Here is a 57,671-nt window from a genome sequence, read left to right on the forward strand (position 1 = left end):
CGCTACGCATGATCAGCATGTCAATCCAGCGGCCATAAAATCCGGCCAGCAGATCAAGCACAATGCCGACCACCATGCCGAGCGTGACGGAAAACAGGCCGATATATAAGGAGATGTGCGAGCCGTAGATAATACGGCTCATCACATCGCGTCCCAGGTCATCGGTGCCCATCCAGTCCGGATCCATCGGGTTAAAAGGGGCCAGCCAGGGGGCGAAGGCAGCGACCAGCACCAATAGCAGAATAAATCCGCCGGATACCAGCGCCAGCGGGTTTTGGATAAATGCCTGCCAGAAATCGCGCATCGGTGAGCGGATGGTGGCGTTATCTTGCGCGGCGGCGGTCATCGTAGGCTCTGTAGAGTGGCTCATGATCGCTCCTAGAGTAAACGAATGGCTGGGTTAACCACGGCGTAGAGCAGGTCGACCAGCAGGTTGATAACAATAAATTCGAACACGAACAGCATCACCAGCGCCTGAATCACCGGCTGGTCCTGCGTCTTGATCGATTCAATCAGCAGCCAGCCCAAACCGGGCCAACTGAATACGCTTTCCACCACAATCGAACCGCCCAACAGAAAACCGAATTGCAGGCCGAGCATGGTAATAATGGGAATCAGCGCGTTGCGCATGATGTGCTTCCAGGTGATCAGCCGTTGACGCAATCCTTTGGAGCGCGCGGTGCGCACATAATCTTCTTGCGCCACTTCAAGGAATGCGGATCGGGTGAAGCGTGCCATCACGGCAGCCACAGAGGCACCCAGCGTCAGAGCGGGGAGCACGATATCGCTCGGCTGGTTAAAGCCGCTGACGGAAAATACGCCGAACGGCATCGCAACAAACTGAATCAGCAGCAACCCGAGCCAGAACGGGGGCATGGAGATGCCGCCTACGGCGGCACTCATCAGCGTCCAATCCTGCCATTTTCCGCGCTGTAACGCGGATACCACGCCAATCAACAGGCCAAGTACCACTGACCAGGCGAAGCCAGCCAGCGCCAGCCACATGGTTGGCATAAAGCTTTTAGCGATCACGTCCATCACCGGTTGCTGTGTGCGATAGGTGATGCCCAGATCGCCGCGCAACAAGCCACCCAGCCAGCGAACACACTGCTGTGGCAGGGGATCGTTGAGCCCTAACAGCTGGCGAGCAGCCTCCACGGCGGCAATCGGTGCATCCGGCCCAGCATAAATCCGCGCCGGATCGCCGGGTAACAGCTTGATAAAACCGAACACTAACAGGGAGACCACCAGCAGCGCCGGGATCATTTCCAGCAAACGTCGGACAATATAAGCAAACATGGCGTTCTCCCTGTGCGATTACTTAAATTCAGCCTGATCGAAGATCAACGAGCCATCTGCCAGAATGTAAACGCCAGAGAGATTTTTCGCTTTACCCACCAGGTTGTCCGGCGTACCCAGGAATACCACAGGCGCATCACCCCAAATCACCTTCTGTGCTTCGGCGTAAGCAGAGGCACGCTTGCCAAGATCAGCGGTAGCCAACCCAGCCATAATGGCTTTATCGGCGGCGGCACTGCTGTAGTAGGCAACGTTATAGGCCGCCGGTACCCAGGATTCGGTGGCATAGAGCGGACGCAGTGCCCAGTCGGCATCACTGGTAGACGGCGACCAGCCGTTGTAGAACAGATCGAATTCTGCATCTTTCGGGTCTTTCACACCGAACAGCTTGGCGTTACGCATCCCGGAATCCATCGGTGTCACGGTGATCTTGATGCCCACCTGTTCCAACTGCTGCTTGAAGAACTGTGCGCTGCGGATGTAATCGGTACGGCTGGTGGTCCACAGCTTGAGGCTGATACCATCCGGGTAGCCCGCTTCTTTCAACAGCGCTTTGGCTTTGGCCGGGTCGTAGCTGTAGCTCGGCGTGGTTTGCGCCTGGAAGAACTGAACGCCCGGAGCCATCGCAGACGTTGCCGGTGTGCCCATGCCCGCGAAGCCGACTTTCAGCCACACATCGCGGTTGATAGCGTAGTTGAGTGCCTGACGCACGCGAATGTCATTCATGGGCGGACGCAGGTTATTCATGGCCAACCAGAACTGATAGATACCGGGGTCACGTTGGATGGCCAGCTTGCTGTCGCTTTGCACGGTGCCTACCAGATCGGACGGCAGCGGATAAATGGCATCAACCTGACTGGATTTCAGGGCCGCCACGCGCGTGGAGTCTTCTGGCGTCGGATAGAACGTCACGCTATCCACTTTTGGCCAGCCTTTCTGCCAGTAGCTGTCATTCTTGACCAGCTTGACGTCTTTGCCTTGCTGCCATTCGGTGAATTTGAACGGACCGGTGCCGACCGGGTGTACACGCAGTTGCTCTTCATCCGGGTATTTCTTCAGCGCTTCCGGACTGTGCATCACGGCAGACGGGTGCGCCAATGTGTTGACGAAGGCGCCGAACGATTTGTTCAGTTCAATCTTCACCTGCGTCGGAGAAAGTACGGTGACGGTTTTCACCATATTGAACAGGCTATTACGCTTTAAGCCTTTGCTCTGATCGGCCAGACGATCCAGGTTGGCTTTGACCGCTTCGGAGTTAAACGGTGCGCCGTCCTGGAAGGTGATGCCTTCGCGCAGCGTGACCACAAACTCGGTTGCATCGTCATTGCTGGTGTATCCGGTTGCCAGGTGCGGTACCAGTTTCATTTGATTATCAAACTGGAACAGGCGCTCGAAGATTCCGCTCTGGATGGAGTAACTCAAGGTGTCTGAGGTGTCGTGCGGGTCAAGCCCGGTAATATCGGCATAGATAGAGATGCGTAGATCTTGTGCCTGAGCCGCAGCGGCCAGACAGAGTGAAAGCCCGAGGGCCAGAGCGGAACGATGTCGTAGTGGCTTCATGGTGTGTCTCCCGGTTAAGAATGAGTCGTACTTTTTCTTGTTCATCAATAACTGTCGTTAGCGACCCAGTGGTGCGGGCCGACTTCCCGATAGGTCATTTTATTGACCGTTTCGCCCGCTTTGCGCAGCGGAGATGGGATCTCGCTGTCATCAAACTGGCGTACGCTGCGCTGCTGGGGGTTATTGAACACCGCCTGACGCGGGCCGATTTCCACAATCTGGCCGAGATACATCACGGCAATGCGGTTGGCGATACGCTCCACCACGGCCATATCGTGGGAAATGAAAATCCATGACACACCGGTTTTTTGTTGCAGATCCATCATCAGGTTCACCACCTGTGCCTGAATGGAGACATCCAGCGCTGAGACGGCTTCATCAGCAATAATGACCTGCGGTTGCAGCGCTATGGCGCGGGCGATGGCGATACGTTGGCGCTGGCCCCCGGAAAACTCGTGCGGGTAGCGGCGGGCGTGTTCGGGGGGCAACCCGACGATTTTCAGCAGTTCCTGTACGCGGGCCAGTCCGTGCTGCAGCAGCGGTTCGGCATCATAGTGCGCGGTTTTCTGTTCACTATCGCTGGATTGTTGTTGCCCCAGCAGAGGGAAACGACGCGGTCACGCGCTGTCACGCATGTCGCCCAACTTCGGTACTGCCGCCAACAGTGCCTGGGTATAAGGATGCTCAGGATGCGCGAAAATTTGCTCAACCGCCCCTTGCTCTACCACTTCGCCACGGTACATCACGACCACGCGATCGGCGATTTCGGCCACCACGCCCATGTCATGGGTAATAAACAGTACGGCAGTGTCGCTCTGCTGCTGAAGATCGCGCAGGATATGCAGAATGCGTGCTTGCACGGTGACATCCAGCGCTGTCGTGGATTCGTCGGCAATCAGCAACTGCGGTTCGCACACCAGCGCTTGTGCAATCATTACGCGTTGGCGCATGCCACCGGAGAGGGATGCCGGGTAGCTTTTCATCACGCGATCCACATCGGCGATACGCACTTTACGCAGCAACTCGCGCGCTTTTTTATCCGCCGTGGCGGCATCGCAAAGCCGGTGGTCGCGCAGCGCTTCCGTCAACTGATCGCCCACTTTCAACACCGGGTTAAGCGAGGTCATCGGTTCCTGAAAGATCATCGCCATGTCGCGTCCGCGCAGTTGGCGGCGATCGTCCTCTTTCATATTCAGCAGATCGTGGCGCTGTCCGTGGCGGGAATGGAAATGAATGCTGCCGCGCTCAATGGCGGCGGAACTGGCCAGCAGACCCATCGCAGTTAACGAAGTAACGGATTTTCCCGAGCCGCTTTCACCCACAATGGCGACGATTTCCCCCTTGTTGACGGAAAATGAGACGCTTTTCAAAGCGACGTGCTTGCCCGATCTACCGCTGAAGCTGACGCTCAGGTCATCGATCTCCAGCACCGGCATTGTGGTTTGTTGGGGGCCGAAGCAGGGAGCGGGGCGGCCTGTGCGTGTTGCGTCATGTGGACTCCGGTTAACAGTGTGGACTCTTGCTGCGTCATAGCCAGATACGTCCGTGGTGATAAGTCAGATAGGGAGAACTGTCGGCGGCCAGCCACAGTGGGCCATCCAGATCGACATAGTCAGCGGCGGCAGCGACCGGTAATGCGGCTTCCATCGCCAGTGAGGAACCGACCAGGCAACCGACCATCAGTTTTAACCCGTGCAGTCGCGCTTCTCGCACCATTGCCAGTGCTTCAGTCAATCCACCACACTTATCCAGCTTGATGTTGATCATCTCGTAACGACGACGGATGCCGGGAATATCTCCGGCGTGACGGCAGCTTTCATCAGCGCAGAGGGGGGATCGGGTGCGCGAAACGCAGTAACTCCTGATCCTTGCCTGCCGGTAACGGTTGCTCAATCAGCGCGATGTTATAGGGCAGCAGTGCGTGACACAGGCTGAGTAAATCGAGCTCTGCCCAGCTTTCCGTGGCATCGACCATCAAGGTGGCCCGTGGTGCGACGTCGCGTACGGCAGCAATTTTCTCAACGATGTCGCTCCGATCGAGCTTGAGCTTTATCACCTGTGCTCCGCGTGAAATCGCATCGTGGGTCGCTGTAACGGTATTTTCCAACGAGGCAATGCTCAGCGTTTCCGTGGTGATCAATGAGGCAGGCTGCTGTATTCCCACTTGTTGCCATACGGTTTGTTTATGGAGCGCGGCATCTAATCGCCACAGTGCGTAATCGAGTGCGTTGCGTGCCGCACCAGGGGGGAGCAGCGTTTGTACTTCATCATCCCTCGATGCACCGTGGGTAACGGCGCTTCGCACCGCATCAAGTTGACGGCAGACACTGGTGGCGGATTCCTGATATTCAAAGGCCGGAGTACACCCATTAAAACTTATAAGAGATTGTTATTAAAAGGTTATTATGACCACGCTCACCGCATTACGCAGTTCCTGTGCACGCTTGCACGGGCGTGCCAGAGAGAGTTTGACGGTCTCAACCTGCATCTGGCGCATCTCGCATATCCCTCTGGTGAATGAATAACCAAAACTATTTCACTCAGGGGAATGACTGACGAATACTTGTTTGTCGGGAGGGTATAACCTCAGGTTATACCCTGATGCAGACGCCAACATTACCCCGCCGATATAGCGAAACGCGCGGCAGCTAAAGTAGGAATTGTTGCCCGAAGGCCGTATAATGCGCGCCAATCAACAGAGCATAACCCGGAGAATCTCATGCGTCCGTCAGGCAGAATTGTACAACAGGTGCGCCCCATCACGCTAACGCGTGGCTATACCAAGCATGCTGAAGGTTCAGTGTTAGTGGCGTTCGGTGACACGAAAGTGCTATGTAACGCGACGGTAGAAGAAGGTGTGCCGCGCTTTCTGAAAGGGCAGGGGAAAGGCTGGGTGACGGCTGAATATGGCATGTTGCCGCGTGCGACCCATAGCCGCAATGCGCGTGAATCTGCCAAGGGTAAACAGGGCGGAAGAACGTTGGAAATCCAGCGCCTTATCGCACGTTCTCTACGCGCTGCTGTTGATCTGGAAAAGCTCGGTGAATACACCATCACGCTGGATTGCGACGTGTTGCAGGCCGATGGCGGTACGCGCACGGCCTCCATTACAGGCGCTTGTGTTGCACTGGCGGATGCGTTCAACAGCATGGTGGTAAAAGGACAACTGAAAGCCAGCCCGCTCAAAGGCATGGTTGCGGCGGTTTCTGTTGGCATCGTTGCCGGTGAAGCGGTGTGCGATCTCGAATACGTGGAAGACTCGGCTGCGGAAACGGACATGAACGTTGTCATGACTGAAGATGGCCGCATGATTGAGGTGCAGGGCACCGCCGAAGGCGAGCCGTTCAGCCATGAAGAACTACTCGCCCTGCTCGCTCTGGCGCGCGGTGGTATTGACACCATCGTTGAGGCACAAAAAGCAGCGCTGGTGCCAGTATCGGTCGCGGGTCTCAAGTAAGCATGACTGGCCTATACCGCCTGTCGTCTCATCAGCCGTTGCCTGGCAGCGGCGTTATCCATTTTTGCAAAGCGACCCCGGCGTCGCTTTTTTATGGCTGGCATTTTAGCCATAACCACACTCACCGTGATACGAGGAGATGCAGTAATGAAAGCCTATCAGCGCCAATTTATAGAATTTGCACTTAGCAAACAGGTATTAAAATTCGGCGAGTTCACATTGAAATCCGGACGCGTCAGCCCCTATTTTTTCAATGCCGGGCTGTTCAATACCGGGCGCGATCTGGCGCTATTGGGCCGTTTTTATGCTGAAGCGTTGGTGGATGCCGGTATCACCTTTGATGTGCTATTTGGGCCCGCTTACAAAGGGATTCCGATCGCTACGACCACTGCGGTGGCGTTGGCTGAACACCATGAAACCGATGTGCCTTATTGCTTTAACCGCAAAGAGGCCAAAGATCACGGGGAAGGTGGCAATCTGGTCGGCAGCGCGCTGCAAGGCCGCATCATGCTGGTCGATGACGTGATTACTGCGGGCACCGCCATTCGCGAATCCATGGGGATTATTGCTGCTAACGGTGCGACGCTTGCCGGGGTGTTGATTGCACTGGATCGTCAGGAGCGTGGCACTGGCGCTATTTCTGCCATTCAGGAAGTGGAACGCGATTATCAGTGCCAGGTGATTTCCATTATTGCACTGCAAGACTTGATAAGCTTTTTGGCAGAAAAACCAGAGATGGCCGTGCACTTGGATGCGGTGAAGGCCTATCGCGATCGGTATGGTATTTCTGCGTAGCCGTATCGTTTATGTTATTTGGAATAACGCACGCTTTTATGAATTTCGTGCGTTACTCAATTTTCTAATAACGCTGTCAACTCTGGTTCGCCATTAGCTATTTTTTGCAATATCGACAAGGCATTAATGTCTTCAAAATATGTTATTTGTTTATTGCATAATTGCATAATTGCATAATTGCATAATTGCATAATTGCATTAGAAATTTTGATCTTGTCTCTATAAGCGTGTCTATCATTTTAGCCAATTTTTTGTATTGTATACTGTGTTTTTTTAATACATCAGAGGTAAATAAAACTTTTTTCATGTCGTTATCACGACCGGTATTATACATCATCTCAAGACTGCCGGTCTTTTCCATTATTTTGTGGCTCAATTTATTAAATTCGCGTATTTTTTCCGTTTGCCCTTTTGAAATGCAATGAGTATTTTGGTATGCCTCTATTTTTGCTGTTGTTTTTATTTTTTCCTTGCTTCTAAAACTTCTTTGCAGTAAACAACTAATTCATTACATTTTTTTGATAATTCTTTTATTTCTTTATTATGTGTTGAGTTATATTTAAATAAATTGCTTATGGCGAGGATTTTGACATTTAACTCAATGGTAACCTGTGTTATGTTTAACGGTTTGAAAAGTAAATCATTACCGCTAAGTTCTTTTAAATATTTATTTCCTAATATTTGTTCTATTAATTCTCGTTCAATAGCGCAGCGATTCTTTATATAATACTTAGATCGATGGAATGGCAAGGAAGGCGTTAGCGATGATAAATTTTTTTCAATGTTTATTTTTATTTCATTAATTTCAGAAAGCAATTTTTCGTCCAGATTTTTTGTTATTATTCCCTGTCTTAAGACTGAGGTTTTTTTGCAATATAAATTTTTTGCCTCGTTAATAAACTCTATTTTTTAGAGGAAGAAAGCATTCTCTCATTTATACAATATGTATCCCTGTTAGAAGATGTTAAGCTATTGTTTATGGATGAAAAGTAAACTTGTTGTAAGGCTTTGATTTGATTTTTATTATCATCGGTATTGTCAAATTTTATCCATTCTGATATCTCTTCTTTCCCTTGATTGTTGTAGATTATTCTCAGTGTTAACTCGTCCTCTTCTGATTCGTCGAATTCAATAAAGAAATTCTTACTCTCATTGGTATTTATCAGTTCAAATAATGGTTTTAACCATTTTTCAAAAAAAATTTCAGGGGTGCTATTTAGGTCATCATCGTTATTAAATTTTGATAAAATGTATTGTCTTGTTTTTAATTCAACATTCGGGATTACATTCAATAAATTCAATATGAAATCATAAAACTTAACCCAGTTATCTGATTTTGATTGAATATCTTTACCTCCCGTGATGAGACCATAAATTTGCTCTATGGAAAAATATGTATTCCCAACTGAAATGGTTGTTGTCATTTTTGCCTTCCTTATGCATTTTTAACACCCCAATTATAATATTGATCCCAAAAGATAAGAATATAAGGTAAATCGCTTAATCTGGATCTTAGTCCAATGTGGATATATAAAGATGTGGTGCAAAGGGGGCTACGCCTGTTCTTGCTTCAAAGTAAAAACAGGCTTTGAGGATAGAATAATATTGGGTATTGAAGACGGATTAAAAAATTTGTGCAGCCAACAACGGCCAACGGGTATCAAATTCCTGTGTTGGCCGGAAACGGAATTCAGAGCGAACATAGCGTGACAGCATACCTTCGCAGAAAGCGAGCAGTTGGCTGGCAAGTAGTGACTCATCATGCGCAAGGGCTTTACCCTCTCGCAGCTTATGCTCGCGCAACACCTGTTTAAGCTGCGATTCAATGCGTTCAAACAGCTGGTTAATACGTCCTTGCAGGCGATCTTGTTCGAACATTAGCGCATGGCCGGTCAGGATACGCGTCAGGCCGGGGTTGCGTTCCGCAAAGCCCAACATGAGTAACAAAATCAGCCGCAAACGTTGGAAAGTATCTTTCTCATCTTGCAGAATCAGATTGATACGTGTTGTCAGCGAATCCTCAATAAACTCGATAAGGCTATCAAACATCCGCGTTTTGCTGGGAAAGTATCGATAGAGTGCGGCTTCGGAAACCCCGACCATTGCGGCAAGCTTTGCGGTGGTGATGCGTTGGCTGCCATCGCTGGATTCCAGCATCTGTGCTAACGCTTGCAAGATTTCCTCGCGGCGATTCCTTTTCGTATTCTCTTTCTCTGCCATGTCAGAAGAGACCCTTGATCAAAAATAAGCTGACAACCATTTATTAGCGTCGCAGTTGTTGATAACGCTGCGGCTTATGTTCTTTTAGTTCTGAATAAACACTACAAAGACACGCGATTGACCGCGTGTCTATCGGGTAATGCACGGTATACCGATTTTTGGATCAATGGCGACCGGAATGACCGAAACCGCCTTCTCCGCGTTCTGTACCCACAAAATCATCAACGATGTTGAATTCAGCCTGAACGACGGGAACAAACACCATCTGTGCGAGGCGCTCACCGGGTTCGATAGTAAATGCCTGTTGGCTACGGTTCCAAACGGAAACCATCAGTTGTCCCTGATAATCAGAGTCGATAAGCCCAACCAGATTGCCTAATACTACGCCGTGCTTATGCCCTAAACCTGAGCGAGGGAGAATAACGGCAGCCAGGCTGGGATCGGCGATATGAATAGCGATACCTGTCGGTACCAGTATCGTATCCCCAGCTGCCAGTGCAATCCCCTCATCAATACAGGCGCTCAGGTCAAGCCCTGCTGACCCTGCGGTGGCATAGGTCGGTAACGGGAACCGCTGACCAATGCGTGAATCAAGAATTTTTACGTCGATTTTTTTCATCATAACGGCGGACAATCTCATCGATTAAATGTTGGCCAAGGAGGCGCTTTTCGCACAGAGGTAAGCGGGTGTCGCCCTCCGGCCAAAACAGGTGTAATGCGTTGGTGTCACTGTTGAATCCCTGCCCTGAGAGGGATACGTCGTTAGCGCAAATCAGGTCCAGATTTTTACGCGCCAGTTTTTGTCGCGCGTATTCTTCCACATTCTGGGTTTCGGCAGCAAATCCAACGACGAAAGGGCGAGACTCGGACATGGCCGCAACCCCTGCGATAATATCTGGGTTTTTGACCAGTGTTACACTCATTTCATCACCCTGTTTTTTAATTTTTTCGTCGGCGATCTGTTGGGCCCGGTAATCGGCTACTGCGGCACAGCCGATGACGATGTGCTGCTGTGCGGCATGGGCCATTACGGCTTGTTGCATTTCCAATGCGCTGGCGACATCGATGCGCTGCACGCCTGCCGGCGTCGGCAATGACACCGGGCCGGCGACCAGCGTAACCTGGGCACCGCGTGCCGCTGCTGTCTGGGCGATGGCGAATCCCATCTTGCCTGAACTGTGATTGGTAATGAAACGTACCGGATCCAACGCTTCACGCGTTGGCCCCGCTGTGATCATAATGTTGAGATGTTGCAGATCGTTGACGCGCGAAAAATGCGTTTCAGCGAGTTCAACGATCGTCAGCGGATCCAGCATTCTACCGGGACCCACATCACCGCAGGCTTGGCTGCCGCTGTCTGGTCCCCAAACCAGGCTACTGCGTCGTACCAAAGTGGCAAGATTCTCTTGTGTCGGTGTGGCGCGATACATCTGCTGATTCATGGCTGGTGCGATAGCGATGGGCGCAGCCGTTGCCAGACAAAGCGTGGTGAGCAGGTCGTTAGCCATGCCAGCGGCTAAGCGTGCAATCACATCTGCCGTTGCGGGGGCAAGGATAACCAGATCCGCCCATTTCCCGAGCTCAATATGTCCCATCGATGCTTCAGCGGCAGGATCAAGCAGATCGTCTGATACCGGGTATCCCGAAACCGCCTGAAGCGTGAGTGGCGTGATAAATGCCTTCGCGGCGGGTGTCATTACCACGCGTACTTCTGCACCGCGATCGCGCAGACGTCTGACAATCTCGGGACACTTGTAAGCAGCAATACCGCCGCTGATACCGAGCACGATTTTTTTACCGGAGAGCCCGGGCTGGTTGGAAAATCCCGTCATCATCTTTGTCCGATTAACGCCTAAGAGGAAACATTTTATCATAATCTTGCCGGATGAGAGGAATCTTACTCGCGTTTGCGCATGTTCTTGATACTTGGTTGTAAGGAATCTTGCGTGCTGTTACGCAGGTGTCTACTCGAGTTCTCGCGGTGTTTCCTTGAGCCTGCCATGATATAATAACGATGGAAAGGAGGCGCAACGGTGTGGATTGACGATCAGGCTCCGCGTGAAAAGCTTATTGCCTCGGGGGCTGAAGCGCTTACGGACGTAGAACTGTTGGCCATCTTTCTGCGAACCGGGCTGCCAGGTGTTCACGTGATGGCGCTGTCGGAACAACTGCTGCATCATTTTGGCTCCCTCTATCATGCCATGATGGCGGAACAACACACGTTTTGCGCTGTAAAAGGGATGGGGGTGGTTAAATTTGTGCAATTTCAGGCGGTGGCGGAACTGGCTCGTCGGCTCTACGCAACGCGTTTGGTGAAGGAAAAAGCGATGCTGAATCCTGATCTGACCATACAGTATCTGCAATCGGCGTTGGCACATCAGGCGAGGGAGATTTTTACCGCACTATTTCTTGATAATCAGCATCGTGTGATTCGCCATCAAGAAATGTTTGCTGGTACGATCGCCAGCGTTGAGGTGCATCCAAGAGAAATTGTGCGTGAAGCGTTAAAAGCCAATGCGGCGGCGCTCATTCTGGCGCATAATCACCCTTCCGGGGACGCAGAGCCGAGTAGTGCCGATCGTATGATAACGACGCATATTATTCAGGCATGCGCATTGATGGACATTCGCGTCCTCGATCACCTGGTAATTGGGCGTGGTGAGTACGTATCATTTGCCGAGCGAGGCTGGATTTAACACATTTTCCGCGATCCTTAGGGATCTTTCGCTGCTCGGGACTTGAGCACATCCGCGCTAGAGCGTACACTACGCCACCTTTGAGAATCTTGGGTGTGGCGTCAAGAGCCTATCTCGGCAGGTTTACCCTGATGACAGCATCTTTACTTGTAAAGCTACTGAGATGGGCTCTAAAGCCTGACGAGGCGGCCAACATCCTCTACGAAGCTCGAGCTGATTTGATTTTTGGAGAATAGACATGTCCCGAGTCTGCCAAGTTACTGGCAAGCGTCCGGTGACCGGTAATAACCGTTCCCACGCACTGAATGCGACCAAACGCCGTTTTCTGCCGAACCTGCATTCCCATCGTTTCTGGGTTGAAGGCGAAAAACGCTTTGTAACGCTGCGCGTATCTGCTAAAGGTATGCGTGTTATCGATAAGAAGGGTATCGAAGCGGTCCTGGCCGATCTGCGTACCCGTGGTGAAAAGTACTAAGGAACTGAATCATGGCTAAAGGTGTTCGCGAGAAGATCAAGCTGGTTTCTTCTGCCGGTACTGGTCATTACTACACGACGACGAAGAACAAGCGCACTAAGCCGGAAAAACTGGAACTGAAGAAATTCGATCCGGTTGTCCGTCAGCATGTGATCTATAAAGAAGCTAAAATCAAGTAATTTTAGTGGACTTATGAAAAACCCGGCCAAGGCCGGGTTTTTTTATGCTACGTTAGCCGCGGGCGTGTTCAGGAGGATAAAATGCCGGAATTACCAGAGGTAGAAACTAGCCGCCGTGGAATATCACCGTATCTTGTCGGGCACACTATCCTGCATGTTGATGTGCGTAACGCCCGCTTGCGTTGGCCAGTCTCTAGCGAGATTCTTTCGTTAAGCGACCAACCTATTCTAAGTATCGAACGTCGTGCAAAATACCTGCTGTTTGCATTGCCTGGTGGCTGGATTATTGTGCATCTGGGCATGTCTGGCAGTTTGCGCATCCTGCCGGAATATCTCCCGCCCGCTAAACACGATCATGTGGATATGGTCATGGACAACGGCCATGTGCTGCGTTATACCGATCCCCGGCGTTTTGGTGCCTGGCTGTGGACGACAGATCTTGAATCAAGTAGCGTACTTGCTCACCTCGGCCCGGAACCATTGAGTGAGGAATTCTCTCCCGACTATCTCTATCAACGGTCTCGCGGTAAGCACACTGCCATCAAGCAGTGGGTGATGGATAACAAGGTTGTGGTCGGCGTAGGAAATATTTATGCCAGCGAATCCCTGTTTATGGCGGGTATTCACCCTGATCGTGCGGCAGGTTCGCTAAGCGAATCAGAATCTAATCATTTATTTCAGTCGATAAAGCTGGTGTTACAGCGCTCGATTGAGCAAGGCGGAACAACGCTAAGGGATTTCTTACAGTCAGATGGTAAACCAGGGTATTTTGCGCAGGAATTGCAGGTTTATGGTCGGGCGGGGGAGCTTTGCAGAGTATGCGGAACGCCGCTGTTAATGAAAAAACATGGGCAGCGTAGTACGTTTTATTGTCGCTGCTGTCAGAAGTGATGCCTGATAAGCAACGCCTACGTAGTTGTATGTAATGGCGAATCTAAATGTGAATCAATAAGATAATATGACTGAGGATTTTATCGGTGAATCAAGAGTACTCTACTGCTGCACGACACCCGCTTGATAAGCAGCATATAAAACTGACCTATGTGACGCACTTTTATTCCAATCAAAACAATATGGATTCAGTGTTTTCCTTGCTCCGGCTGTACGAAAAGTTGCCGGAATACATGAGAACAGCAGTGGAATTTGTTGTCGTGGATGATGGCTCACCCATTGAGTACGATGTTGGTGAATATGATTTGAATATCAAATGGTTGAAAGAGGATATTCGTTGGAGCCAGGCTGGTGCACGGAATTTAGGCGTCACCTATGCGAAATCAGATAAAATCCTAATTACTGATCTTGACCATGAGTTACCAGAAACTACATTTCGTTATATGATAAATTGCCGTAACCCTGGGAGAAATTTTTACAAAATATATCGTGAAAGTCGTGTTGATGGTGCGATGAAAAGAGGAAAGGTATGTAATATTGGGGATCTCTATTACGGACACCCGAATACTTTCTTCATGTCTCGTGCGCAGTTTATGCGTTTCTTCGGGTACGATGAAGAGTTTGCTGGTAACTATGGCGCAGAAGATTTTCGCTTTGTTAAATACCAAAAATACCAATGATCACGGCAGCACTATATGCCTAAAAAATTTCTGTGCTACGAGCGAAACGTTAATCGCGATGAAAGCTATCACTCTTTGAATCGTGATCTTTCTGGTAATACCCCAATAGATTTGAGAAAAAAGGAAGAGTGTTCTTTGTTTGGTGATGGATACGGGCAGAGCCGCATTTTTCTTAACTTCACTTGGGACATCGTGTATCGCATATCGCAATAACTTAGTGCCTAAAGAACTACCTCCGCTAAAAAAATGGTGGCGGTCATTGTGGTGGTTCCGCTATATGTTTGCCTCTTTGGCTCGCTGAATAGTCGCTACTTTTGCCCTACGAAATCCCCAAGGATAGGACTGCTAATTAGGTACTATATCACAATTGACTCCTTCTAAGTCGCTAAGAACGTCAACAAGCGATGTGTGTACCTTAATATTGGTGGGGCATTTCGTAGGGGGCTATCCACGAGCTTAATACGCACAATTCCGATGAATGAAGCGGGCTAATACCTTAGTTCTAATCTTTTATTCTCAGTCTGCTACTTATCTTGGGCTGTTATTCACACCATCAGTGGATCCTGCTGTTCGGTTAGATTGGGGTAAGTACATGGTGAACAACAAATTGTTAACATCCCCGGTACTACTGAAAAGCAGAGAGTATTTTGCCATTATTATCTCTTCAATAGGCCGGGATGTTTCTTATTTTCATTTCTATGAGCTATGAGCTCTATTTGACTAATTCGTTTAACCACTCTTGGATGTCATTCTCATCATAGCCGCGATGGAAACGATATCGCCATGGGTAAACCTTTTCTTTTATATTTCCGCTTACTCGAAGAATTTTTGCATCGCAAATAAACTTAGCGGGATTTCCAGAAAAAAGTTGACCATTAGGAATATTTGATTTAACAACGCTCCCTGCAGCTACAACAGCATCCTTACCTATTATAACTCCGGGCAAAATTAATGCCTTTGCTGCTAAGACCACAAAATCTTCAATCGTTACTCCCAGAAGTATTTCACTAGGTGGAGTAGGATCATTTGTTAAGAGAACCTCAGGAAACATCCAAACATAATTTCCTACTTTGGATTTTTTTCCAATATGCACATCAGCATGCATCTTTGTGTAATTACCAATCGCACAATCACCCTGAATATCTCCTCGCGAGCCAAGTTGTACGTTGCAACCTATACTACTATTTTCACGGATTGTTATATGGTGTCCAGAAGTAAAATTGGCACCTAAGGTTGAACCTACATATAAACAGCTGTGGCTGCGTATCTTTGCATTCTCTCCAATAGATAAAGCATTGCTATTAGCTAGGTGTGTTGGTATCCCCAATTCACAATAGCTGTCAATTGTAACGTTATCGCCGATCTCTACATAGTCATGAACTGTGCAAAATGGCCCAATGTTTACATTTTTCCCTATTTTTGCGTTTGGGGAAATAATGGCGCTAGGATGTATCATTATTATGCTGTACTCCCTGCATCAATAGTGAAGGTTGTTCCGGTTATTCCAGATGCATTTTCTGAAAGTAAAAATAAAATTGCATTAGCAGCATCACTTACATTGGCCAAACGTCCCAGGCAACTTCTACGTTTGATTTTATCTAGTTTTTCCCCAATTAAACTACCTGTCATACTTGTTTCCATATAGCCAGGCGCTAATGTATTTACTGTTATTTTTGCCTTGCCCAGTTCTCTAGCGAGTGATTTTGTAAAACCCCCGAGTGCTGCTTTGGTTGCTGCATAGACACTAAGGCCATTAAAACCTGTAGAACCTATAATTGAGCCTACGTTGATAATCCGGCCCTCTTGATTCAACAGCATTGCGCGCGATACATATTTAGTAATAAGTATAGGCGCTTCTATATTTATCCTAATAAGATGGCTAATGTCCGTTTCATGCATTGTTGATAACACACCATCACCACCAATAGCTGCATTATTTATGAGGGAATATGGCCTTCCGTGAGTTTTAGTTATACGTTTAACTAAGCTTGCAATATCTTTAGTGTTTTCAAAGTCAAATTGATAAAAATGCACATGGCTAAATTTATTCTTGAGCTCCTGATATTCAGGAGTCTCAGCACGACTAATACCAATTATTTCGTAACCAGAAGACGCAAGTAGGCGAGATGTTTCTAATCCTAGCCCTTTTGCTGCCCCTGTTATTATCACACTTTTCATATTAGTTCCTGATTTTCTTGCCTGTTGTATTTATCTCAATTTGGTCAACAAATTTTATTATCGCAGGTATTTCAAAAGATTCAAGTTTATCTCTGCAAAAATTAATAATTTCTTTTTTTATATCTTTATTGCTCAGATGACTAACAGATTTTTTCAGCACTATTTCAGCAGAGACTATCGCTCCTAGAATAGGGTTTTTCTTGGATGATACTTTAGCCATTGAAACAAAGTCAGATTTCTCCAAGACTGCTTCAATTTTCTCAGGCATGACTTTATTCCCTCCAACGTTAATAGTACCACTATCTCTTCCGAGGAAATAAACTCTCTGGCCTTCGATTTTTACTAAATCACCAGTATTTAAAAAACCATTTTTATCAATATCAATCGTTCCACTTAAGAACCGAGTGCAACCATGTTCACTTTTTACCCACAAGATCCCGTTATCTACTTTTAGTTGGTAGCCAGTAAAAGATTTTTTTTCTAAATATTCTGATGGAAAACCTTCCATTTTATCTTTTACTGCAAAGCCAACCCCTGCTTCAGTAGATGCATAGATGTGGGTAATCTTCGCATTTTGATAACTTTTCAATAAAGCGTTTAATACATTCTGAGTACTAATCTCACCACCTAATGTTATTTGTTTTAATGGAATAAGATTATGTTCTGGAACCATTAACACTTTTCGCCAAAATGACGGAGTTGCTGACATACAATTAACTTTGTTTTTATAAAAAACATCCACTACATGATTAATTGTATCCTGAGGTTCGCAAAGAACTAGCTTAGAACCAGATGCAATAGTCTGTAAATAAACCTGCAGACCGGCAAATCTATTTATATCGTAGCATAGTCCCCATGTGAAAAGGCTTCCTTTATTAACATCACTCTTAGCTGTAGACATTAATGAACTTAATGTATAGCTTGCTAACTTTGGTACCCCAGAGGTTCCTGACGTCGCGAGTAAAAAGTCATCATGGTTTTCTCGCTGTGATTTTTCACAGCATGTGAATGTTTGCTTGTCGACTGACTTTATAGCACCTTGCAATAGCTTTATTACAAACTGGATATTTGCTGATTGATAAAATATCTCTGCTGTAGCTTGTTCGATATCTGGTGCTTGAAGAAACAAACTGGATGATATTGCATCTAAACCAGGAATCAATATAGCTAGACTTTCTCGATCCGATGAGATAACAGCACAGTTTTTTCCCTCTAGCTGAGGGTACTTCTCTTTAATTTCATAATATAATTTCGTGATGTCGCCAAAACTATATTTTTTTGTATTTGTGACTAAAAATTCCCGATCTGGAGGGATACGTTTGATATAGTCAATTAGGTTACTTTTCATTGTGGTTTTCATAGATGCCTACAAATTCACCAAATGTTTTCGGGTAAACTGCATCTTGCATTTCTTGGAATGGATCAAAATCTAACTCTTCTTCGAGAAGAGCTACTAAAATAGCGAAGCCGAGAGAATCTAATCCACTCTCAAGTAATATGATATCATCTGAAATTGTATCGTAATGTTTATCTACATTAGTTTGTTCTAATGCATCATTAAATTTTTCAATAATGATATTTCTCATTGTAGTTACCCCTTCATAAAAAAGAAAAAATTCTAACATGGTATACTTGGAGGGAGAATAGCCTAAATAAGACAGAAAGGCCTGCATCCTTCAGTATATTAGTCGGTGTATTGAAACGAGCTCATTCGCCTTGGCTGATGTAAAATCAGTATATGCAGGCTGCCAGAGATGGTGTTACATAGGCAGTTACTTTTACAACAACTGGTTCGATGCTTTTAATAACCGCCAACTGTGAATGTATCGGCTAATAATATAACAATATGGAACATAAAAAAAGTGTTCTTACTTATATGGATGCTATGTATATTTTGTTAGCTCTAATTTCTCTTTTAGCGCTATCCCAATTGGAGTTGGTAAGAAGTGAGAAACGTCACCGCCGTGACGGGCTACTTCCTTTACCAAGGAGGACGAAATAAATGACCACTCCTCCGACGGCATCAGGAATACGCTTTCTAGCGTTGGTAAGAGGTGTGAATTCATCTTCGCCAGTTGTAATTCATACTCGAAATCTGAAACTGCACGCAGCCCACGGATTAGTATGTTTGCCTGTTGCTGCTGTGCGAAGTGTGCCATTAAATCCGAGAAACCGACTACTTCGACGTTTGGCAGGTGTTGGGTTGTGTGTTTTGCCAGAATGACGCGTTCATCGAGTGTAAACAGGGTGTTTTTACTTGGACTCGCGGCAATGGCTAATACAATATGATCAAACAGTCGAGACGCACGCGTAAGCAGGTCGAGGTGTCCATTGGTTAAGGGATCAAAAGTTCCAGGGTAAATCGCTTTGGTAACCATAGAAAGTCCTTAACCTGTATATAGCCCATTAAATGGATGAATTGGATCGTTGAGGTAAGTAGGGTTCTAACAGTGATAACAGGCGTTGCAATGCACCTTGGTTTTGGTGCAAAACTTCTACGGCGTGACGACCATAATAAAGCCGATAATCCTCATCAGCCAGCAAACTAGTCACTTCTTTAACAATACTTGTTGTATCGTTTACTGTGATTAATCCACCTGCGTTAGAAAGCTTTTGACAGATATCTTTAAAATTGAAGGTATGTGGTCCCATGAGCACTGGGAGTGCGTGTGCTGCCGGCTCTAATGGGTTGTGACCACCACTCTCGATAAGGCTTCCCCCCACAAATGCCAAGTCGGCAATCCCATAAAGCAGCATGAGTTCCCCCATCGTATCGCCAATAACCACCTGAGTTTCTAAGGAAGGTACTTCACCACTACTGCGGAGGCTATACGTGAATCCTAAGTTGTTTGTCAGTGCTTGCGTTGTAGAAAACCTTTCCGGATGGCGTGGGACTAGAATTAGCAACAGATTGGGGAAACGTCTTAACAGTTCGCTATGAGCTGCTAAGATCATTGCTTCTTCGCCTTCATGTGTGCTGGTGGCAATCCACACAGGACGGCGTGAGGCCCACTGGCGGCGCAGTGCAACTGCTCGGGCGGCTAGCTCAGGGGTGACAGAAATATCAAATTTCAGGCTACCAGTGATGGCTAAATGTGAACGTTGCAGACCTAGATCGATAAATCGTTCTCCATCTTCCTGAGTTTGCGCGGCAATTAATGTGATGCGGCGTAAAATACTGCGCATAAAGAACCCGATTTTTTTGTAGCCTGTTGCCGAACGCTCAGAAAGCCGAGCATTGGCAATGACCAGCGGAATATCGCGCCGATAGAGCTCGGTAATCAGATTTGGCCATAGCTCAGTTTCCATGATAATCACTAACTTCGGGTTCGCCTGATCAAAAAATCGCTTCAGCGCACAGGGGAGATCATAAGGAAGATATACGTGATAGACATCATTGCCGAAGGCTGAGCGAACACGTTCAGAGCCTGTTGGCGTCATCGTTGTTACCGTAATGGGTAATGACGGGTAGCGATGACGTAGCGCTCTGACGAGTGGAATGGCTGCCAATGTTTCGCCAACCGAGACGGAATGCAACATAATGCCATTTAGTTTCACCTTTTCCGCGCAAAAGCCATAGCGCTCGCCCCAACGGCGACGGTATGCAGGGGCTTTGCGCCCACGCAACCACAGGCGAAGCCAGACTAGCGGTTGGAAAAGATAAAGTAGGATGGTGTAAAAGGTTTGTAGCATCAGTCTTGGCTATTTTAGAGTTATCACAGTAGTGATTTTATCGTATTAATGGCAAGAAGGCTAATGAGAATGTATCATATCTTCTCTGTAATCTAGTTTGATTTGAAATCAGAATAATGTACGCTTGCTCGGTGTGCTCTTTTTTTTTGCGTAACTGAACTTAAAAAAGCAAAATAAGGTAACAGTACGAATATTGTGCGCCTTTCTTTCTTTTCTATAAATAAGCCTAAAAATTTTTTTTAGTATATCCTGCTCATTGGCTAAGGTTTTTTTTATTTGATGCTGAATCCTGTGGTCTAATAAAAGTTGTGTCGCTCGGTTGTTGATGGTAAATATGCTGATATATTCTTCAAATTTGCTATTAGCAATAATATGACACATCCAAGAAATCAATACTCTTGGGTTTTCGCGTTCGCTCCAATATCTGTCGAGATACTCAGTCACAATTCTTATTTGTCGAGACGTTTTTTTGTGTATATTGTTTTCGTGTAGTCGATAAAAACAAGCATTCTTGCGAGTAATTTCGAATTCATAGGTTGGATTGGCTAGCATATATCTAAAGATTTTTGTTCTTAAAACTATGTCATCGCCTATGATATCCTCATCAAAAGCACCGACTTCATCGACGATCGATTTTCTGAAAATGGCACCTTGAATATAGAAAGCACCAAATTCATTATACTCTAGCTCTAATAAGTCTTTAGTATTGCAATCTGTCATTGAATCTAGAACAAGAGTGTGGTTGTCACTTATAATAAATCCCTTACTATTTATATTCACAACTTTTGATGAAGCAATTAGAGCAAGATCAGAGTTTTTGGCCATCTTATTGATTTGCCCTAGCATTACTGATGAATTATATATATCATCTAAAGAAATAAAAGATATGAATTGACCATTGGCTTTTTTATAAGCATTATTTAGGTTCTTTCCAATGTTACCAGTATTTTCCTGAGCTATTATCTCCATCCGCAACGGGATTTTCTTTGCTATTTCCTTTAATATCTCTACGCTATTATCTTTTGAACCATCATCAACAATAATTATTTCTGTATTTTTATAATTAATATCAATAATGGATTTTATTGTCTCTTCAAGAAATTCTGCATGGTTATATCCAAGACAACAAATAGAAAATAAAGGCTGGGCATCACCAGGCATTAACAACCTCCACCACACGAGCAACCTCAGCGGTTGTCATTACTGGGCTAATTGGCAAAGAAAGCACTTCGTTGTGGAGTGCTTCTGTAATAGGAAGAGATAAGTTTTCCCATTCTTTATAAGCATCTTGTTTATGAGGAGGTATAGGATAATGTACCAAAGTCTGTATATTGTTATCATTCATATGCTTTATGAGTTCGCTTCTTTGCTTACTCTTTATAACAAATAAATGCCATACGTGTGCCGATGGATTTAGAACAGTCGGCAATGAGATTTTAGAGTTATTTATGTTGTGTAAATAATAATTTGCAATCTCTTGTCTTTTAATAATTTCTCTTTCAAGATAAGGCAGTTTTACAGAAAGCATTGCTGCTTGCATTTCATCTAATCTACTATTTAACCCCTTGTAAAGGTTTTTATATTTTTCATGAGAGCCATAATTTCTTATTGCATTGACGGTATCTCTAAGTTCAGCATCGTTCGTTGTGATTGCTCCTGCATCACCTAATGCACCAAGATTCTTCCCTGGATAAAAACTGAATCCTGCGGCATCACCCCAGTTCCCAGCTTTTCGACCTGCAATGTGTGCACCGTGTGCCTGAGCGCTATCTTCAAGCAATAGCAAATTATGTTCTTTGGCAATTATAGATAATTCATTCATAGGAGCTAATTGACCATACAAATGTACAGCAAGTATGGCTTTTGTTTTCTTTGTTATGGCTTCTTTAACATTCTGAGGTTTAAGGTTAAATGTTTGAATGTTCGGTTCAACTAAGACTGGGACTAAGTTATTCTCAGTAATCGCAAGTATCGATGCAATGTAAGTATTCGTAGGAACGATGACTTCATCACCGTCTTTTAATTTTTTTAATTCTTTCCATGCGCGTAGCACAATACTGAGGGCATCAAGTCCATTTGCAACACCAATCGCAAATTTAGTTCCACAAAAGGAAGCAAACTCACTTTCAAAGTGATTAAGCTCGTTGCCGGAAATATACCATCCAGAATCGATAACTCTGGAGCAGGCATTTTTTAATTCCTCTTGGTATTGCTTGTTTATTAACTGAAGATCTAAGAACTTAATCATTCTGTTTATCAACCATTTTAATTAGTTTGAGGAAATCATTATAATCTCTGATATAATCAGACTCATCGTAGAGCCTGTCTGCAAGCACCATTAGGACACAATCATCAGAGAAATCATGCATTTCTCGCCACATAAAAGACTCTATGAGTAGACCTTGTGCTGGATTATCCAGAAAAATACTTATTTTTTCTTTCCCGTCATCAAGGAGAAAACGGCACGACCCACGAACGGCTATAACAACCTGTTTCAGTTGTTGATGCGCATGAAAGCCGCGCCTTACCCCTTCTTTTGTATTGAACATGTAATATACTCGCTTAATCTCAAAGGGAATATTCTTTTCGTGTTCAAGAGAAATGAGTGAGCCACGTTCATCGCCATGGGTTTGTAGCTGTAAAAATTTAATTTGCATTCCGAGTTAGCCTATTTAGTCGTTATAAAAATAAAACATGATATATTTGTTATGGTTTTATAATATCAAATAATTTTATACATTAACAGATGTCTAAATGTTATTTTTGACACTCAAGGTATATGCAGTTTTTTTCTTCGACATCGGGTTTGATTATGAGTTTTGATCTTGGATGAACGTTTTCGAATGCAAAACGGAGAACGGATATCGCATTAAGGGGGGGTAACTTACCTCTTAATATCTCTCGGATGCAGATCCATAATGTGGTCAACTTGCTTTTCTTTTGATGAGTTTCCCTAAAAAATATCTTAAAATAAAGGAGTTCTAAATATCTAAATGGACTCTTAAATTCATTCTCATTCTCATTCTCATTCTCATTATTAGATGAAAATAAATGATTTATTGAGCCAACACAAAAGGCGTTGACAGAAATATTTTTTTCTATCATATGGTTTATGGTTACGAAAAAGTCGACATCTATACCATAGAAACCTAATTTCTCTTCAAAAACATAACCTCTGTATTTTTCAATTTTATTAATAAGGTCTTTGGATAGTACTATTCCTGAAGTTACAGAGCTCATGTTTGATGTTACAGGGCCCTCGTTGATTAATATATTTTTATCTTTTGATGAGTGTGGGTGACTCTGTATGGCGACGTTATTTTTTTCTGTTATGATTCGGGGGAATATAAGATTGCTTTTTCTATGGGTAGCGATGTTTTGTAAGTACTCTACATTTATTGTTGAGTCTTGATCTAAAATTGCGATGAAGTCAAAATTACCCTTTTTTATAATATAATTATAAATCTTGGAAAGGGAGATGTTTCTTAAGTCTTGATATATAGAGAGGGAGATTCTTTTCTCTTTACATTTTTCGAGATATTCTTCAATGTCATGATCTTCAAATAGATTGGGGCCGTTATTCCATATAAATATTTTGAAATTAATATCTTTATTGTCTGTGTCAAGCAAACTCTGTAATGTTGAAGACTGTGAGATTGACGAATTGTAACTGATAACCAGCGCATTCACATTCATAATGAATTCTCTAATTTTTTATTGTTTTTTATTCTTATAAGTGTGCTTTTAAGATTTTTGTAATAAACATCATCATACAAATTTGAAATCGAATGCTTTATTTCATTGGGTGGCGTATGAATATTTCTGTCTATGATGTTTTTTAATATTGATTGTAACTCAACATAATCCATTGGCTTAAAAAGAGTACCATTGATGTTATTTTTTATAATATCAGCTGGACCAGATGGGCAGTCACTACTGACACAGTAAATACCGAATGACATTGCTTCTGCTAACACCATGCCAAACCCTTCGAATGAGGAGGTTAACAGTAGAGCTGTTACAGCGGGTATATTATTTTGAATATACCCCCAAGGATTATTTTGCCAACCGTGCCAGTGTACGTTCTCATCAACCCCCTGTTTATGAGCATATTCTTGGCATTTTAATCGATCTGAACCATCCCCGATAAAGTGACACTCCCATTTTTGGTTTAAACCAGAAAATGCATCTAACATGTCCTTTATCCGTTTTTGCCCTTCAAATTTTAGTCTGCCAACATAAATAAATACTGCTGGTTGTGAGTTGTCTGGGCGAGGTATAACTTGTGTTACTCGTGATATGGGGTTAAATATCAGTGCGATACGATCAGCAGAAACTCCACGCTCTAACAATTGTTGTTTAATGCCAGAACTAATTGCAAGATGATAATTTGCGAGAAGAACCTGCTTAGAATGCTTCTTGTGATCAAGGGAATAATGTACCCATGAAACCACTGGAACCTTGCTATTGCTTTTTTTGATCGCTAATGAGGAAAAACGGCAAGAGGGCGAATCAAAAGCAATAACGATATCTGGTTGGTTTTGTACTATAAATTTAGCCAGGGCACAGACATAGCTCATACGTCTGAAGAAAGAAATCTTGATTCCGGAATGATGACATACAACGTTCAGCCCCTGTAACCAGTTTTTTTCCATTCTGTCGTCTCGACAGAGAAAATACAATGTATAGTTATTGGATGCTTCTTTATCGTTAGTCAAAAAATGAGTAACTTTCTTTAAGACAGTTTCAATACCACCGAATCCAGAGATGGCTTCGCCAACAAAGAGTATATTCATAATGTTATATCTGATGATGAACTATAATGCATGGCGTGCCATTCGCTCGCGTATCTTTTCTGCTTTGATACGCACTTTTTGAAATAGTCTTTGCTCTTGCTTCAGTGTGATACGCAAAGACTGGTGTGCGAAATAATTCTTGAGAAACCACAAATAATCGTTCTTTGTCAAACCAATATTCAGTGATGAGAAGTATAAGCCAACCAGGTCTTTGTTCCTCCATCGTAGAGGAACTTTGTGGCGAATTTGTGCACGGTGAAGGTCGATTACAGAGATTTTCAGTGTATCATTAGTCAGATGATAAGGTTGATGGAGCAAAAAGTGGCAGATATAACAGTCCCGATGGTTAATGCCTCCAGCATGCATCTTTCTCACCATCTCCGCAATTCGTTGTATAAGGCACCGATTTTCTTTTAACGATGGGGGAGTATCCAGCCAATTAGCACAATAGTCCTCTAGGCTAATAGTTGGTTTTAAATCTTCAGTGATAATGAATGACTTGCGCTGTAGCGGATTAAGGCCTCGCTGACCAAAACCCGCCCCCGTCATGGTATCTACCCCAAGGTCTCGTAGTCGGTGAATGGCAATCCACTCGCGATCTGCGCCCAGTACCGGTAGACGTAGTGCTATCAAGTTCTTCAGTACTTCTTTAAGCGTCGTCCCTCGATGAATTTTAATAAACCAAGAGCGGTCAGCAAACGTAAACCTCAGTGTTCTTCGGCTTTCCAGTGCGCGAAAAACATCCCCCCCTAGCTTGGTGACCTCTTCAAACGGATCCCGTCCTTGCCATGCAGTGGCGAATGGTTCATGTAATTCGATAATACTTTTCATATATATCTGACCTTATCCTGAAATCAGTGTCGCGACTTTCTCTGGCATGCTGTAAAGATCTTCTGTATCTACGAAATACCGTGCATTTTCTGACCACTGTTTCAGAATAGCGGGTTGTTCTAAGGCGTTGTGTAATACAGAGTTCAGGCGTTCCTGATCGTATGGAGAAGGAAGCACGTATCCTGCATTCGCTTTATTGATGTAGAACGAATAGCCACAAATATCGGTCGCAATAACCGGTAATCCCGCGGTAATTGCTTCAAGCAGTACGATGCCCGCTGCTTCCTGATGTGCCGGATGTATTAAAAGGTCTGCTGCGGCCATAAATTCAGGAATATCATTACGGCCTTGGTAAAAACGTACGTTTTGGCCGATGCCCAATTGGTTTGCTAATGCTTGGTATCGCTCAGGTTTATCCTGACCTACAACCAGAAATATCAGATTTTGCCTCAAAGTTACCGGTAGTTTAGCAACAGCTCGAATACTACGTTCTACACCCTTAAGCTTGTAATTTGAGGCTACTTGCAGTAAGACTACTGCCTGTTCATCTATTTTTTGTATATTTCTGAACGTTTGCCGAATATTTGATGGCTGCCGATTGTACTTTCTATCAATCGAAATACCTGGCGTTAAAATAATAAATCGTTCATCTTGTGTTCTGTAATGTTTCTTGAAGTCAGCAATCTGTTGTTGCGTCAGCATTAACAACCTTGTGGGGCTATCAGAACTAAACACCGCTTTTTCGAAGGCAATATAATGTTTGCAGCGGGGTGTCAGCCGATAAAAGAACCCTTTTTGCTGTTCAACTTTCTCTGCATAGCACACATCAGCAGCATAGTAATAATCTAATCCAGGCATTTTGTTGAACCCGATTACCCGGTCCACAGGGTGTTGCTGGAGATGATGCTGCACCCAAGTGCTGTAACATTGGTGCCGGGTGTGATTGCTCAGCCCCAATTGGGGTACATAAATGATTTCCAGTGTATCTGGCTGCTCACCTTGCCATGACAGTACATAAACACGAACGTGATGCCCCTTTTTTATACAGGCCTGGGCAATATTGAGGAAGTCTCTCTGAAGCCCTCCAAATGGAAAATATTTGTACAGACAAAAAGCAATGTTCATCTGACACCTCTTATCTCTCTTTTATCCTCTGTAGAAGTGAGATTTTCTGATTGGGACAGAAGAGTCTTTGTTGCCTGAATGACATCCTGAACGGGAATGTAGGAAAGATATTTAAATGTCCTATCGAGGTGGTGTCTTTCTGGAATTGGCTGATAGTCTCCGGCCCAAATAACGATATGGTTATTCGACCAAGGGTACCATTGACGATGATCAGTTGCTCCAAACAGGCACACAGTTGGCGTTTCAAGTGCTGCCGCCATGTGCATCGGTGCAGAGTCAACGCCGATATAAAGCACGGCTTTGTCGATGAGTGCCGCCAGTTCGAGAAAATGTGTTTTACCCGCCAGCGACATATTTGGCTTGTGTGCACACAGGGCATGAATGTCGTTCACTGTTGCCAAATCTTCTGCACCAGGGCCACAGGTAAGGACGACCTCTAACCCTTGCTGTTTCAGATGATCAATAACTTGAGCAAATTTATCGTTATCCCAGCATTTAAAATACTGTCTGGCGGTCGGTTGAATGACCACATAAGGTGTTTCCTGTAACTCAGGCGCGAGGGCGAAAACGCGTTGAGCGTCCTCTTGGCCATAGTGCAGTGACAGCGGCCGTGTCCTGTCTTCCTCAGGTACACCCAACGGGGCGAGCAGAGAGAAATTCTGCTCAACAATATGCTGCCCCTTTGGCTCCAGACAGTGTGTGAAACAGGCGCGCCATAACGACTGTCTGGCCCCTCCGCGTTGGATGGAGAGACTGTAAGGGCAGTTTAACGATTTAATCAGCAGCGCTATTGGCCATTGATCGGCCAGATTTACAATCAGGTCATAGCGGTTGCGTTTGAGTTGATTGCGCAGAGTAAGAAAACCGCTAATTTTCTCCATCGAGCCAGCGGTTTTTCTTTTCAAACCGTATAACCGGTGGATATCCGGATGCTTAGAAAGGATAGGGATGGTGTCCTCGTAGAGCAGCACATCAATAGCTGCGCCGGGATAACGCGCTTTTAGCGTGCTGATCAGCGGCGTAGTCAGCAGCATATCCCCGTGAAAACGCAGCTTTACAATCAAGATCCGGTTATAGGTAAGGGTTTTGAGACTCACTCGCTTTCCTTAAATCAGGGCACTCAGACCAGAAAATGACCACGCTACCGCCCCTGGCTTACCAGCTCTGCATATCATCATCCGGGTTGTTACCAGGCCGTGTTTATAAAGAAAATACACACACTGCCATTTTATGCCGCCATGGTACTAAAAGGCTTGGTTCACTCACAGCGCTAATTACGATTATACCCGTCATAGTTCAAGTTGCATGTGTGTTGGGCTTGTGGGACATCGCATGTTGCGGTGAGTTCCATTTTCCCGTCAGCGTCATGCCAAGGCAGAAAGTGACCAGCCACGCCATTAACATATCCCGTGCAAAGAAAATAACATCACTCAAGCCAAACATAAGTAAGGCAAATAACAGTGCAATGGAGAAGTGGCTACGCAACACAAAAATCGAAAAATAAGAGAGCGCGACATAAAACAAAACAATCAGCAGTGCACCGGGCCAGCCTTTCAGCGAAAAAGCTTCAATAACTTCGTTATGGAGGTGCACGTTCAGGTAACTTACGGCACCCGTCATAGCGGGAGTGTGCTGTGCAAGGGTCGTAATCTCTTGCGCACGCTGCTCGGCAGATTGCCCGAACGGCGCAGTAAGCCCAGCGTCCATGCCGGATTGCACCATGGCAAACCGTGCGCCTACCGAGGTTTTACTGTTGTTCTGGCTGTAGCTACGCATGTCGTTGATCAAATCATTGGCGCGTTTATTGATCGTGTCGTGGAACAGCGCAATGCAGAGCGTTAGCGTCACGATTGAACCCAGGACACCCTTAAGCAGCTTGCGTTTATTGTGACGCACTTCTGATAACAGAATCATCGCCCCCACCAGGGGATAAACGAAAATGGCTGCCCGCGTCTGAGTCAGCATGATCGCACTGGTCACCAGCAAGAAATGGATCAAATAGAGATAATATTTGTAGCGTAAATTGAGCGTCAGTAATGCCTGCGCACCCAAGGCACCGATAAACGTCATAAAATAGGCCGCGCTGGTTGCAGGACCGAAGATCAGGCTCACACGGTGCATATCGTGAAAAAGTGACTGATATAGCGCATAAGCCAGCGTCATTGCGCAGATCGCTAATGAGCCAAATCGCACGACGGGCTAGTTTTCACGTGACAGGCGGCACGCCGCTAGCAGAATAAACGCATCGAGAATCGCCCCATGCCCGGCTGTGCGATAGGCGGAGTAGACATCGGTGAAAACCGTATCAGGTTGATAGTAAATAGAAAACCAGACAAGGTTGAGACAGCCTGTCAGCAACAGCAATAGGGGCAATACCAACAGGCGTTTGGCTGCGAGAATCTGTTTCGCATGCATGACCACATACAGTGCGGCAGACACCCCGGTCAAATAAAACAGCCATCCGGCTATTACGGTGCTAAACGGCATGACGGCAAGGGTCAGCAGGCACCCCGGAAACAGCGTATTTGTGGTTACAGAAGTGCTTACGGCGGGGTATTTTGCCCAGCTGTATCTTAATTCATTCAACATATCATTGGGTCACGTAGTAAAATCCCCATTATCCCTACAGTCAGGGAGGCACGAGGGTAGCCTCCGGCGCAAGCGTCTAACGAAGAGAGCCTTAAGCCGATGTATGCAGGGGAGTCGCGTCGAGTGACTGTAAGTCTACCAGTTCTGACAGCTTTTGCCGGACGGCGTCGGCGGAGACGGCACTCATGTGATGACTTTCAGATTGTTCTACCACCTGGTTCAGGCCATAACCGCCAATAAACCCAGGGTCGGTAGGGCCATAGAGCGTAATGTTAGGGCGATCTAACGCCGCAGTCAGGTGGCTCAGGCCGGTATCAACGGAAACAACCGCCTGGGCCCCCGCCAGTACAGCGGCCATCTGCTGTAAGCTCAGGCGCGGCAGCACCTCGACATGCGGAAAGTTAGCCGCAAGGCGCAGTGCCCGCTGATGTTCATGCTCCGCGCCCCACGGCAACTTAATGCGTAATCCTGATGATTGCAGGCTGGCGATCAGGTCACGCCAATGGGATTCCGGCCAATGCTTTTCATCACGGGTGGTGGCGTGCAGGAATACCAGATAGCGCCCTGCATCTTCTGGCGGCGTTGCCAAAAAATGCTGAGCGATACCGTAATCGCCTCGCTCGCTGGGCTTCCGATAGCTCAGGCTGGCCGCGAAAAGTGCGCGTATGCGTTCAACGGCGTGCTGTTGCCGTGCAATTCGATGCCGGTAGTTGTAGAAGATGCTGGCCAGCGGCTCACGTGCGCTGCTGCTGTCTAAACCGTGCTTTTTGCCGCGCGCGAGGCGCGTAACCAGTAGCGCACTTTTCAGCAGTCCCTGTGCGTCAATCACCGCGTCATATTGGCGTTCGCGCAGTTGCTGCTTAAAGAGCGCGCGTTCGCGCCGTGTTTCTGCGCTGAACCAGCTTTTACGCCAGCGGCGAATCGCCACCGGAATCACGCGGTCAACCGCGGCATGCCAGGTGGGGATCTGGGCGAATCCTTCTTCGACTACCCAATCAAATTGCAAATTGGAAATTACGCGCATGGCGTCTGTCAAGGCGGGGAGCGTGTGCAGGACATCACCCATGGAAGAGGTTTTAACGATCAGCACCCGCATTAGCGATGTTCCTGTGTCTGGAGGTAAGGCGCCAAGGCTTCCAATACGCGTTCAGGCTGGATATCAATCAGGCTTTGGTGATAGCCCTGCTCGCCATCCCCTTTGCGTACGCGATGATAGCCAGTAATCAAACGGATAACGTTGGCCTGATGTGACAGCGGTGGCGTGAAATCGGGGCTACTGGGGCCATAAAGTGCCACCAGCGGACGATTCAGTGCTGCCGCAACGTGCATTAAACCAGAGTCATTGCTGACTACGGCGTGGCAGGCGGCGATCAGCACGACCGCTTGATCCAGCGATGTTTTACCCGCCAGATTGGTGCAAAAGGCGCGCATGGCTTCCGGCAACGCATCGCGTATTGCTTCGCCTGCGTCGTTATCCTTGGCTGAGCCGAACAGTACAACGTGGTGATCGCGCTCAATCAGCGTTTGTGCCAGATTGGCATAGTGATAGTGCGGCCAACGCTTGGCCGGACCAAATTCAGCGCCAGGGCAGAAACCAATAAGTGAGCGCTCGCTTACTAAGTTGAAGGTGGGGAGCACGGCGTCAATTTCTGCCTGTGCAACCTGTAGTTGCGGCCACAGCAGCGGCTGCGGAAGATCTTCAGCCCGGTGTATCTGGCTGCGGGGATAGGCCAGTGCAACATAGCGCTGCACCATCAGGGGAAACGCCGCTTTGTCCAACACACGCAGATCGTTGAGCAGGCCATACCGCATTTCGCCGCTCCAACCAACCCGCTCAGGCACCTTGGCAAAGAAGGGCACCAACGCGGATTTAAACGAGTTCGGCAGCACATAGGCACGATCGTAACCTTGTTCTCGCAGTGATACACCTAAACGTCGGCGCTCACCTAACGCCAGCGCACCGTGCCCGAGTGGCATCGCCAGCGCTTGACGCACTTCCGGCATCCGGGCCAACAGCGGACGGCACCAGGCCGGAGCCATCACGTCAATCTGTGCATCGGGATGCTGTGCTTTTAGAGAACGATACAGGCTGTGGGACATCATCATGTCGCCCACCCACGACGGGCCGATCACCAGGATTTTCATACCGTTTATCTTTTCTGTTCTGTTTCTTGGCGGCCAGAGGAACGCCATCGAAGGATGCAATCCGGCATGCACTGCTTACCGGGTGCGTGCGGCAACAGGGGTCTCTGTGGCCGCACGTTGACATGACGTTTACGCGGAGCGGTTCAGCCAGGTCAGATAGTCGCTGACACCTTCGGCAACCGTTTTAAATGGCTTGTCATAACCTGCCGCGCGCAGTTTGCTCAGATCCGCCTGCGTGAAGGCTTGGTAACGGCCTTTCAGTTTTTCCGGGAAGGGGATGTATTCCACCTGGACCTTCTTGTGGAAATCCAGCACGGCATCGGCCACGGCCTGGAATGATTCGGCACGACCTGTTCCGCAGTTGAAAATACCGGAAACGCCGTGTTGCCAGAACCACAGGTTCACCGCAGCAACATCACCAACATAAATGAAATCACGTTGGAAATTTTCGCTGCCAGCGAACAGCTTCGGATTTTCGCCTTGGTTGATCTGATTATTCAGATGAAACGCGACGCTTGCCATGCTGCCTTTGTGACCTTCACGCGGGCCGTAGACGTTAAAGTAGCGGAAACCGCAAATCTGCGAGTCTGCCTGCGGCAGGATATCGCGTACGTACTGGTCGAACAGGAATTTGGAATAGCCGTAAACGTTCAGCGGCTGCTCGTATTGACGTTCTTCGATAAAGTCGCTGGTACGCCCGCCGTAAGTGGCTGCGGAAGAGGCATACAGGAACGGGATGCTACGCTCCAGACAGTAGTGCAGCACTTCTTTAGAGTACTGATAGTTGTTGTCCATCATGTACTTGCCGTCCCACTCTGTCGTGGAAGAGCACGCGCCTTCATGGAAGATGGCATCGATATCGCCCAGATCGTCACCCGCAACGATACTGGCGATGAAGTCTTCCTTGTCCATGTAGTCGGTAATGTCCAGATCGACCAGATTGACAAACTTGGTGCCGTCTTTCAGGTTATCCACCACCAAAATGTCTCGATAACCGATGCTATTCAATGACTTAACAATATTTCTGCCGATAAAACCGGCTCCGCCTGTGACGATAATCATGGGAGTAACCCTCGTAAATCTCGCGAGTGAAGCACCACGCTCCACGCTCCACACTGTTTATGACTGCTATCATAACATTTCGTTGCATCACAGACAGTACACCATTTTGTGCTGCCGCAAGGTTTTCCCTGGCAGGCATAACTGCATGCCATGACCGCGCTGGCATTTTTCAGATTCTGTGGCGTTATCTGTCACCGTGATAAACAGGATTGATTAAGCCGAATACGGGCTTACACAAAGGAGTGACATCATGCCTGCATCGTTTTATCAGCGTCTGTTTGCGCAGCTCATGGCGGCGCGAGCCGACGGCCTGTTTAAAGAAGAAAGGATTATCACCACCGTGCAACGTGCGGATATCGAGGTGGCCGACGGCGGCCCCTTGCTGAATTTCTGTGCCAATAACTATTTGGGATTGGCTGACAACCCGACCCTGATTGCCGCCGCGAAAGCGGGATTGGACAGCCATGGCTTTGGTATGGCGTCGGTCCGTTTTATTTGCGGAACGCAAGATATCCATAAGACGCTGGAGAACAAGCTGGCGGATTTTCTCGGTATGGAAGATGCCATCATTTCCGATGCGCTGAATCATGCTTCGATCATTGATGGTGTGCGCTTGTGTAAAGCGCGTCGCTATCGCTATGACAACAACGATATGCAGCAACTGGAAGCACAGTTGCAAAAGGCAAAAGCCGAAGGCGCGCGCACGCTGATGGTGGCGAAAGACGGTGTCTTTTCGATGGATGGCGTGATTGCCAACCTGAAAGGCATTTGCGATTTGGCGGAGCGCTATGGCGCACTGGTGATGGTGGATGATTCGCACGCGGTAGGGTTTATCGGCAAGCAGGGGCGTGGTTCCCACGAATACTGCGATGTGATGGGGCGCGTCGATATTTTGACGGGAACGCTGGGCAAAGCGCTGGGTGGCGCGTCTGGCGGTTATGTCGCCGCGCGCAAACCGGTGATTGACTGGCTACGCCAACGCTCTCGCCCGTACCTGTTTTCCAACTCTCTGGCGCCCTCTATTGTCGCGGCTTCCATTGCCGTGCTGGATTTGCTGGCACAAGGTGATGCACTGTGTCAACGCCTGTGGGAAAACGCCGCGCTGTTTCGCCAGCGCATGACGGCCGCCGGATTTACGCTGGTAGGTGCCGATCACGCCATCATCCCGGTGATGCTGGGCGATGCGCGTTTGGCACAGGATTTTGCGTTGGCCATGCAGCGAGAAGGCGTGTACGTCACCGGCTTCTTCTATCCCGTGGTGCCGCAGGGGCAAGCCCGCATTCGCACTCAGATGTCTGCCGAGCACACCACCGAGCAGATTGAGCATGCCGTGGCGGCCTTTATCCGGGTTGGGAAACGTTTGGGCGTCGTCAGCTAACGGAGGGAACGCATGAAAGCACTAGCCAAACTGAAGTCGGAACTCGGCATCTGGATGATGGATGCACCGTTGCCGGAAGTGGGCCATAACGACATCATGATCAAGATTCGCAAAACGGCGATCTGCGGCACCGACGTGCATATTTACAACTGGGATAGCTGGTCATAGAGAACCATTCCCGTGCCGATGGTTGTCGGGCACGAATATGTGGGCGAAATCGTTGCTATTGGCCAGGAGGTCAGTGGTTTTTTTATTGGCGATCGCGTTGCGGGAGAGGGGCATATCACCTGTGGTTTTTGCCGTAATTGCCGCGTCGGGCGACGTCACCTTTGTCATAACACCATTGGCGTTGGCGTTAATCGTCCCGGTGCCTTCGCGGAGTATCTGGTGATCCCGGCGTTTAACGCTTTTCCTATTCCCGACGGAATTTCTGACGATCTGGCTGCCATTTTTGATCCCTTTGGCAATGCCGTACATACTGCGCTGTCATTCGATATGGTTGGCGAAGATGTGTTGATTGCGGGAGCAGGGCCGATAGGCATCATGGCGGCGGCGGTGTGCCGCCACGTTGGGGCTCGCCATGTGGTGATTACCGACGTCAATGAATATCGGCTGGAACTGGCGCGTAAAATGGGCGTCACGCGTGCGGTGAATGTGGCGCAAGAGACGCTGGCGGATGTCATGTTGTCGCTGGGTATGCGTGAAGGGTTTGGCGTGGGCCTGGAAATGTCCGGCGCGCCGGCGGCGATGCACGCACTGCTGCATGCAATGAATCACGGCGGGTGGGTCGCGCTGCTTGGAATACCGCCGGAACCGATGATGATTGATTGGAATGAAGTGATTTTCAAGGGGCTGACGATCAAAGGAATCTACGGACGAGAGATGTTCGAAACCTGGTAAAAAATGGCCTCGCTGATTCAGTCTGGCCTCGATTTAACGCCGATCATCACTCACCACTTCCCAATAGATGACTTCCAGCAGGGCTTTGACGTGATGCGCTCTAGGCAATCGGGCAAAGTGATTTTGCACTGGGATTGACCACGCTGTTGCGCCCCGGAGCCTCCGGGGCGCGTTTGTGCGCTTACTTTTGCCCGGATGATGCTACCCAGGTGCGCCAACGCTGCTCAATATAATGCACCGGCGCGCTGTCACGCAGGCTTTCCCCGATAAGTTTAAAGAAGACCTTGTTACCTACCGGCGGCAATGGCTGTTTGATGACACACAGCTGTGGCTTACGGAACGGTTTACGTGCGGGTTGCACTGGACGAGGTTCATAAGGCAGTGTCTGGTAGTGAACCGGTTCATTCAACAACTGACTGGGACGCACCAAAACGATATCGGCATCCAGCGAGGGTAGCATCTGTTGCAGCACTTTGATGGTGGCAGGATGAGGATGACCAATGGCGATGGCGGAACCGGTACGGCGCGGTTGAACTGGGTGCGGATATCAGTCTCATTTTGGGTATCGTCCAAAAAGACTTTACGCTTGATCACTTTAACGTGTGTGCCCGCCGCTGCCGGAATGGATTGGCTGCTGCCGATGGTCATGCTATCGAGAAAGTAGAGCTGGTAGGCGTTGAGCGCGTGCATTACCTTCTGCATGCTCGGCAGGCTGGAGGTCATGGCGCTGCCCATATGGTTATTTAACCCGACCGCGTAGGGGACGTTGTTTACCGCCTGACGGATGATGCGCTCGATCTCTTCACTGCTCATCTCCGGGCGCTGCGTGTCTTTTTCGAGGGGTTGTTTTCCCATCGGAGCCATTGGCAGGTGGATTAATATCTCTCGCCCTTGCTGGTGAGCTTTCAGTGCCATCTCGCGGGCGTAAGGCGCGTTCGGCAACACTGCAATGGAGATGGCGGTCGGCATCTCCAGTATCTGGTTTTCATTGTGGGGCCGATAGCCGAAGTCATCAATCACGATCGACAGCTTTCCCGCCGTCGCCCATGAACAAGATGCCAATAACACGGTAAAGAGCAGAGGACGGCGTACTTTTCGTAACATCGGTATCAGCAAAATGATTTCCCTGTTATTTCCCTAACCAAGGCTGTGGATTGACCGCCTGACCTTGGCGGCGAATTTCAAAATAGAGCGCAGGCTGACTTTGGCCGCCGCTGGTACCCACCAGTGCGATGGGTTGTCCGGCTTTTACCTGCGCGCCAACGGACACCAGGGCGCTCTGATTATAGCCATACAGGCTCATGTCTCCCTTACCGTGTTGCAGCACCACGACAAGTCCATACCCTTGCAGCCAATCGGCCATCAGCACCGTGCCGTCGGCGATGGCTTTGACGTCTGTGCCTTCTGGTGCAGCAATCACCATGCCTTTCCAGCGCAATTCGCCCTGTAACGGTTCGCCAAAACGGTGTTCGACGCGTCCTCTGACCGGCCAGAGCGCCTGGCCTGCGGATTGGCCCAATCCGCCAGTACGTGCCATAAGTGAGCGCTCACTTTCTGATGGCTGATAACGGGTGCCACTCCGCTTGGCCTGCTCTTCACGCTCACGAACCTTGGCAGCCTCGCGCGCTTCGCGTTCGGCGCGGGCAATCTGATCGCGCAGCCGTGCTTCATTCTGGCGTAGCTCTGTCAGTTGCTGTTGATCTTTTTCCAGCGAACTTTCCAGTGCTGACAGGGTTTGCTTACGCTCTCCACGCGCCTGCTCCAACGCCTTTTGCTGCGCTTGCTGTTCGGCGAGCAAGGTTTTTTGTGCGGCTTGCTTTTGTTCTACCTGCCGCTTCTGCACCGTGAGTTCAGTGCGCGTCTGTTGCAGTGCGGTGATATTTTTTTGGCGTGCTTCATTCAGGTAGCCAAAGTAGGCCAGAATGCGTTCACTGCGTTGGCTCTCTTCGCCACTGAGAATCAGCTGTAAGCCATTGTGTTGGCCCTGACGAAAGGCGGCATCCAGTTGGCGTGCCAGCAACGCTTCCTGCTGTATTCTTTGACTTTCAAGTTTGGTGATGGAGGCAGCCAGCCCTTTCAGCTCTTCGCTCAGCGTGGCGAGCGTTCCCGTGGTGTCGCGCAGTTGGCGACTGGCGCGGGCGATGGACTGTTCTTGCTGTTGTAACTGGTTAAGCAGGGTACCGCGCTGTTGTTTCTGCTCTTGAACGCGTTTTTCCTTCTCCGCGATATCCTGTTGCAGCGTCTTGAGCCGTTGCTGATTATCGGCACCGAACCCGATCGTCGGCCACACGAAAGCACCAACGCAAACCGCGCTGATACAGATAGCGAGCAGCGCATGCAACGGCGATTTGCCTGAGCCTGAATCAGACGTGGAACCTTGAACAGGCACACTGCATGGCGCGCGGGGCGAGATCAGTGACGCTTTCTTATTCATAAGGTGGGATTATTTCACGATGGGCGGCCCCTGACCAGCCACCTGACCGCGCTTTTCTCTCTCCAGTCGTGACAGAACATGTCGCGAGGGCGCTCATCACGGGCAAGGTTTACACAGGATGCACTGCATCAAGCATAGATAAAAAGGGCGTATTACGCATAAAATGGCAGAACCGTAAGCGGCGGTCGCTACGATTTTTCTGATTCATGCCACAGATAGAGTTACAGTTTAGCGGCTTACTGGTTGTTACAGGCTGTAATTGCTCTACCGCATAGGTATACTCAGAAACCTTGATTTTTGTTGATTAACTGATTCGGGAGCTGTTACCCCCCATGCAAGAGATTATGTCGTTCGTAAGCAGGCATCCCATTATGAGTATCGCCTGGGTTGCACTGTTGGTTGCCGTTATCGTCATGACCGTGAAGAGTAAGCTTTCCAAAGTGAAAGAAATCGCACGTGGCGAAGCCATTCAACTGCTCAATAAAGAAGAAGCGGTTATTGTTGATTTGCGCAACCGTGATGATTTCCGTCGTGGCCACATTGCCAACGCTATTAACCTGCTGCCTAACGACATCAAGAACGGTAGCCTGGGCGAGTTGGGGAAACACAAAACGCGTCCTGTGATTGTCGTTTGTGTAAACGGTATCAGCTCACGTGAATCTGCCGACAACTTGCTGAAGGCCGGGTTTGAGCGTGTGTTTGTTCTTAAAGATGGTCTGTCAGGCTGGAGCGGTGAAAACCTTCCGCTGGTGCAGGGCAAATAAGCGCACGATGGCGCAAGCCGAATGTCTTTAAAGCATGCCGTCAAGGTATGCTAGGTTGTAAGTAGGCGCAGGCTCCCTGCGCGCATTGTTCGATTTTAAATGCACACATTAGCGTCCGCAGCCACACCATGAATGCGGCGCATTAAATACGTTAACATTAAAGGTATTAGCCAACATGTCCGAACAAAACTCCGCCGAAATGACTTTTCAGATTCAACGCATTTACACCAAGGATGTCTCTTTTGAAGCACCCAATGCTCCGCAGGTGTTTCAACAGGATTGGCAACCGGAAGTCAAACTGGATCTGGATACGGCGTCCAGCCAACTGGCGGAAGACGTGTACGAAGTTGTGCTGCGCGTAACGGTAACCTCTACGCTGGGCGAAAATACTGCATTCCTGTGTGAAGTTCAGCAGGCGGGCATTTTCACCGTCGGCGGCCTGGAAGGCACACAGCTGGCCCATTGCCTGGGCGCTTACTGCCCGAATATTCTGTTCCCGTATGCGCGTGAATGTGTGACCAGCATGGTGACACGTGGCACATTCCCGCAGTTGAACCTGGCGCCGGTGAACTTCGATGCGCTGTTCATGAACTATCTGCAACAGCAAACGGAAGGGCAGTCCGCAGAAGGTGAAAACGGCGCGCCGCGCCTGGATGCCTGATGAGCACATCTAATGCTTCCATGACAGTGCTGGGTGCCGGTTCATACGGCACCGCTCTGGCGATTACGCTGGCCCGCAATGGCCATTCCGTGGTGCTGTGGGGACACGATCCTGCGCACATACAGACGTTGCAGGCAGCCCGGAGCAATCAGGCCTTCCTGCCGGATGTCCCTTTCCCTGATACGCTGCACCTTGAGGCTTCCCTCGCGCAGGCGTTGGCGGCAAGTCGCAATATTCTGGTGGTGGTGCCTAGCCATGTGTTTTGTGATGTGCTGCGTCAGATAAAACCGTTGCTGCGCGCTGATGCGCGGCTGGTGTGGGCGACAAAAGGGCTGGAGGCGGAAACCGGGCGTTTGTTGCAGGATGTGGCACGGGAAGCATTAGGTGATGACATCCCTTTGGCCGTGATTTCTGGCCCTACGTTTGCAAAAGAACTCGCCGCGGGATTACCTACTGCTATTGCGTTGGCTGCGACGGATAAAACGTTTTCCGACGATCTGCAAACCTTGCTGCACTGCAGCAAGAGTTTTCGTGTCTACAGCAACCCCGATCTTATCGGCGTGCAGCTTGGCGGTGCGGTAAAAAACGTGATCGCCATTGGTGCCGGTATGTCCGATGGTATCGGTTTCGGCGCCAATGCGCGCACGGCGCTGATCACGCGCGGGCTGGCGGAAATGACGCGGCTTGGCGTAGCACTCGGGGCCGATCCTGCGACCTTTATGGGGATGGCGGGGCTGGGCGATCTGGTGTTGACCTGTACCGATAATCAATCCCGCAACCGCCGCTTTGGCATGATGTTGGGTCAGGGGCTGGATGTACAAAGCGCTCAGGACAAGATTGGTCAGGTGGTGGAAGGTTATCGCAACACCAAAGAGGTGCTGGCGCTGGCGCAGAGTCATGGTGTAGAAATGCCCATCAGTGAACAACTGTGGCAGGTTTTATACTGTGGCAAGGCAGCGCGTGAAGCGGCGCTCACTCTGCTTGGCAGAACGCGGAAAGACGAAAGCGACCGCGAATAACACAGCGTTATATCTGGCAGGCCAGCGGCAACGTTGGTCTTCTGGCGTTTTTTGGCTTTTATATCGTATTCTGGTGGCTACGCTATGCTTTGGCAACGATGGCTGGTCAACCTGACGGACGATAACAATAAATGCAACGTGCAAGCGCATCGCAATGAACGATGTGGCAGCGGAGTGAAGGCAATGTCGACTGATGAGTTGGAATTGGTATGGGCAAATATCAAAGCAGAAGGCCGCTCGTTGGCTGATTGCGAACCGATGTTGGCCAGTTTTTTTCATGCCACATTGCTAAAACATGAGAACCTGGGCAGCGCATTGAGCTATATGCTGGCCAACAAGCTGGCAAATTCCATCATGCCCGCGATCGCCATTCGTGAAGTGGTCGAAGAGGCCTATCGTGCCGATCCGCAGATGATTCTGTCGGCTGCGTGCGACATTCGCGCGGTGTGTCAGCGCGACCCCGCCGTGGATAAATACTCCACGCCGCTGCTTTATCTGAAAGGATTTCATGCGCTTCAGGCGTATCGTATCGGTCACTGGCTCTGGTATCAGGGGCGTAAAGCGCTTGCCATTTATTTTCAGAACCAGATATCGGTCTCGTTTGGCGTCGATATTCATCCGGCTGCGACCATCGGCTGTGGGATCATGCTCGATCACGCCACCGGGATTGTGATCGGCGAAACCGCGGTGGTGGAGAATGACGTTTCGATCCTGCAATCTGTCACGCTGGGCGGGACGGGGAAAACCAGCGGCGATCGTCATCCGAAGATCCGTGAAGGGGTAATGATCGGGGCAGGCGCCAAGATCCTCGGCAATATTGAAGTCGGGCGCGGCGCAAAAATTGGCGCGGGCTCTGTGGTGCTGCAACCGGTTCCGGCACATACCACGGCGGCGGGTGTCCCGGCGCGCATTGTGGGGCGCCCGGAAAGCGACAAGCCAGCCATGGACATGGATCAGTACTTCAACGGGATCAATCGTGGCTTTGAATACGGCGATGGGATTTGAGTTTTTCCTATCGCAAGCCGTTTTTCAAATGATTTTCCCTATTTATACCGCATACTATCCGAATATTCAGCTGAGTTAGGATATTTTCTTATAAGAAATGTCTTAAATGTTACGATAAAGCCGACAATTACACGCAATCTATAGCGTGAATCCCTCATAATACCCCTTTGGACAGGCTTTTTGCGGTAGCCTGTTTTCCCTAAACCGGACTTTCCCTGTCATGTGATGGTTCAGGTTTCGCAACAATATTGATGATTTACGAGAAGCAAAGATGTATCTGAGACGTGTGATTTTTATCATTTTCCCTTTTCTGTTCTCACTTCCTGCCCTTGCTGCCCCAACGGTTCCCCCTGTGGAAATGTCGAAGGAGGTTGCGCAGGACAATGGACATGGCAGTTGGTGGCAAAAGGCGAAGTTCAATCTGTCAGAAACCTGGTCGAACTCGTCAAGTCAGGAACTCTATATTCCGGCTATCACCTGGCATAACCGCTGGACCTACGACAAAGAGAAAACAGATAAGTACAATGAGCGCCCTTGGGGAGCGGGTTATGGCGTGTCGCGTCTGGATGCCGATGGCGATTGGCACGGTTTGTACCTGATGGCGTTCAAGGACTCCTTTAACAAATGGGAGCCTATCGGCGGTTATGGTTTTGAGAAACTCTGGACGCCCACCACTAACCCAGATTTTCAATTGGGGGCAGGCTTTACCGCTGGCGTTACCATGCGTGACAACTGGCACTATATCCCTATCCCGGTGCTGTTGCCGCTGGTCTCAGTGAACTATCAGCGCCTCTCATTTCAGGCACCTATAACAACGGCAACGTCTTTTTTGCCTGGTTGCGCTGGCAAATCTGATTGTTCGTATATCAGCCTAATGTAAACTGCATTGGTCGAGGTTTATGCAGCCAATGCGGTACAATGGCCCCTTATTGTTTTTACTAGGGTGTCAGCGTGTTATTACTGGTCATTACCACTATTCTGTGGGCGTTTTCCTTCAGCCTGATTGGCGAATATCTGACAGGTCAGGTAGATAGCTGGTTTTCTGCCATGTTTCGTTTGGTGCTGGCCGCCGTGGTTTTTCTGCCGTTCCTGTGCTGGCGAGGCTATTGCGCCAAAGTACTGGGATTGTATCTGCTGGTAGGTGTAATCCAACTGGGCGTGATGTACCTGCTGCTATTCCGCAGCTATCTCTATCTTGATGTTCCGACCCTGCTGCTATTTTCGGTGATGACGCCGCTTTACGTCACATTGATTTACGATGTGATCAGCGGGCGGCGCTTGCGCTGGGGTTATGTTTTTAGCGCGTTGCTGGCGGTATTGGGTGCTGTAGTCATTCACTATCATGGCGTCAGCGCGCATTTCTGGCATGGTTTTCTTCTGATTCAAGCCGCTAATATTTGCTTTGCCGCTGGGCAAGTGGGTTATAAGCGCCTGATGGAACTGCACCCAATGCCACAGCACAGCGCGTTTTCCTGGTTTTATCTTGGGGCGGCTCTGGTGACGCTGGTGGCGTGGGGCTTATTTGGCAATTTCGCCAGGTTACCGACAGCACCAATCCAGTGGGGCGTATTGGTCTTTCTGGGGGCGATTGTCTCTGGACTGGGCTATTTCATGTGGAACTACGGTGCCACCAGGGTGGATGCCGGCACGTTGAGTATCATGAACAATTTTCACGTCCCTGCCGGGCTGCTGGTCAACTTCCTCTTCTGGCAGAAAACGCCCGACTGGGGGCGTTTTGCCTTGGGGTCGCTGATTATCCTTGCGGCCTTGTGGGTACACCAGCACTGGGTCGTGCAGCATCCCGCACGAACGGCAGATGTGAACACGCGTGCTGGCGGGTAGAACGAATAAAGGCTTCAAGTACCGGTTGGCGCTGCTCTCCGTCCCGCACCGCAGCGTATAGCCGGCTCCACAGACCCTCGCCCAGCGTTTTGGTGACCACCAATCCCTGACGCTCAAAACTTTCCACCACCCAGTGCGGCAACGCGGCAATGCCCATACGTGCTGCCACCATCTGGATCAGCAACAAGGTGTTATCCACACTTTTTAGCGTCGGGCTGACGCCTGCCGGTTGCAGGAAATGACGCCAGATGTCCAGTCGTTGGGGCTGAACCGGATAGATCATCAGGATCTCGTTGGCGAGATCGTCCGGTGAGATGGTCTCTTTGCTCGCTAATGCATGGTCGGGTGCCAGTACCAATCTCACTTCAAAATCAAACATCGGTGAGTAGTGCAACCCACTGCGCGGCAAAATGTCCGATGTCATCACCAAATCCAGTTCACCTTGTTGCAGGGCCGGTTGAGGATCAAAGGTGACTCCGGATTTGAAATCCATGTTCACCTGTGGCCACTGACTATGGAAATGTTCCAACGCGGGTGTCAGCCACTGAATACAGCTATGGCATTCAATCGTCAGACGCAGCGTGGTCTGGTGCGGCTCGTTGCACGCCTGCAACGCCTGCTGAATCTGAGGTAACACCTGATCGGCCAATTGCAGCAGGATCTCCCCCTGAGGGGTAAAGCGCAGCGGTTGGCTCTTACGCACAAACAGCCGAAAACCCAGACGCTGCTCCAGCTCGCTGAACTGGTGGGAAAGCCGCCGATTGCGTCTGGTGAAGCTGCGCTGCCGCTGCTGCCAGCGAGCCTGTGCTGAGCAGCGCTTGCAGTGTCCGTAAGTGTTTCAGTTCGATTATGAGAGTCCTTCACAATGACAGTGAATAATTTGCGCTTGTGCATTATACAGTACCTGTTGATTATGGATGTGTAAACATCTGGACGGCTAAATGAGGATCAACGATGGCAATTTTAAATCACACACTGGGTTTTCCGCGCGTCGGACCGCGCCGTGAACTGAAAAAAGCGCAAGAAGGCTATTGGGCAGGCAACCTTACCCAGGCGGAACCGCTGGAAGTGGGTAAATCGCTGCGGGCACGTCACTGGCAACAGCAGAAAGATGCTGGTGTTGACCTGCTGCCGGTGGGTGATTTTGCCTGGTACGATCACGTGCTGACCAGCTACTGGGTAACGTGCCTGCACGTCACCAAAATGCAGATGGCAAGGTTGATATCGACACGCTGTTCCGCATTGGTCGTGGCCGCGCACCGACCGGTGAGCCGGCGGCGGCCGCAGAGATGACCAAATAGTGTAACACCAACTACCACTACATGGTGCCTGAATTTACCCAGGGGCAGCGTTTTTCCCTGACCTGGACGTAACTGTTGGATGAAGTGGACGAAGCGCTGGCGCTGGGCCACAAGGTCAAACCCGTGCTGTTAGGCCCGGTGACCTACCTGTGGCTGGGTAAAGTGAAGGGAGAGGCGTTCGATCGCCTCTCCCTGCTGAAAGACATTCTGCCGGTGTATCAGCAAGTGCTGGCAGAGCTGGCGAAGCGCGGTATCGAGTGGGTACAGATTGATGAACCTGCACTGGTGCTGGAACTGCCGCAAGAGTGGTTGAATGCCTTTAAACCGGCCTACGATGCGTTGCAGGGATCGGTCAAACTGCTGCTGACCACCTATTTTGACAGCATCGGTCATAATCTGGACACCATTCGCGCGCTGCCAGTACAAGGGCTGCATGTGGATCTGGTGCACGGCAAGGATGATGCCGCTGCACTGCTGGCGCAACTGCCTGCTGATTGGCTGGTATCATTAGGTGTGATCAACGGCCGTAACGTGTGGCGTGCGGATCTAAGCACCTGGTTTGAACGCCTGCAACCGCTAGTGGGGCAACGTCAACTGTGGATCGGTTCTTCGTGTTCTCTGCTGCACAGCCCGATCGATCTCAGCGTTGAAACTCGTCTGGATGACGAAGTCAAAAGTTGGTTCGCCTTTGCGTTGCAGAAATGTGCTGAACTGTCGCTGCTGACTGCGGCACTGAACAACGGCGATGGTGCCGCACTGGCGGAATACAGCGCACCGATTCGTGCGCGCAGCACTTCAACGCTCGTTAACAATGAGGCGGTGACTCAGCGTTTGGCGGCGATTACCGCGCAGGACAGCCAGCGTCAACACGCCTATCCGGTGCGCGCCGAGGCACAGCGTGCTCGTTTCAATCTGCCCGCCTGGCCGACCACTACCATTGGTTCGTTCCCGCAAACCACGGAAATTCGTGGCCTGCGTCTGGACTTTAAGCAAGGCCGCCTTGATGGCAACAACTACCGCACTGGCATCGCTGAACATATCAAACAGGCGATTGTTGAGCAGGAACGTTTGGGTCTGGATGTGCTGGTGCACGGTGAAGCAGAACGTAACGACATGGTGGAGTACTTTGGTGAGCAACTGGATGGCTTTATCTTCACCCAAAACGGCTGGGTGCAGAGCTATGGTTCACGCTGCGTTAAGCCTCCGGTGATCATCGGTGATATCAGATCACGGTTGAGTGGGCCAAATATGCCCAATCACTGACCGATAAGCCGGTAAAAGGTATGTTGACCGGGCCGGTAACCATTCTGTGCTGGTCGTTCCCGCGCGAAGACGTCAGCCGGGAAACCATCGCCAAGCAGATTGCGCTGGCACTGCGTGAGGAAGTGGCTGATTTGGAAAGTGCTGGTATTGGCATCATCCAGATTGATGAACCGGCACTGCGTGAAGGGCTGCCGCTGCACCGTTCTGACTGGCAGGCTTATCTGGAATGGGGCGTGGAAGCGTTCCGTCTTAATGCGGCGGTTGTGCGGGATGACACCCAGATTCACACTCACATGTGTTACTGCGAATTCAGCGATATCATGGACTCCATTGCTGCACTGGATGCTGACGTGATCACCATTGAAACCTCGCGTTCAGACATGGAACTGCTGGAATCGTTCGAAGAGTTCGAGTATCCGAATGAAATCGGGCCGGGTGTGTACGATATCCACTCACCGAACGTACCGAGCGTTGAATGGATTGAAGCACTGTTGCGTAAAGCGGCACAGCGTATTCCCGCTGAGTGCTTGTGGGTGAACCCGGACTGTGGCCTGAAGACGCATGGCTGGCCGGAAACGCGTCAGTCACTGGCCAACATGGTGGAAGCGGCGCAGCGCTTACGCGAAACCGAAGCGTAACCTCAATCGTTCGTTATAAAACGCAGGGAGCTTCTCCCTGCGTTTTTTTATGTATTTATTTCACGCCATACTGCGCGAACCACGCCAGCATACGCTGCCAGGCCATCTTGAGCCGATTCTTGATGATAGCTGGGGCGATAATCCGCATGGAATGCATGTCCTGCCTCGGGATAAACCACAATCTTTGCCGTGGCGTTGGTGGCACGTAGCGCCTGTCGCATCAGTTCGACCTGATAGAGGGGAATACTGCCATCTTCTGCACCGTATAATCCGAGTACCGGTGCACTGAGGTCGGCGGCGACATCAACCGGGTGTTTCGGCGTGGTCAGGGTTTTGTTACCAGAGAATTTTCCGTACCAGGCAACGGCGGCTTTCAACTGTGGATTGTGCGCTGCATACAGCCAGCTGATTCGTCCTCCCCAACAGAAGCCTGTAATCCCTATCTTGTTGGCATCGCCCCCCTGTCGCACTGCCCAGTTGGTGGCGCGATCGAGATCCAACAACACCTGCGCATTCCGGAACCTTACTGACCAATTCGCTGAGCAGCGAAGGAATGTCATCGTACTGATGCGGATCGCCCTGACGGAAATAAAGTTCTGGCGCAATGGCAAGATAACCCTGTTTGGCCAGCCGACGACAGACATCCTGAATATGCTGATGCACGCCAAAAATTTCCTGAACCACCAGAATGATGGGGTAAGGCCCGTCACCCGAAGCCGGTTTGGCGAGATAAGCGGGAAGCTGCTCGCCTTGGGATGGAATGGTGGTTTCACCCGCGATAATCCCTTGAGTGTCTGTGAGGATGGTTGACGCGGCATGAGGCGTCACGGCACGAGTCATTGCTCGATCGGTGTGTCGGAGTTCCAGCGGTTCGGCCACTTTCATGGTGGTTTTTCTCCTCTTGAGCATAAAAGGGATTATTGGTGTGACAACGCGCAATTTATAAGTGTATACCACTGTATTGATTTCTTTTGGTAGTGAGATGTATCACTACAGTTATTGCCATGATGCAGTAGGATAATAACGGTAATATTTTGCCCACGATGAGGAGACGAGTATGTCTGAATCTGATGTGTTCCATGGGGTTAACCAAACAGGATCTGCAAGGAGCGACGTTAGCCATTGTGCCCGGCGATCCGGCGCGGGTCGAAAAAATTGCGTGGGAGATGGATAACCCCGTGTTTCTGGCGGTGCATCGTGAATTTACCACCTGGCGTGCTACGCTTGCGGGGCAACCTGTGGTGATTTGCTCGACGGGTATTGGTGGCCCTTCGACCTCGATTGCCGTGGAAGAGCTGGCGCAATTGGGCGTCAGAACCTTCCTGCGCGTGGGTACCACAGGGGCGATTCAGCCGGATATGAATGTGGGTGACGTGTTGGTCACTACAGCGGCCGTGCGTCTGGACGGTGCCAGCCTGCACTTTGCACCGTTGGAGTACCTGGCAGTGGCAGATTTTTCCTGTACCGCCGCGCTGGTGGACGCCGCAAAAGCCTCTGGTTTCCCGCTGCATATTGGCGTAACGGCCTCTTCGGATACCTTTTATCCGGGGCAAGAGCGCTACGATACCTACTCCGGACGCGTCGTGCGGCGTTTTCGAGGCTCGATGCAAGAGTGGCAAAGCATGGGCGTATTGAATTATGAAATGGAGTCGGCCACGCTGCTCACCATGTGTTCCAGCCAGGGATTACGGGCGGGTATGGTCGCAGGCGTGATCGTCAACCGCACCCAGCAGGAAACGCCGGATGTCGCGACCATGAAGCTGGCCGAAACCGCTGCCGTCAAGGTGGTGCTGGATGCAGCGCGTCGGTTATTGAGTGCCTAAGTCTTCCGCCACGAATTGCAAGGATATGTATGACAAAAACAGCACCAAGCTATCCCTCTTTGCTGGCATTAGAGGGTGGCATCAATTTTCGTAATTTAGGTGGGTTGCGTACTGCGGATGGCCAACGTATTCGCCCGCGCAAACTGTTCCGCGCAGGCTCGTTGGATCGACTGAGTGCCGCCGACTGTGAGCATCTGGCCGGTGTTCTGGTCTCTCATGTGGTTGACTACCGCGATCCGGATGAAGTGACGGCTAAGCCCGATATCCTGTGGGAAGGCGCAAATTATCACACCTGTCCTGCCAATCCGATCCGCCATGAGGTAACAGCCAGTCTGGAGTCGTTGGGGTCGGAGCAGCTCTCTGCCTTTGATTCGCAGGCATTTATGCTGGAACTCTATCGGCGTTTGCCGTTCAACAATCCGGCTTATCGCCAACTGGTTGCTCTGTTGCTGAGGCCGGAAGAGGGGGCGTTGGTACAGCACTGTGCCGTTGGCAAATATCGCACTGGTATCGGCTCCGCCCTGGTGTTGTTTGCGCTCGGGGCCGATGAGCAGACGGTGATGGAAGACTATCTGGTCACGGACATCACGCTCGCGCCTTTCCGCAAGCAGCTGCTGGCATCGCTGGCAGATACGCTGAATGAGAAAGCGTTGTCGCAATTCTCCTTTGTGCTCTCGGTTCAGGAAGCGTTTCTGGAGACGGCACTGCGTGCAATCAAAGAACGGTACGGGTCGATAAATCGCTGGCTGGCGACGGACTACGGGCTGGATGATGACGCGCGCTACCAGCTACAGCGTAAATATCTGGCTGAATAACGCGGTAAAACGAAGAAGATATCCCTCCTCAGAGTGAGGCGGGAAGATAAGGTTGTCGCGATTAGCCGGTGTTGTGCATACCGGCCGCCACTTCCGGGCTGGGGTTCTCATGCTCACGCGAACGGTGTAACAGCTCGGCTTGCAGTACGTTCAACGGGTCGGTGTAAACGTTACGCAGTGCGATAGACTCAGCAATCCACGGCAAGTCAGCCATCAGATGGTCATCGTTGGAAATTCGCAGCACCACGTTGATATCCGCCGCCAACTGATCGCGCAACTCTTTCCCTACGGCCACAGTTTCTCGTCTACCAGGCGCTGATCGTAGTATTCCGCCAGCCACAGATCCGCTTTGGCGAATACCATTTCCAGCATCCCGATACGCGTGGAGAAGAACGGCCAGTCGCGGCACGTGGTTTCCAACGCTTTCTGCTGACCGTTTTCCACGATTTTTTGCAACGCAGCACCCGCGCCCAACCAGGCAGGCAGCATTAAGCGGTTCTGCGTCCAGGCAAAAATCCACGGAATGGCGCGCAGGCTTTCTACGCCACCGTTAGGACGGCGTTTGGCCGGGCGTGAGCCGAGCGGCAATTTGCCCAGCTCCAGTTCCGGCGTTGCTGCGCGGAAGTAGGGCACAAAGTCCGGGTTTTCATGCACATAGCCACGATACATATCGCAAGACACGCGGGAAAGCTCTTCCATGATGTCGTGCCATTCCGGTTTCGGTTCTGGCGGCGGCAGGTTGGCCTCGAGGATAGCACCGGTATAGAGCGACAAACTGCTGATGGTCACTTCTGGCAGGCCGAATTTGAAGCGGATCATTTCGCCTTGTTCGGTCACGCGCAGGCCGCCTTTCAGGCTGCCCGGCGGTTGCGAGAGCAAGGCTGCATGGGCTGGAGCGCCGCCGCGTCCGTGGAACAACGTCAAGGCGATCCCTGCTTTTTCGCAGGTTTTGATCAGCGCGTCCTGCGCACGGTATTGTGCCCAGGAGGCCGCCATCACGCCCGCATCTTTGGCGGAGTCGGAATAGCCGATCATCACCATCTGCTTGCCCTGGATAAAGCCGCGATACCAGTCGATACCCAGCAGCTGCTTCATCACATCGTCAGCGTTGTTCAGGTTATCCAGCGTTTCAAACAGCGGGGCGACCGGCAAAGCGAAGGGGCAGCCCGCTTCTTTTAACAGCAGGTGCACGGCCAGCACGTCGGACGGTGTGCGTGCCATGGAGATCACATAGGCGGCGATAGAGCCCTGCGGCGCTTCCGCGATCACCTGGCAGGTATCCAGCACACTTCCTTGGTTTCTGCACTCGGTTCCCACTGACGGGGCGGTAGAGGCCGCTTGGAACTCAATTCTCGGATCAGGAACGCCTGCTTGTCGGATTCAGACCAGCTTTCATAGTCGCCCAACCCGAGGTAACGGGTGATTTCCGCCAGCGCTTCGGTGTGACGAGTGCTTTCCTGACGTGCATCGATGCGTACCAACGGCACGCCGAAACAGCGCACGCGGCGCAGAGTATCGAGCAGTTGGCCGTCGGCGATAATGCCCATGCCGCAGGCGTGAAGAGATTGGTAGCAAGCATGCGGTGGTTCCCACAGCTGTTCGTTACTTTCCAGCAGATCGTGTGGGCGTAGCGTGCGCTCGCCTTTCAGCCGGCCCCCAAGATAAGCCAACGTCGCGTTAAGCTGTGCACGCAGGGATTTCATAATAACGCGGTAGGGTTCCTGAACCTCTTCCCCTTCTGCGATACCGGCACGCTGACGCAGTTCCGGTGTACATTCCGACATGGAGAGCTCGGACACCAGCACCTGAATATCGCGTAAAAACAGGTCTGCGGCTTTCCAACGGCTAAGCAGCAGGACGTGACGGGTGATTTTAGCGGTCACGTTCGGGTTGCCGTCGCGGTCGCCGCCCATCCAGGAGGTAAAGCGAACAGGTACGGAATCCACCGGCAGGCGGAAACCAAAGGATTTTTCTAATTGCTCATCCAGCTCGCGCAAGAAGGCCAGCACCCCTTCCCACAGGCTGTTTTCCACCACGGCGGAGTCCCATTTGGCTTCATCTACTGGCGTCGGGCGGATCTTACGGATCTCATCCGTATGCCATGACTGGGCGATCAACTGGCGCAGACGGCGCATGATCTGGTTGCGCTCATAGTCTGCCAGATCGTTGTGATCGAGCTGCTTTAGGCAAGTATTTACTTCAACCAGCTTATGAATCAGCGTACGGCGAGTGATTTCTGTAGGGTGCGCGGTCAGCACCAGCTCAATGGAGAGAGTCTCCACGGCGTCACGAATATCGCGTTCACTTAAATGCGCTTGCGCTTTCAGACGATCGAACGCCTGCGATAAAATTTCCGGATTGCTGGCCGCTTCACCGTGTGGCGAAATAGAGTGATATTGCTCTGCGGTGTTGGTCAGGTTAAGAAACTGGCTGAAGGCGCGCGCTACCGGGAGCAACTCTTCATTGGACAGATTCTGCAGTGTGTTCAACAGCTCCTGACGATGCTTTTCATTGCCTGCTCGGGACGATTTTGACAGCTTACGGATTGTCTCGACCTTATCAAGAATACTCTCTCCTAACGCATCCTTGATGGTGTCACCAAGAAGTTTACCCAGCATGCTCACATTACTTCGCATCGCGGAATATTGTTCGTTCATATTTACCCTGACCCATCTCTATTTTTTGTAAGTTTGTTTCATAGAAAGACGCAAAACGCTACCTTCATCTAGCCACGCCCGGCTGGATTCGTCAATTGACGATTGGTTGTTTTATCACCCTGCCGTTTTACCCCTCTGTTGTTGTACCTGCTTTAGTGTGGGATTGGCAATCGGTGAAATTTAATTACATCCGTGCGCAGATTAGGGGCGCTTATCGCGTCCGTGCGTTTTGCGTTTACCGACAGAAATGTTGCACCATCCGTGTGATCAACTTATGTGTCGGGGCGATAAATGCCGTGTCGATATATTCGTCCGGCTGATGAGCCTGTTCAATCGAGCCAGGGCCAAGCACCAGCGTCGGACACAGGGTTTGGATAAACGGCGCTTCAGTACAGTAGTTCACCACGTCCGTGGGCACGCCTAGCAACTTTTCAATCACACCGACCAATGAGTGATCCACCGGACACTCGTAGCCGGGGATTGGTGGGTGCAGTTCACTGACGCTCACGCGTCCCGGCCAACGCTCGCTCACCGGTGCCAGCGCTTCAGTTACCAGACCGTTCAAATCGTTCAGCGTCAATCCCGGAAGTGGTCGAATATCCATGTGCAGTTCACAGCAGGCACAGATGCGGTTGGCGGCATCGCCACCGTGGATATGGCCGAAATTCATGGTCGGATAGGGGATATGGAACGCCGCGTTGTGATAACGGGTTTGCAGCGTATTGCGCAACACCATCAAATGGGAGATGGCATCATGCATCAGTTCGATAGCGTTTACGCCGCGCGAAGGATCGCTCGAATGTCCGGATTGTCCCTGAATACGCACCGCATTTGACATATGGCCCTTATGGGCGCGAATCGGTTTCAGCGAAGTTGGCTCGCCGATGATGGCGCAGTCCGGGCGTATCTGCGTAGATTCAGAGAAATACTTGGCGCCTGCCATGGTGGTCTCTTCATCGGCGGTTGCTAGCACGTAAATCGGTTTGGCAAGCGTTGCAGGGTCGATATCGCGTAGCGCATCCAAAATAAAGGCGAAGAAGCCTTTCATATCCGCAGTGCCCAGCCCGTACAGCTTGTTATCGTGTTCTGTCAGCGTAAAGGGATCGCGCGTCCAGCGACCATCATCAAACGGCACCGTATCGGTATGCCCGGCCAGCAGCAAGCCGCCCTGACCTTGGCCGATGCGTGCCAGCAGATTGAATTTATGCCGCGTACCGCGCACCGGCTGCACCTCAACGTGAAAGCCCAAATCGGCAAACCACCCGGCGAGCAGATTGATTAATGCTTCATTGCTCTGATCGAGCGCCTGGTCGGTGGCGCTGATGGAAGGCGTCGCGATCAACGCCCGATACAGCTCAATAAATGGGGGTAAATTCATCTTCACTGTTGACAGCCTTATGTTAGGGTAGTATCAATATTCATGCATTTATTTTGAATAAAAATACAATAACGTGTAGCGAAAGGAAACTGTTTCTCTCCCTTGGGAGGATACATTACCTGCTAGTCTACACCTGTAACGGTTGAATACCGTTAGTGGGTTTGGCGTTTTGTAGATACCCTGTTTTAACGACACCGTGTTTAAATCATTTTTAGTGGAAGGTATGCAGATCCCATGCTGAATACGTTGATTGTTGGCGCAAGCGGTTATACTGGCGCTGAACTTGCATTCTATCTGAATCGTCATCCTCAGATGAACCTTACCGCACTTGCGGTATCCGCGCAGAGCGTCGATGCGGGCAAACGCATTTCTGACCTGCATCCTCAACTGAAAGGCATCATCGATTTGCCGGTGCAGGCGTTGACGGATGCGGCCGAGGCTGCCAAAGGCATCGATGTGGTGTTTCTGGCGACTGACCACAAAGTGAGCCACGATCTTGTGCCGGTTTTTCTGGCAGCAGGCTGCGTGGTATTCGATCTCTCCGGTGCGTTTCGCGTGCAGGATGCTGAATTTTATCGCCGCTACTACGGTTTCGAACATCAACATGCTGACTGGCTGGCCCAGGCGGTGTACGGTCTTGCCGAGTTTCAGGCTGAGCGCGTTAAGCAAGCGCAGCTGATTGCCGTACCCGGTTGTTACCCGACGGCTTCACAACTGGCACTTAAACCGCTGGTGGATGCGCAACTGCTCAACGCTGACCAGTGGCCGGTTATCAATGCAGTGAGCGGCGTGAGCGGTGCCGGACGTAAAGCCTCGCTCACCAGCAGCTTCTGTGAAGTGAGCTTGCAGCCCTATGGTGTCTTCAATCACCGTCACCAACCCGAAATTGCGTCCCACCTGGGCATCCCGGTTATCTTCACTCCGCATCTTGGGAACTTTGCTCGCGGGATTTTGGCGACCATTACCTGCCGCCTGAAACCGGGTATTAGCGCGCAGGATGTGGCAGAAGCCTACCACAATGCCTATCACGACAAACCATTGGTGCGCCTCTACGATAAAGGGGTTCCGGCGCTAAAATCAGTTGTGGGCTTACCGTTTTGCGATATCGGTTTCTCCGTACAGGATGAACACCTGATTGTGGTCGCCACGGAAGATAACCTGCTCAAAGGCGCGGCGGCACAAGCTGTACAGTGCCTAAATATTCGTTTCGGTTTCCCTGAAACCCAATCTTTGCTCTGACATAATCCTGAGGCACGAAAGCGATGAATCCGTTAATTATCAAACTGGGCGGTGTGTTACTGGACAGCGAAGAAGCGCTGGAGCGTCTGTTTACGGCGCTGGTTGCCTATCGTGAGCAATACCAGCGTCCGCTGGTCATTGTGCACGGCGGCGGCTGTCTGGTGGATGACCTGATGAAAAAACTGGCGTTACCCGTGGTGAAGAAAAACGGGCTGCGCGTTACGCCGGCGGATCAGATCGACATCATCACAGGAGCGTTGGCTGGATCGGCCAACAAAACGCTGCTGGCCTGGACGAAGAAACACGCTATCAATGCGGTGGGGTTGTGTCTGGCGGATGGTGGCATGACCACGGTGACGCAGTTGGATGAATCCTTGGGGTACGTTGGCAAAGCACAGGCTGGTTCAGCGGATCTGCCCAATGCGCTGCTGACAGCAGGGTATTTACCGATCGTCAGCTCCATCGGGATCACCGAACAAGGCGATTTGATGAACGTCAACGCCGACCAGGCAGCGACAGCGCTTGCAGAAACGCTGGGAGCCGATCTGATCCTGCTGTCGGACGTGAGCGGTATTCTTGATGGCAAGGGCCAGCGGATTGCGGAAATGACGGCGCAGAAAGCGGAACAACTGATTGCGCAAGGCATTATCACTGACGGCATGATTGTTAAAGTCAACGCGGCGCTGGATGCAGCCCGTGCGTTGGGTCGTCCGGTGGATATCGCGAGCTGGCGTCATGCCGATCAACTGCCCGCGCTGTTTAACGGCACGCCGATTGGCACGCGAATCCTGGCGTAAATCTGTTAACCTGTAGGGAATTTCCGTTGGCATAAAGGTAACGGAAGCGAGCATGCGGGTTCGCCCGTGTGGTGACAAGACATTGAAGCAAATTTTGGGAGTATCGGTTATGGCGTTGTGGGGCGGTCGTTTCAGTCAGGCGGCAGATCAGCGGTTCAAACAATTTAATGACTCGCTGCGGTTTGATTACCGTCTGGTGGAGCAAGATATCGTCGGCTCCATCGGCTGGTCAAAGGCGCTGGTGACGGTCAACGTACTCAGCGCGCAGGAACAACAGCAGCTAGAGCAGGCGTTGAATGCGCTGCTAGCTGAGGTGCAAGCCAACCCAGAACAGATTTTGCAAAGCGATGCAGAAGATATTCATAGCTGGGTAGAGCAGAAGCTTATCGACAAAGTGGGCGATCTGGGCAAAAAACTCCACACCGGCCGCAGCCGTAACGATCAGGTAGCGACCGATCTTAAACTCTGGTGCAAGGCGCAAATCGGTGAACTGCAACTGGCCGTGCGCCAACTGCGTGCCGCGCTAGTGGCTACCGCTGAGGAGAACCAGGATGCGGTGATGCCGGGTTACACCCATTTGCAGCGCGCACAGCCGGTTACCTTTGCCCACTGGTGTCTGGCTTACCATGAAATGCTGGCGCGCGACGAAAGCCGCTTGGAAGATACGCTAAAACGCCTGGATGTTAGCCCACTGGGCTGTGGCGCGTTGGCCGGGACTGCCTATCCTATCGATCGTGAGCAACTGGCAGGCTGGCTGGGGTTTGCTTCTGCTGCCCGTAACAGTCTTGATACGGTATCAGATCGCGATCATGTACTGGAACTGCTCTCTAATGCTTCAATCGGCATGGTGCACCTGTCGCGCTTTGCAGAAGATCTGATTTTCTTCAACAGCGGTGAATCCGGGTTCGTTGAGCTGTCCGATCGTGTGACCTCCGGCTCCTCTCTGATGCCGCAAAAGAAAAACCCGGACGCACTGGAGCTGATCCGCGGTAAATCGGGTCGAGTGCAAGGTGCACTGACTGGCATGATGATGACGCTCAAAGGCTTGCCGCTGGCGTACAACAAGGACATGCAGGAAGACAAAGAAGGGCTGTTCGACGCGCTCGACACTTGGCATGACTGCCTGATGATGGCTGCACTGGTATTGGAGGGCATTCAGGTTCGCCGTCCGCGTTGTCAGGAAGCAGCGCAGCAGGGCTATGCGAATGCGACCGAGCTGGCAGATTACCTAGTCGCAAAAGGCGTTCCATTCCGCGAAGCGCACCATATTGTCGGTGAGGCGGTGGTGGAAGCCATTCGTCAGGGTAAAGCGCTGGAAGCATTGTCGCTGGAGGATTTGCAAAAATTCAGCGCAACCATTGGCAATGATGTGTATCCCATCCTGTCTTTGCAATCCTGCCTGGAAAAACGTGCGGCCAAAGGTGGTGTATCACCGCAGCAGGTAGCACAGGTAATTGCCGATGCCAAAGGGCGTCTGTAACACCGATAGTGTTATGTCATCTGCATCAGGGCCGGATTTCCGGCCCTTTCTTATTCTGCCTATGAACGTAAGCCAGCAACGCAAGACGCCTCGCATTTTAATCATTTCACTGCTGACTGCGATGCTGTTTCGAGCTGGCCTGCGCTATTCTTTCTGGATATATATACAGTATCGCTTTACCTTGACGGACAGTGGCGATAACGAAAGGAATGAGACGTGGATATCACCCTATTTTACGGCATAGGCGGCGGGGCGGTTGGGGGGCGGGTGGGATGGCTTGTTGCCAGCCTGCGTTACCAGCAGCGCCGCGCCCGGCAAGAAGCAGAACAACGTATACAAGAACAAGCGTTACAGCAGGCGCAAAGCTCGGTACGTGAACTTCAGCTCGCGCGTGATAAGGATGAACAGCGTCTGCGCCAGAATGATATGGAACTGCGTCTGATGCACGGCAAACTCAGTGCCCATCAGGAGAAGTTGCTGGTCATGGCCCAGTTGCAAGAAGAGTGCAGCCATCTCAATCAAGAGTTGCGCGCGCTGCGCGAAGCAAACGGTGCACAGGAAGCAGAACTGCGTGAGGTGACTATCCGCCTGGAAGAAACGCGCCTCGCCGCTGAGGAAAAACAGCGACTGTTGATCAACAGTGAGCAACGCTTAACGACACAGTTTGAAAATCTGGCTAACCGGATCTTTGAGCACAGTGGTCGCCGGGTAGATGAACAAAATCAACAGAGCCTCGATAAACTGCTGACTCCGTTGCGGGAACAGTTGGATGGTTTTCGTCGTCAGGTTCAGGAAGGGTTCGGCAGTGAAGCGCGTGAACGCCATACTCTGGCGCATGAAATTCGTCAGTTGCAGCAACTGAACGTGCAAATGGCACGAGAAGCGGTCAACCTGACCAAAGCCCTGAAAGGTGATAACAAAACGCAGGGGAACTGGGGCGAAGTCGTACTGGGCCGCGTGCTCGAGGCTTCCGGTTTGCGTGAAGGACATGAATACCAAACACAGGTCAGTATCCAGACTGGCGCGAACGGACGTATGCAGCCAGATGTGATCGTCCGTCTCCCACAAGGCAAAGATGTGGTGATTGATGCCAAGATGTCGCTGGTGGCCTATGAGCGCTACTTTAATAGTGAAGATGATGGAGAACGTGCCAGCGCGCTCAGCGAGCATATCGCTTCCGTGCGTGGGCATATCCGCCTGCTGAGTAATAAGGACTACCAGCAATTGCCGGGGCTGCGCTCGCTGGATTATGTGCTGATGTTTATCCCCGTGGAACCTGCGTTTCTGGTGGCCATTGATCGTCACCCTGAATTGATCAGCAAAGCCCTGCAACACAATATCATGTTGGTTAGCCCTACCACGCTGCTCGTCGCGTTACGCACCATCACCAATCTGTGGCGTTATGAACAGCAAAGCCACAATGCGCAGCAGATCGCAGAACGCGCCTCTCGACTGTACGATAAACTGCGTCTCTTTGTTGAAGACATGGCGGCGTTGGGGCAGAGCCTGGATAAATCACAGACCAGCTATCGGCAGGCCATGAATAAACTGGCCTCGGGACGCGGTAATCTGATATCCCAGGTAGAAGGTTTCCGTTCCCTTGGTG

General features: G+C 50.0%; 45 protein-coding genes and 12 pseudogenes (2 of these 57 cut by a window edge). 22 read left to right on the forward strand and 35 right to left on the reverse strand.

Annotated elements, in window-relative coordinates:
• The 5 genes and pseudogenes from ACMZI0_RS07195 to ACMZI0_RS07215 form a co-directional block, all read right to left on the reverse strand.
• Positions 1-370 carry the 5' portion of an ABC transporter permease subunit gene (locus tag ACMZI0_RS07195; RefSeq protein ID WP_415672442.1) on the reverse strand. The gene continues 497 nt to the left of window position 1, outside the view, so 370 of the gene's 867 nt are visible here — the first part of the coding sequence; it begins with the start codon at positions 368-370; its stop codon lies off the left edge, out of view.
• 8 nt (positions 371-378) lie between these two features.
• Positions 379-1,299 carry an ABC transporter permease subunit gene (locus ACMZI0_RS07200; protein WP_415672443.1) on the reverse strand — a complete coding sequence of 307 codons (921 nt, stop codon included), beginning with the start codon at positions 1,297-1,299 and terminating at the stop codon, positions 379-381.
• Positions 1,300-1,317: 18 nt separating this feature from the next.
• Positions 1,318-2,859, reverse strand: coding sequence for a glutathione ABC transporter substrate-binding protein (locus ACMZI0_RS07205; protein WP_415672444.1), 1,542 nt, complete (start codon positions 2,857-2,859; stop codon positions 1,318-1,320).
• A gap of 44 nt (positions 2,860-2,903) precedes the next feature.
• Positions 2,904-4,295: pseudogene (locus ACMZI0_RS07210) on the reverse strand (ATP-binding cassette domain-containing protein).
• 91 nt (positions 4,296-4,386) lie between these two features.
• Positions 4,387-5,164 (reverse strand): annotated as a pseudogene (locus tag ACMZI0_RS07215) (dipeptide epimerase).
• Between the two features lie 414 nt (positions 5,165-5,578).
• Between ACMZI0_RS07215 and rph the strand changes: the two are divergent.
• Both rph and pyrE read left to right on the forward strand, forming a co-directional pair.
• Positions 5,579-6,316: a ribonuclease PH gene (rph, locus tag ACMZI0_RS07220; RefSeq protein WP_415672445.1), complete on the forward strand. Its 738-nt coding sequence runs from the start codon at positions 5,579-5,581 to the stop codon at positions 6,314-6,316.
• 147 nt (positions 6,317-6,463) lie between these two features.
• The gene (gene pyrE, locus ACMZI0_RS07225) at positions 6,464-7,111 is read left to right on the forward strand and encodes an orotate phosphoribosyltransferase (protein ID WP_415672446.1); all 648 of its coding nucleotides are present in this window, start codon (positions 6,464-6,466) and stop codon (positions 7,109-7,111) included.
• 459 nt (positions 7,112-7,570) lie between these two features.
• On the opposite strand, the gene ACMZI0_RS07230 is transcribed toward pyrE, so the two are convergent.
• The 5 genes from ACMZI0_RS07230 to coaBC form a co-directional block, all read right to left on the reverse strand.
• Positions 7,571-7,927: a hypothetical protein gene (locus tag ACMZI0_RS07230; RefSeq protein WP_415672447.1), complete on the reverse strand. Its 357-nt coding sequence runs from the start codon at positions 7,925-7,927 to the stop codon at positions 7,571-7,573.
• An 86-nt stretch (positions 7,928-8,013) separates the two neighbouring features.
• Positions 8,014-8,535, reverse strand: a complete 522-nt coding sequence (locus ACMZI0_RS07235; protein WP_415672448.1) for a hypothetical protein — start codon at positions 8,533-8,535, stop codon at positions 8,014-8,016.
• Positions 8,536-8,734: 199 nt separating this feature from the next.
• Positions 8,735-9,331: a nucleoid occlusion factor SlmA gene (gene slmA / locus ACMZI0_RS07240; RefSeq protein ID WP_415672449.1), complete on the reverse strand. Its 597-nt coding sequence runs from the start codon at positions 9,329-9,331 to the stop codon at positions 8,735-8,737.
• Positions 9,332-9,494: 163 nt separating this feature from the next.
• Positions 9,495-9,953 carry a dUTP diphosphatase gene (gene dut / locus ACMZI0_RS07245; protein ID WP_415672450.1) on the reverse strand — a complete coding sequence of 153 codons (459 nt, stop codon included), beginning with the start codon at positions 9,951-9,953 and terminating at the stop codon, positions 9,495-9,497.
• Entirely contained in the window at positions 9,922-11,163 is a 1,242-nt protein-coding gene (coaBC, locus tag ACMZI0_RS07250; RefSeq protein ID WP_415672497.1) for a bifunctional phosphopantothenoylcysteine decarboxylase/phosphopantothenate--cysteine ligase CoaBC, read from the reverse strand. Before coaBC ends, dut begins: the two co-directional genes overlap by 32 nt.
• Positions 11,164-11,364: 201 nt before the next feature.
• On the opposite strand from coaBC, the gene radC reads away from it, so the two are divergent.
• The 5 genes and pseudogenes from radC (at position 11,365) to ACMZI0_RS07275 (ending at position 14,553) form a co-directional block, all read left to right on the forward strand.
• Entirely contained in the window at positions 11,365-12,027 is a 663-nt protein-coding gene (gene radC / locus ACMZI0_RS07255) for a RadC family protein (protein ID WP_415672451.1), read from the forward strand.
• A gap of 238 nt (positions 12,028-12,265) precedes the next feature.
• Positions 12,266-12,502, forward strand: coding sequence for a 50S ribosomal protein L28 (gene rpmB, locus ACMZI0_RS07260; RefSeq protein ID WP_195314938.1), 237 nt, complete (start codon positions 12,266-12,268; stop codon positions 12,500-12,502).
• 11 nt (positions 12,503-12,513) lie between these two features.
• Entirely contained in the window at positions 12,514-12,681 is a 168-nt protein-coding gene (rpmG, locus tag ACMZI0_RS07265) for a 50S ribosomal protein L33 (protein ID WP_026738454.1), read from the forward strand.
• An 81-nt stretch (positions 12,682-12,762) separates the two neighbouring features.
• A complete protein-coding gene (gene mutM / locus ACMZI0_RS07270; RefSeq protein WP_415672452.1) occupies positions 12,763-13,572 on the forward strand; it encodes a bifunctional DNA-formamidopyrimidine glycosylase/DNA-(apurinic or apyrimidinic site) lyase in 810 nt (269 codons plus the stop codon).
• Positions 13,573-13,754: 182 nt separating this feature from the next.
• Positions 13,755-14,553: pseudogene (locus ACMZI0_RS07275) on the forward strand (glycosyltransferase family A protein).
• Between the two features lie 411 nt (positions 14,554-14,964).
• On the opposite strand, the gene ACMZI0_RS07280 reads toward ACMZI0_RS07275, so the two are convergent.
• From ACMZI0_RS07280 to rfaD, 19 genes are all read right to left on the reverse strand, one after another.
• On the reverse strand, positions 14,965-15,708 hold the full coding sequence (locus tag ACMZI0_RS07280; RefSeq protein ID WP_415672453.1) for an acyltransferase: 744 nt from the start codon (positions 15,706-15,708) through the stop codon (positions 14,965-14,967).
• Positions 15,709-15,710: 2 nt separating this feature from the next.
• Positions 15,711-16,430, reverse strand: coding sequence for an SDR family NAD(P)-dependent oxidoreductase (locus ACMZI0_RS07285; RefSeq protein WP_415672454.1), 720 nt, complete (start codon positions 16,428-16,430; stop codon positions 15,711-15,713).
• 1 nt (position 16,431) lies between these two features.
• Positions 16,432-17,778, reverse strand: a complete 1,347-nt coding sequence (locus tag ACMZI0_RS07290; protein ID WP_415672455.1) for an AMP-binding protein — start codon at positions 17,776-17,778, stop codon at positions 16,432-16,434.
• Positions 17,768-18,016 (reverse strand): acyl carrier protein, encoded by a 249-nt coding sequence (locus tag ACMZI0_RS07295; protein ID WP_415672456.1) that lies wholly within the window; start codon positions 18,014-18,016, stop codon positions 17,768-17,770. The genes ACMZI0_RS07290 and ACMZI0_RS07295 overlap by 11 nt, the downstream gene beginning before the upstream one ends.
• 297 nt (positions 18,017-18,313) lie before the next feature.
• Positions 18,314-18,808 (reverse strand): pantetheine-phosphate adenylyltransferase, encoded by a 495-nt coding sequence (gene coaD / locus ACMZI0_RS07300; RefSeq protein ID WP_415672457.1) that lies wholly within the window; start codon positions 18,806-18,808, stop codon positions 18,314-18,316.
• Positions 18,809-18,836: 28 nt separating this feature from the next.
• Complete coding sequence (gene waaA, locus ACMZI0_RS07305) at positions 18,837-20,123, reverse strand: lipid IV(A) 3-deoxy-D-manno-octulosonic acid transferase (protein ID WP_415672458.1); 1,287 nt, start codon at positions 20,121-20,123, stop codon at positions 18,837-18,839.
• A 108-nt stretch (positions 20,124-20,231) separates the two neighbouring features.
• Positions 20,232-21,284 carry a glycosyltransferase family 2 protein gene (locus ACMZI0_RS07310; protein ID WP_415672459.1) on the reverse strand — a complete coding sequence of 351 codons (1,053 nt, stop codon included), beginning with the start codon at positions 21,282-21,284 and terminating at the stop codon, positions 20,232-20,234.
• Positions 21,274-22,371 carry a DegT/DnrJ/EryC1/StrS family aminotransferase gene (locus tag ACMZI0_RS07315; RefSeq protein ID WP_415672460.1) on the reverse strand — a complete coding sequence of 366 codons (1,098 nt, stop codon included), beginning with the start codon at positions 22,369-22,371 and terminating at the stop codon, positions 21,274-21,276. Before ACMZI0_RS07315 ends, ACMZI0_RS07310 begins: the two co-directional genes overlap by 11 nt.
• Entirely contained in the window at positions 22,364-22,780 is a 417-nt protein-coding gene (locus tag ACMZI0_RS07320) for a sugar 3,4-ketoisomerase (RefSeq protein WP_415672461.1), read from the reverse strand. The genes ACMZI0_RS07315 and ACMZI0_RS07320 overlap by 8 nt, the downstream gene beginning before the upstream one ends.
• Before the next feature lie 100 nt (positions 22,781-22,880).
• Complete coding sequence (locus ACMZI0_RS07325) at positions 22,881-23,819, reverse strand: glycosyltransferase family 2 protein (RefSeq protein ID WP_415672462.1); 939 nt, start codon at positions 23,817-23,819, stop codon at positions 22,881-22,883.
• Positions 23,816-24,919, reverse strand: coding sequence for a lipopolysaccharide 1,6-galactosyltransferase (gene waaB / locus ACMZI0_RS07330; protein WP_415672463.1), 1,104 nt, complete (start codon positions 24,917-24,919; stop codon positions 23,816-23,818). Before waaB ends, ACMZI0_RS07325 begins: the two co-directional genes overlap by 4 nt.
• 21 nt (positions 24,920-24,940) lie before the next feature.
• On the reverse strand, positions 24,941-25,741 hold the full coding sequence (rfaP, locus tag ACMZI0_RS07335; RefSeq protein WP_415672498.1) for a lipopolysaccharide core heptose(I) kinase RfaP: 801 nt from the start codon (positions 25,739-25,741) through the stop codon (positions 24,941-24,943).
• A gap of 21 nt (positions 25,742-25,762) precedes the next feature.
• Positions 25,763-26,875: a glycosyltransferase family 4 protein gene (locus ACMZI0_RS07340; protein ID WP_415672464.1), complete on the reverse strand. Its 1,113-nt coding sequence runs from the start codon at positions 26,873-26,875 to the stop codon at positions 25,763-25,765.
• Positions 26,872-27,972 carry a lipopolysaccharide core heptosyltransferase RfaQ gene (rfaQ, locus tag ACMZI0_RS07345; RefSeq protein ID WP_415672465.1) on the reverse strand — a complete coding sequence of 367 codons (1,101 nt, stop codon included), beginning with the start codon at positions 27,970-27,972 and terminating at the stop codon, positions 26,872-26,874. Before rfaQ ends, ACMZI0_RS07340 begins: the two co-directional genes overlap by 4 nt.
• A 199-nt stretch (positions 27,973-28,171) precedes the next feature.
• The gene (locus ACMZI0_RS07350; RefSeq protein WP_415672466.1) at positions 28,172-29,038 is read right to left on the reverse strand and encodes an O-antigen ligase family protein; all 867 of its coding nucleotides are present in this window, start codon (positions 29,036-29,038) and stop codon (positions 28,172-28,174) included.
• A 36-nt stretch (positions 29,039-29,074) separates the two neighbouring features.
• Positions 29,075-29,362 carry a hypothetical protein gene (locus tag ACMZI0_RS07355; protein ID WP_415672467.1) on the reverse strand — a complete coding sequence of 96 codons (288 nt, stop codon included), beginning with the start codon at positions 29,360-29,362 and terminating at the stop codon, positions 29,075-29,077.
• A gap of 193 nt (positions 29,363-29,555) precedes the next feature.
• Complete coding sequence (gene rfaC, locus ACMZI0_RS07360; protein ID WP_415672468.1) at positions 29,556-30,560, reverse strand: lipopolysaccharide heptosyltransferase RfaC; 1,005 nt, start codon at positions 30,558-30,560, stop codon at positions 29,556-29,558.
• A complete protein-coding gene (gene rfaF / locus ACMZI0_RS07365) occupies positions 30,560-31,609 on the reverse strand; it encodes an ADP-heptose--LPS heptosyltransferase RfaF (protein ID WP_415672469.1) in 1,050 nt (349 codons plus the stop codon). Before rfaF ends, rfaC begins: the two co-directional genes overlap by 1 nt.
• 129 nt (positions 31,610-31,738) lie before the next feature.
• Positions 31,739-32,671, reverse strand: a complete 933-nt coding sequence (rfaD, locus tag ACMZI0_RS07370; RefSeq protein ID WP_415672470.1) for an ADP-glyceromanno-heptose 6-epimerase — start codon at positions 32,669-32,671, stop codon at positions 31,739-31,741.
• A gap of 250 nt (positions 32,672-32,921) precedes the next feature.
• On the opposite strand from rfaD, the gene ACMZI0_RS07375 reads away from it, so the two are divergent.
• Together ACMZI0_RS07375 and tdh are read left to right on the forward strand one after the other, a co-directional pair.
• Entirely contained in the window at positions 32,922-34,049 is a 1,128-nt protein-coding gene (locus ACMZI0_RS07375; RefSeq protein WP_415672471.1) for a glycine C-acetyltransferase, read from the forward strand.
• A gap of 12 nt (positions 34,050-34,061) precedes the next feature.
• Positions 34,062-35,087 (forward strand): annotated as a pseudogene (gene tdh / locus ACMZI0_RS07380) (L-threonine 3-dehydrogenase).
• A gap of 43 nt (positions 35,088-35,130) precedes the next feature.
• Here the strand turns inward: tdh and ACMZI0_RS07385 are convergent.
• A pseudogene (locus ACMZI0_RS07385) lies at positions 35,131-36,053 on the reverse strand (divergent polysaccharide deacetylase family protein).
• 25 nt (positions 36,054-36,078) lie between these two features.
• A complete protein-coding gene (gene envC / locus ACMZI0_RS07390) occupies positions 36,079-37,383 on the reverse strand; it encodes a murein hydrolase activator EnvC (protein ID WP_415672472.1) in 1,305 nt (434 codons plus the stop codon).
• Between the two features lie 332 nt (positions 37,384-37,715).
• Here envC and ACMZI0_RS07395 point away from each other — a divergent pair, with 332 nt between their 5' ends.
• The 6 genes and pseudogenes from ACMZI0_RS07395 to ACMZI0_RS07420 all read left to right on the forward strand — a co-directional run bounded on the left by ACMZI0_RS07395 (position 37,716) and on the right by ACMZI0_RS07420 (position 42,674).
• On the forward strand, positions 37,716-38,147 hold the full coding sequence (locus ACMZI0_RS07395) for a rhodanese-like domain-containing protein (protein WP_415672473.1): 432 nt from the start codon (positions 37,716-37,718) through the stop codon (positions 38,145-38,147).
• A 175-nt stretch (positions 38,148-38,322) separates the two neighbouring features.
• Positions 38,323-38,808, forward strand: coding sequence for a protein-export chaperone SecB (gene secB, locus ACMZI0_RS07400; RefSeq protein WP_415672474.1), 486 nt, complete (start codon positions 38,323-38,325; stop codon positions 38,806-38,808).
• Positions 38,808-39,827, forward strand: coding sequence for an NAD(P)H-dependent glycerol-3-phosphate dehydrogenase (gpsA, locus tag ACMZI0_RS07405; protein ID WP_415672475.1), 1,020 nt, complete (start codon positions 38,808-38,810; stop codon positions 39,825-39,827). The genes secB and gpsA overlap by 1 nt, the downstream gene beginning before the upstream one ends.
• Positions 39,828-40,010: 183 nt before the next feature.
• Positions 40,011-40,832, forward strand: coding sequence for a serine O-acetyltransferase (gene cysE, locus ACMZI0_RS07410; RefSeq protein WP_264626276.1), 822 nt, complete (start codon positions 40,011-40,013; stop codon positions 40,830-40,832).
• Between the two features lie 358 nt (positions 40,833-41,190).
• Positions 41,191-41,687 (forward strand): annotated as a pseudogene (gene pagP, locus ACMZI0_RS07415) (lipid IV(A) palmitoyltransferase PagP).
• Positions 41,688-41,783: 96 nt separating this feature from the next.
• Entirely contained in the window at positions 41,784-42,674 is an 891-nt protein-coding gene (locus ACMZI0_RS07420) for a carboxylate/amino acid/amine transporter (protein ID WP_415672476.1), read from the forward strand.
• Here ACMZI0_RS07420 and metR read toward each other — a convergent pair.
• Positions 42,586-43,525 (reverse strand): annotated as a pseudogene (gene metR, locus ACMZI0_RS07425) (HTH-type transcriptional regulator MetR). The gene ACMZI0_RS07420 and the pseudogene metR sit on opposite strands and share 89 nt — an antisense overlap.
• A gap of 103 nt (positions 43,526-43,628) precedes the next feature.
• Here metR and metE point away from each other — a divergent pair.
• A pseudogene (gene metE, locus ACMZI0_RS07430) lies at positions 43,629-45,876 on the forward strand (5-methyltetrahydropteroyltriglutamate--homocysteine S-methyltransferase).
• Between the two features lie 55 nt (positions 45,877-45,931).
• On the opposite strand, the pseudogene ACMZI0_RS07435 reads toward metE, so the two are convergent.
• Positions 45,932-46,716, reverse strand: a pseudogene (locus ACMZI0_RS07435) (dienelactone hydrolase family protein).
• A gap of 217 nt (positions 46,717-46,933) precedes the next feature.
• Here ACMZI0_RS07435 and udp point away from each other — a divergent pair.
• Together udp and ACMZI0_RS07445 are read left to right on the forward strand one after the other, a co-directional pair.
• Positions 46,934-47,699: pseudogene (gene udp / locus ACMZI0_RS07440) on the forward strand (uridine phosphorylase).
• A 29-nt stretch (positions 47,700-47,728) separates the two neighbouring features.
• Positions 47,729-48,514 carry a tyrosine-protein phosphatase gene (locus ACMZI0_RS07445; protein ID WP_415672477.1) on the forward strand — a complete coding sequence of 262 codons (786 nt, stop codon included), beginning with the start codon at positions 47,729-47,731 and terminating at the stop codon, positions 48,512-48,514.
• A 61-nt stretch (positions 48,515-48,575) separates the two neighbouring features.
• On the opposite strand, the pseudogene ppc reads toward ACMZI0_RS07445, so the two are convergent.
• A pseudogene (ppc, locus tag ACMZI0_RS07450) lies at positions 48,576-51,171 on the reverse strand (phosphoenolpyruvate carboxylase).
• A 235-nt stretch (positions 51,172-51,406) separates the two neighbouring features.
• Positions 51,407-52,555, reverse strand: a complete 1,149-nt coding sequence (gene argE / locus ACMZI0_RS07455) for an acetylornithine deacetylase (protein WP_415672478.1) — start codon at positions 52,553-52,555, stop codon at positions 51,407-51,409.
• A gap of 228 nt (positions 52,556-52,783) precedes the next feature.
• Here argE and argC point away from each other — a divergent pair, with 228 nt between their 5' ends.
• From argC to rmuC, 4 genes and pseudogenes are all read left to right on the forward strand, one after another.
• The gene (gene argC / locus ACMZI0_RS07460; RefSeq protein ID WP_415672479.1) at positions 52,784-53,788 is read left to right on the forward strand and encodes an N-acetyl-gamma-glutamyl-phosphate reductase; all 1,005 of its coding nucleotides are present in this window, start codon (positions 52,784-52,786) and stop codon (positions 53,786-53,788) included.
• 23 nt (positions 53,789-53,811) lie between these two features.
• A complete protein-coding gene (argB, locus tag ACMZI0_RS07465; protein ID WP_415672480.1) occupies positions 53,812-54,585 on the forward strand; it encodes an acetylglutamate kinase in 774 nt (257 codons plus the stop codon).
• Between the two features lie 109 nt (positions 54,586-54,694).
• Positions 54,695-56,065 carry an argininosuccinate lyase gene (gene argH / locus ACMZI0_RS07470; RefSeq protein ID WP_415672499.1) on the forward strand — a complete coding sequence of 457 codons (1,371 nt, stop codon included), beginning with the start codon at positions 54,695-54,697 and terminating at the stop codon, positions 56,063-56,065.
• 216 nt (positions 56,066-56,281) lie between these two features.
• Positions 56,282-57,671: pseudogene (gene rmuC / locus ACMZI0_RS07475) on the forward strand (DNA recombination protein RmuC); its annotated part runs 101 nt beyond the window's last position; the annotation flags it as partial.

This window comes from Symbiopectobacterium sp. (assembly GCF_047692315.1).
Lineage (GTDB): Bacteria > Pseudomonadota > Gammaproteobacteria > Enterobacterales > Enterobacteriaceae > Symbiopectobacterium.

Coding starts and splice junctions, on each gene's coding strand:
- rfaD (WP_415672470.1), bottom strand. CDS start 32,671: ATGATTATCGTCACAGGCGGAGCCGGTTTTATCGGCAGAAATATTGTT.
- ACMZI0_RS07325 (WP_415672462.1), bottom strand. CDS start 23,819: ATGAATGTGAATGCGCTGGTTATCAGTTACAATTCGTCAATCTCACAG.
- envC (WP_415672472.1), bottom strand. CDS start 37,383: ATGAATAAGAAAGCGTCACTGATCTCGCCCCGCGCGCCATGCAGTGTG.
- ACMZI0_RS07350 (WP_415672466.1), bottom strand. CDS start 29,038: ATGACGCTGGCTTATGCGCTATATCAGTCACTTTTTCACGATATGCAC.
- ACMZI0_RS07200 (WP_415672443.1), bottom strand. CDS start 1,299: ATGTTTGCTTATATTGTCCGACGTTTGCTGGAAATGATCCCGGCGCTG.
- ACMZI0_RS07235 (WP_415672448.1), bottom strand. CDS start 8,535: ATGACAACAACCATTTCAGTTGGGAATACATATTTTTCCATAGAGCAA.
- argB (WP_415672480.1), top strand. CDS start 53,812: ATGAATCCGTTAATTATCAAACTGGGCGGTGTGTTACTGGACAGCGAA.
- secB (WP_415672474.1), top strand. CDS start 38,323: ATGTCCGAACAAAACTCCGCCGAAATGACTTTTCAGATTCAACGCATT.
- dut (WP_415672450.1), bottom strand. CDS start 9,953: ATGATGAAAAAAATCGACGTAAAAATTCTTGATTCACGCATTGGTCAG.
- ACMZI0_RS07375 (WP_415672471.1), top strand. CDS start 32,922: ATGCCTGCATCGTTTTATCAGCGTCTGTTTGCGCAGCTCATGGCGGCG.
- cysE (WP_264626276.1), top strand. CDS start 40,011: ATGTCGACTGATGAGTTGGAATTGGTATGGGCAAATATCAAAGCAGAA.
- rpmG (WP_026738454.1), top strand. CDS start 12,514: ATGGCTAAAGGTGTTCGCGAGAAGATCAAGCTGGTTTCTTCTGCCGGT.
- waaA (WP_415672458.1), bottom strand. CDS start 20,123: ATGCTACAAACCTTTTACACCATCCTACTTTATCTTTTCCAACCGCTA.
- ACMZI0_RS07290 (WP_415672455.1), bottom strand. CDS start 17,778: ATGAAAAGTAACCTAATTGACTATATCAAACGTATCCCTCCAGATCGG.
- waaB (WP_415672463.1), bottom strand. CDS start 24,919: ATGAATATACTCTTTGTTGGCGAAGCCATCTCTGGATTCGGTGGTATT.
- rph (WP_415672445.1), top strand. CDS start 5,579: ATGCGTCCGTCAGGCAGAATTGTACAACAGGTGCGCCCCATCACGCTA.
- ACMZI0_RS07355 (WP_415672467.1), bottom strand. CDS start 29,362: ATGCCGTTTAGCACCGTAATAGCCGGATGGCTGTTTTATTTGACCGGG.
- coaD (WP_415672457.1), bottom strand. CDS start 18,808: ATGGTTACCAAAGCGATTTACCCTGGAACTTTTGATCCCTTAACCAAT.
- slmA (WP_415672449.1), bottom strand. CDS start 9,331: ATGGCAGAGAAAGAGAATACGAAAAGGAATCGCCGCGAGGAAATCTTG.
- ACMZI0_RS07340 (WP_415672464.1), bottom strand. CDS start 26,875: ATGAACATTGCTTTTTGTCTGTACAAATATTTTCCATTTGGAGGGCTT.
- rpmB (WP_195314938.1), top strand. CDS start 12,266: ATGTCCCGAGTCTGCCAAGTTACTGGCAAGCGTCCGGTGACCGGTAAT.
- rfaC (WP_415672468.1), bottom strand. CDS start 30,560: ATGCGGGTGCTGATCGTTAAAACCTCTTCCATGGGTGATGTCCTGCAC.
- ACMZI0_RS07395 (WP_415672473.1), top strand. CDS start 37,716: ATGCAAGAGATTATGTCGTTCGTAAGCAGGCATCCCATTATGAGTATC.
- gpsA (WP_415672475.1), top strand. CDS start 38,808: ATGAGCACATCTAATGCTTCCATGACAGTGCTGGGTGCCGGTTCATAC.
- ACMZI0_RS07315 (WP_415672460.1), bottom strand. CDS start 22,371: ATGATTAAGTTCTTAGATCTTCAGTTAATAAACAAGCAATACCAAGAG.
- mutM (WP_415672452.1), top strand. CDS start 12,763: ATGCCGGAATTACCAGAGGTAGAAACTAGCCGCCGTGGAATATCACCG.
- ACMZI0_RS07320 (WP_415672461.1), bottom strand. CDS start 22,780: ATGCAAATTAAATTTTTACAGCTACAAACCCATGGCGATGAACGTGGC.
- ACMZI0_RS07285 (WP_415672454.1), bottom strand. CDS start 16,430: ATGAAAAGTGTGATAATAACAGGGGCAGCAAAAGGGCTAGGATTAGAA.
- pyrE (WP_415672446.1), top strand. CDS start 6,464: ATGAAAGCCTATCAGCGCCAATTTATAGAATTTGCACTTAGCAAACAG.
- ACMZI0_RS07205 (WP_415672444.1), bottom strand. CDS start 2,859: ATGAAGCCACTACGACATCGTTCCGCTCTGGCCCTCGGGCTTTCACTC.
- argH (WP_415672499.1), top strand. CDS start 54,695: ATGGCGTTGTGGGGCGGTCGTTTCAGTCAGGCGGCAGATCAGCGGTTC.
- ACMZI0_RS07295 (WP_415672456.1), bottom strand. CDS start 18,016: ATGAGAAATATCATTATTGAAAAATTTAATGATGCATTAGAACAAACT.
- rfaF (WP_415672469.1), bottom strand. CDS start 31,609: ATGAAAATCCTGGTGATCGGCCCGTCGTGGGTGGGCGACATGATGATG.
- ACMZI0_RS07445 (WP_415672477.1), top strand. CDS start 47,729: ATGACAAAAACAGCACCAAGCTATCCCTCTTTGCTGGCATTAGAGGGT.
- coaBC (WP_415672497.1), bottom strand. CDS start 11,163: ATGACGGGATTTTCCAACCAGCCCGGGCTCTCCGGTAAAAAAATCGTG.
- ACMZI0_RS07310 (WP_415672459.1), bottom strand. CDS start 21,284: ATGCCTGGTGATGCCCAGCCTTTATTTTCTATTTGTTGTCTTGGATAT.
- argC (WP_415672479.1), top strand. CDS start 52,784: ATGCTGAATACGTTGATTGTTGGCGCAAGCGGTTATACTGGCGCTGAA.
- ACMZI0_RS07280 (WP_415672453.1), bottom strand. CDS start 15,708: ATGATACATCCTAGCGCCATTATTTCCCCAAACGCAAAAATAGGGAAA.